Source organism: Mycobacterium sp. TY815, assembly GCF_030755135.1.
GTDB lineage: Bacteria > Actinomycetota > Actinomycetes > Mycobacteriales > Mycobacteriaceae > Mycobacterium.
Genome location: NZ_JAUFRX010000001.1, coordinates 115,343 through 171,625 on the forward strand (window position 1 = coordinate 115,343; position 56,283 = coordinate 171,625).

Consider the following 56,283-nt stretch of genomic DNA (forward strand, 5'->3'; position numbering starts at 1 on the left):
TGGCCGCGGTGTGTTCACGGACCCAGTAGGGTCCGATCGCCAACAGCGCACCGATCGAGATCACCACGGCGACCCGTACCGCCACGACGGTGCGGGCCAGTCCGTAGTCCCCGTCGCCGAGGTCCGTATTGAGCTGATCGAGCGGTCTCACCCGGCTGACCATAGGGTTGGGTCTAGCATCACGGCAATGACCCGCTCGCCGTACGTGGTGGTCATCGTCGACGACCACGAGCTGTTCGCGCAGGGCCTGGCCCTGTTGCTCACCCGCGAATGGGGCGAAATGTTCACGGTGGGGGGCCAGACCACATACGTGGAGGAGGCCGCCGATCTGGTCGCCCGGTGCAAGGCAGACGTGGCGATCATCGACCTCTCCATGCCACCGTTGGGCGGGGTGGCTGCGATCCGGCACATCAAGGCACGCCACCCTGCCACCCGGATTCTGGCCCTGTCCGGCACCGACGACCTCGCCCTGGCCGAGGAGGCGTTGCGCGCCGGCGCCGATGGGTTCCTGCCCAAGACGGCGCGCCCCGAGGCGCTGGCCGGCCCGTTGTGGACGATCGCCGAGGGACTGCGGGTGATCGACGGAGCCCTGCTCGACGCACTACTGAGCAATACGCGTAAGCCTCCGTCAGCGCTGCTGGAAACGTTGAGCGCCCAGGATGTTCGGCTCTGGACGCTGCTGGCGACCGGCATGGAAACCGGCGACATCGCCCACCGCATGCTGGTATCCGAACGCACCGCCAAACGTATGGTCGCCGCACTGCTGCACAAACTCGGGGTGGGCAACCGCATTGCCGCCGCGGCGCTCGCCGGGCGCTTCGGGATGCTTGACGAGGTTGCCGAAACCGACCGGCTCAGTTGAGGATTCGGATCGCCTGCGCAGGACACATCGCCGCTGCCTGAATCACCAACTGGCGCTGGGCTTCCGGGGGATCCGGGTCGAGCACCACCACCTGGTCGGCCCCGTCCGGAAGGTCGAACACCTCCGGTGCGGCCAGTAGGCACTGACCGTGGCCCTCGCACACTTCGTAATCCACCGTGACGTGCATCGACAACCTCCGGATCCCGCTGTTGTCGCCCAGTATCTGCGCCAGGTTCAGGAAGCGGGCGGTCCGAGCGCGCCAGAAGTGGCCTGTGCGGGCCAGCGTCACGACCGTGAATTCAGCAGCTCGTTGATCTTCTTGAGCCGCTTGGTCACCAGCGCCCCGATATCGATCGAGCGGTCCGGTGAACAGGTCACGATCTCGGCAACCACATTGGCCTTCGCCAGCATCGCGAATTCACAGATCCATCGCTGCCCAGCCAGATTCGTCGTCCACTGCGCGGCCTCGGGCGGGCTCTGTGCCAACGGCGCCGGGTTCACCGTCATCCTGCGCCCGTCGTCACCCCAGGCGGAGACGGAGCGCTGGCAGCCGGACACCGCCTTTCGAACTGAGTCGAGAAATGCCGCAGCGTCGAAGTTGGCGGGGTAGGTGGCCGAGACCTCCAACAGCTGGTGCTGGTCGGTCCGGTGGTCCTGCTGGGTCCGGGCTTCGCGGCCGGTGTAGTTGGTGGGGAACAGGGGATAGCGCCCGAAGGCTACGACGCCATGGCATTCGGCCGGATCGGCGCCGATGAACAGGGCGGACTGCATGTCGTCCTCGGTGAGCGGGCTGTTCGGTACCGCCGAGAACGAGCCGGACGGCGTCAGCAGATCTCCGAGCTGTGACGGTTGAATGGGTCCGCTGGAACCAGCACCGCGCGCCGCCGCCTTCGCGCTTCCGTCGACAACGCTGGTGCATCCGGAGAGCGCCAGGCAGCAGGCAACCAGAAGCGTCACCGCACCGTGGCGGCGTACCGGAGTGGAGTCAGAGCCGGCGTCACCCACCCTCTCAGCATCCACGAACCGTCCGCCGAGCGCGCGCGAAGTGCGAACCCGACGTCATGAGCCGCCGAGGGTCCGCAGGCTCGTGACCTGGTGCGCCAGGTCGATCAGCTTGGTGTTGCGTTCCTGCGAGAGACGTTTGAGCAGTTCGAACGCCTGCACGGCATCGATGTCGAACCGCGCCATGAGAATCCCTTTGGCCTGCCGGATGATGTCGCGGCTGGCCAGCGCGCTGAGTCAGCTCTCATCCCCCTGAGAGATGTCGACAACCCGAAGATATCGGCGCAGACCCCGCTGGTGGGGCCGCGAAGCGAACGCCGGCGTGACTTTTGCCTTCGCGTAGTGGACACTGGGATGGAAGATCGGCTCAACCACGATGCCGTGTGGTTTTTTGCCGACTGAATGGAACGTCCCATGTCGACCGTTCTCCTCGATACCACCGATTGCACGGAAGCTGTGAACGGCATTTGTGCCGCCTATGAGCGCGTGCAGCTTTCCTGTCGCCCCACGAGCGAGGTCGGGCGCACGCGGATCCGCCGAACCAGCCTGGGTTCGCTCTATGTCGACGAAATCGAGCTGGGCTGCGAAGTGGGCTTCCGCTCGAATCCACCCGACCGCATCTATCTGGCCCGGATGCATTCCGGAACGTTCGTCTACGAGTGGATGAAGCACGGGCAGTTGATCTTTGGCCCCGATGATGTCGCGGCTTACGACGGTATGGAAAACGGTGCGTTCACCGGCTGGGCCGCGCGTACGCACTGCGACGTGCTCTCCATCGACCGCAAAGCGCTGAGCGAGGTGGCGAGCGGCCCGAAAGATACGCCGGTGCGGCTGACCGGGATCGCGCCGGTCTCACCCGAGGCCAAGCGGCATCTGGTACGTGCCGTGGACTATGTCTGCCAGAGTGTGTCCGACGACCTGCGTGTTGTCCGAGATCCGTTGATCAGCAGCACGATTCAGCGTTACCTGGCGGCCAGCGTGCTGGCCGCCTTCCCCAGCACCGCGGTGCTGGACACGACGGCTGCGGATCGGCGGGACAGCACCCCGCAATTGCTGCGTCGCGCAATCGATTTCATCGAGGAAAACGCGCACGACGACGTTTCGCTCACCGACATCGCCAACGCGATATTCGTGACACCGCGGGCATTGCAATACATGTTCCGCAAGCATCGGGACTGCACGCCCACCGAGTACCTGCGACAGGTGCGTCTGCACCACGCTCACCTCGAGCTGGTCGCGGGCAACCGCGATAGCACGTCGGTCGGCGATATCGCCCGTAAGTGGGGGTTCGGCCACATGGGGCGCTTCGCGGCGTACTACCGGCAGCACTATGGCCGCAGTCCGCACGTGACCCTGCTCGGCTGACCTGAGGTCAACGTTGACAGTGTAACGGTAACAGTGTCACTATCGACGCATGCCCGCGGCGGCCTGGACACTGGACGAGTTGGTGGGGCGGGTTTCCGCCGCACTGGCCGGCGCGGCGTATCCGGGATCGCCCAACGGACGGGTCCGCGATCTGCCCGATCGGCGTGCCGTGCGGTGGTACACGACTACCGGACTGGTCGATCGGCCGGTGATGCAAGGGCGCAACGCGGTCTACGGCGCCCGGCATTTGTTGCAGATCGTCGCCGTCAAACGCCTTCAGGCCCAGGGGTTTCCGCTGGCCCAGGTGCAGGCCGAACTGGCCGGGGCGACTGACGAGACGCTGCGCCGGCTGGCCGGGGTGCCCGACGAACTGCTCACAGCCGAGCAGGCAGCGGCCTCACCGGCTGCGGCGACCCCTGACCGGCGGAGTCGCTTCTGGACCGCGCCCCCCGCCGACGCCAGGGCGAACGGCGCTGACAGTGTCACGGCGCTCGCCGCGGTGAGCCTGCCGGGTGGGGCGATGCTGCTGCTGCCGGCACGCCCGGATGACGCCGACATTGACTCCATCCGTTCGGCCGCCGCGCCGTTGCTCGAATTACTGGCCGACCGTGGCCTGCTATCCCTCGATGATCGGAGCCCGCAATGACCGTCCGCACCACGACGACGACTGACGCCGGGACGCAGCGCGCTGCCGATCAGGCCGCGGTGGGAGCCCTGCGCACCGAGCGCGGCAACCTGCCGCTCGATCGCATCGATATACGGGTCGACATCACCGGGCTCGTCGGCCAGGTCGACGTGACACAGGACTTCGTCAATGCCTTCGACCTACCGCTGGAAGCCAGCTATGTGTTCCCGTTGCCGGACCGGGCCGCGGTCATCGGCATGCGGATGACCGTCAACGGCCGCGTGGCCGAGGCGGCACTCGCCGAGCGCGAAGCTGCCCGGCGAGATTACGACCGCGCCATCACCCCGGGCCGGCGGGCGTCGATCACCGAGGAGGAGCGGCCCGACGTGTTCACCATGCGGGTCGGCAACATCCTGCCCGGCGAAAAAGTCACCGTCGCAATCACACTCGTCAACCCTTTGACCTACGCGGACGGCGAGGCGACGTTCCGCTTCCCGCTCGTCGTCGCGCCACGGCATATCCCCGGTAAGCCATTGGACGACCTCGCCGTCGGAGACGGCTGTGGCGACGACACCGACGCAGTCCCGGACGCCTCGCGAATCACCCCTCCGGTGCTGCTGCCCGGCTTCCCGCATCCGACTCCGCTGACCGTCGACATCGGCATCGACACCGCGGGTGCGACACTGTCCGAGTTCCGGTCCAGCCTGCCCACCGAAACCACCGACGACGGACGCATCCGGGTCGTGCCGGGTCAGCATGCCGACCGGGATCTCGTGCTGCGGCTGCGGTACGCGGAAGATGCCTTTTCCGACTCGCTCCTGTTGGTCCCCGACGCCGACGGTGACGAGGGGACCTACCAGCTCACCGTGCTTCCACCCGCGCCTACGGCGCCGCCGCGTCCGCGCGATCTCGTGCTGCTGCTGGACCACTCGGCGAGCATGGGGGGTTGGAAGATGTCGGCGGCGCGGCGGGCTGCGGCGCGCATCATCGACACCCTCACCGATGCCGACCGGTTCGCGGTGCTTACTTTCAGCGACCGGGTGCAGCGGCCCGCGCAGCTACCCGAAGACCTGGTCGAGGCATCCGACCGCAACCGCTTTCATGCAGTGGAGCACCTGGCCGGTGTCGAGTCTTTCGGCAGCAGTGAGCTTTTCGGCCCGTTGCGGCAGGCGTTGGCATTGGTGCGGGATAGTGGCGGACGTGACGCGATCGTCGTCCTGGTCACTGACGGTCAGGTGGGCAACGAGGATCAGGTGATGCGCGGGCTCGCCGCGGATCTGCGCCGCGTCCGGTTGATCGCGGTCGGCGTCGACCAAGCCGTGAACGCCGGTTTCCTGGGGCGGCTGGCCAGTGCCGGTGGCGGGCGTTGTGAATTGGTGGAAAGCGAGGATCGCCTCGACGAGGCGATGGAAGCCATCCACCGTCGCGTCGCCGCCCCGCGCGCCTACTCGCTGACGTTGCGTACCGAAGGACTGGCCACCCTCGACGACACCATGGCTCCGGCCCGACTGCCGGACGCGCTGCCCGGGGTCCCGGTGGTGGTAAGCGGGCGATACCGGGGGGCTCCGGAGGGTTCGATCGCGCTGCGCGGAACCGACTCTGCCGGCTCGCACTGGTCGGTCGCCGTTGCCGGACAGCGCCGCGACGCCTCGGGGGTGAGGGCCACGTGGGCGCGGGCCCATTTGCGCGACCTCGAGGATCGCTACGCCGAGGAAGCCGGGAGCAGTTCCGCTCCGGAGTTAGCGCAGCGGATCGTCGACACGTCGTTACGCTTCGGGGTGCTGTGCCGGTTCACCGCATTCGTCTGCGCCGACGGTCCCGTCGTTGCGACGGGCGGATTGACCCATCGCGTCCTGCAGCCCGTCGCGGCGCCGGCCGGCTGGGAGCCGGGCCCGGCCGCGCCCCCCGCAGCCCAGGCAAACCTCAAGGCAGCGCGAATGGTCAAGCTGCGCAACGTAATCGTGGTGGCGGTGGTTAGTGCCCTGGTGCTCGGTGGTGGCTGGGTGTGGTCGCTGGGACGGGGTGGCCAGCCGATGTCGACTCGCGACGGCGTGGTCGGCGGCGTGACGGAGTCGCCGGAGCAGAGCCGTTCCCGGCCGAACGGCCAGCTTCCGGCGACCAAGGATGGCGGTATCGCCGATCAGACCACCGTCAATCCTGCTCCGCTGGCACCGCCCGCCGACAACAACTTCAAACGTGACGTCGTCACCAACGGGTCGCTGCAGCTGGTCGTCCATGACCCCGGCGCCGTGGCTGACCAGCTCGTCAACGCCGTGAATGACGCAGGTGGACGGGCAGATTCGCGGTCGGAGCGGTCCGGGCGATCGTCGCCGGTGGTGAATCTGGTGGTACGTATTCCCGCGGACAAGCTGGACGGCGTGCTCGCCGAGGCGAAGAAACTGGGCAAGGTCGAGTCGATGTCCATCAGCCACAGCGACGTCACCACCCAACGAGTCGACCTCGATGCCCGCATCGATGCGCTGCAGACATCGGTTAAACGGCTGCAGGAGCTGATGAGCAAAGCCGGCGACCTAGCCGACCTGCTCGCCGCGGAATCATCGCTGACCCAGCGGCAGGCCGAGCTGGACTCGCTCAAGGCTCAGCGCACTACGCTGCATGACGAAATCGACTACGCCACAATCACTGTGAATATCTCCACGGAGTCGACGGCGACGCAACCGGGCTTCTTCGGGGAGCTGGGACGTGGGTGGCACTCGGTGTTGGCGGCGGCTCATGGCGGCCTGCTGATGGCCGGATTCCTGCTGCCCTGGCTGGTGCTGTTGACTCTGCCTGTGCTGGGTCTGGTGCTGGTGATCCGGCGGATGTCCGCGCCGCGGGCACCGTCGGCCACGCCGACTGGGCAGGCCTGACCGAACGCTGTTTCAATTGTTTCAATTGCCCTGGCTAGAATGTCGCTATGTCTCCCGTCCATTCGCTCGTCAGTCAGGTTGAGGAACGCGTCCGGCGCGATCCGGATTTCGCCAGGCTCCTCGACGCGCTGCTGGACGTGCCGACGGTGCCGATGGAGGAACTGGAGCGCATCGCCGCCCGCAAGCTCAACAGTGAGCGCCGCGACGGCGTGCTGACTGATTTCCGGGCCGGCGCTCTGCCGACGCGCGAGGTCCAGTCGCGGCTGGGCTACGAGACTCCGCAGGCGGTTCACGAACTGCGCCGGCGCGGCAAGGTGCTCGGTGTCACCGTCGGCAACAACACCTGGTTCCCGGCCTGGCAGTTCGACGGCGGCCGGTTGCGTCCGGACCTGCCACAGATACTGCTCCTGCTGGCGCGATTCACCTCCGACCCGGTCGTCGCCGATCGCATCATGCGGATCAAGCGCGACGAGCTGGCGGGGGCGTCCATCTCGGAGGCACTGCGCCGCAAGAAGACCGCGAACACCGCCTGGCAGCTGCTCAACGCCGTCGGTGCCTAGTCTTCCCGGCGGATACCTGCGTGCGCTGCCGCTCAAGCGGCCGGCGGGCCTGGCGAGCAGGACGGTGCCCGCCGGCATCGAGTTGTGGAGAGTGGAAGCCGCCGAGCCCGCCGACTGGACCTGGAGCGGATTCCCGCAGCCGCGCTTCCGGTTCGATCCGGTATCGGGTGCATTCCGTACCCGTTACGCCGCCACCGCGGCCGAGGGAGCCTTCCGGGAGCGCTACCGGGACACCGGCCGGACCATCCCCGCCGACCACGCCTCGCAGTATCTGATCCAACTCGTCTCGAATCGGCCGCTGCGGATCTTCGACCTGCGGACCCAGCGCAATCTGGATGCCCTCGACGTGGACGACCAGATCAGCACCGGCCAACGCGCGCGGGTGTGGCGGCAGTGCCATCACCTGGCCGATGCGGCCCGTCGCTGGTGGCCGGATCTCGACGCCATCGTCTACCGGTCGCGCACCACACCCGAAACGTCGGTCAACTACGCCTTCTTCGCCCACGACGCGTTCGCCGCGCAGTCGTGGGCGCTCGGAAGCCGCACCGACGTCCTCGTCGACCTGGTGCTGCGGCATGACTTCACGGTCAATTGGGAGATCTGAGCCGGCACCACCGCCGAAGCCGGGTACCGTGCACCCACAGTCGTTTTCGGTAGGGAGTACATGTCGGAGACAGAGACGCCCGAGGCGCCGATGCACCACCAGGTCCGCGCTGCTTTGCGCGCCCTGGCCCGCGCGTCGGCCCCTCGTCCGGCCGCGGCTCGACGGGCGGCCAAGGACTTCGAGAAGCCCTTACCGGCGGCGGTGGGCGCCGAGATCCGCTGGGCGTTTCATCCGCCACGCACTTGGTTGTCGGGCGTCATGGCGAATCTGGTGCTGGCGGCCGCATGGCTGGTGGTCCAGCCGTTGTCCGTGGTGCACAGCAATCACATGCCCCACCACTTCCACCACAATCAGCTCGACTGGGTGGTCCTGGTCAGCACCTACTTCTCCTCGTTCGTCCTTGCCGATGTGACCACCACCAATCTGCTCGGTGGCGACCACTATCGGGTCGCCCAGGGCTTGTCGGACGGCGTGCCGCTGTGGCGGGTGCTGGTGATTAAGAATCTGGCGTTGATCGTGATCGTGGGACTTCCCACCTTGTCGGTGGCAGCCGCGCTGACGATGTGGAAGGAGGGGGTGCCACAGATGGCGATGACGATCCCCAATGTCGCCGTGCCGATCGTGTCGTGGCTTGGCGTCGGCAATGTCATCTCGGTGATGCACCCGGTGGGGGTCGAGCCACTGCTCCGCCGGTGGCGGCAGCGACGCAACCAGCGCCGCACGGCCGGCTGGCTGCTGGCGATCACCCTGCCCTATGCGCTGTACTACGTGGCCGATCCGATGGGCGGGGTGGAGCACAGGGTGATGTGGACCCAGATCCCCGCGGCGATCGGACCGGTGTTCGGCCGCGACACCAAGAGTTTCGTGCATCTGGCGATGGCTATGGCTGTCTGGCTGACCGGAACGGTCGTGGCCGTGCTGTGGGCGCGCAAGCGGGGAGTGCGCTTCGGTTAGTCCGGCGAACCCCTACGCATGTGGTGGCAGCGGGTAGACAATCGTGGTGACGCCCGGCGGTCGCCGGACGATGACACAGGGGAGGCGTGCGATGGTCAGATTCCTCCGGCAGTGCGCAATCGGCGCGATGATTCTGGCTTTCAGCGTGTTACCGGCGTTCGTGATGCCGGCGACGAGCCGTGCAGACGAGTGCGGACCCGGCTGGGCCTGGAGCGTCGAGCTGAATGAGTGTGTGTTCGTGGCTCCGGCCGCAAACGGACCCGGGGGGCCGGGCGGGCCCGGCGGGCCCGGCGGACCGGGCGGGCTCGGCGGACCGGGCGGTCCCGGAGGCCCTGGCGGACCCGGGGGGCCCGGCCGCTAGGCCCTGCCAGGCGAGCTGCTTCACACCGGCCTTCCGACCGGGTCTTTAACCTGGCTAAGTGTTAAACTAGCTAAGTAATTTCCGGCTGGACATGGGAGACAGGCGTGCCACGCACAGAAAACGACACCTGGGACTTGGCTACCAGCGTGGGGGCGACGGCGACGATGGTTGCCGCGGCCCGCGCGATTGCCACCAAGACGGACAATCCGGTCATCAACGACCAGTTCGCCGAACCGCTGGTTCGGGCCGTCGGCGTCGACTTCTTGACCCGGTGGGTCAGCGGCGACCTCGCCGACGCTGATATCGACGACGAGGAGTCGAGCTGGAAGCTGGGAGACATGCCCGCCGCGATGGCCGCCCGGACCCGCTTCTTCGATTCGTTCTTCCAGGACGCGACACACGCCGGCATCCGGCAGGCCGTGATCCTCGCGTCCGGCCTGGACGCCCGCGCGTACCGGCTGAGCTGGCCGGACGATATGACCGTCTTCGAAATCGACCAGCCCGAGGTCATCGCGTTCAAAACGGCGACCCTCGCCGAACTGGGAGCGGCCCCGACCGTCGACCTGCGCACCGTCGCTATCGACCTGCGCCAAGATTGGCCCACGGCGCTGCGGAACGCCGGCCTGGACACCGAGCGGCCGACCGCGTGGATCGCCGAGGGTCTGCTCGGGTACCTCCCGCCCGAGGCGCAGGACCTGCTGATGGACAACATCACCGCCCTCAGCGCCGACGGCAGCCGCCTCGCGGTGGAGGCGCTTCCGCCCCAACCGGAGCGGGATATGGAACAAGCGCGCGAGATGATGCGCCGCTCCACCGCAAAGTGGCGCGACCACGGGTTCGAGCTGGACTTTGAAGACCTCGGCTTCGAAGGTGAACGCAAGGATGTCGCCACCTATCTCGACGGCCTGGGATGGCGCTCGACAGGGACCCCGATGAACCAGCTCCTGGCCGACAACGGGCTCGAGGCCGTGCCGCAGTCTCACGATTCGGTGACGATGGCCGACACCACCTACTACGCGTCGGTTCTGCACAAGTGAGCGCGCCGCGCCGCACCCTCAACAGCGCGGTGACGGGAATGTGGAGCTTCCTCTCCCCGGCCTACGACCTGCCGTTTCTTCAGCACTGGGTCTACCGGCCGCCGCATGACGAGGTGATCGCTCAATTGCGCGCCCACCAGTCCCGCAAAATTGCCGATATCGCTTGTGGAACAGGGGTTCTCAGCGCTCGGATCGAGCGGGAACTGCACCCGGGCGAGATCTACGGCGTCGACATGTCCGACGGCATGCTGGCCCAGGCTCGTGCGAAATCCGATCGAGTGCACTGGTTGCGCGGCCCGGCGGAGCAGCTTCCTTTCGACCACGGCGCACTCGATGCGGTCGTCACCACCTCGGCGTTCCACTTTTTCGATCAACCGGCCGCGCTGCGCGAGTTCCATCGCGTGCTGGCACCGGGTGGTCTGGTGGCCGTTGCGACGCTGAGCGCTCGACAGCATTTCGTCCAGGTTCCCAGTCGGTGGAAACCGCAGCACAATCCGCCCCCGCAAGAGATGCGAGCCCTGTTCGAGGACGCCGGTTTCACGATCACTGACCAGCACCGCGTCCGCCGGCCGTTCTGGACTCAGATCATTTCGGACCTCATCACGGTGGGCGCCAAGGCCTAGGGCGGCAGCGCCGCGGTCCGTAACGCGGCGGTCTCAATAGGACGACGAGACCCCAAAATCTATGGGGGACCGATCACATGAGGTGTATCCGCTGAGGCATTCGGGTAGCCGACTAGCCGTGAGCGGTTCCACGTCAAGCGATCCCGTCGGCTTCGGTGCGGCCGACGAGTTGTGCCACACGCACACCGGCATCGCTGACGCCGGCACTGTCGCGACCTTCCGCCGCTCCTTCAGCGAATGGCTGGACCGTCACCTGGAGCTGGGCGAGGAGCGCGTGGCCGACATCGTGCTGGCCACCGACGAGGCAATGTCGAACTGTGCCGACCATGCGTATCGGGTGGTCGGACGGGTGGGCGCCATGACGTTGCAGATCTCCTACTACCCGGCCACCACCGAACTGAAGGTATGCGTCGTCGACCACGGCCGCTGGCTGGAGCCCGACTTCGACGCATCGAGCATGCGCGGTCGCGGCATCGTGCTGATGCGCGCTCTGGCCGATGACTGCGCCATCGACGGCGGAAGTGACGGCACCAGCGTGTGTCTGCGGTTTTACGGGTGTCCGCCCAAGAGCTTCGTCCTCAGCCAGGCCAGTTGAAGCGGGGGTTTCAAGCACCCCGAATACGGCTAATCCTCGACAGGTTCCAGACAAGGGGCTGCCCAGCATCTGTCCACAGCCGTGGGTCCCGATACCGAGGAGCGCGTCATGAGTCTTGCCGCCACCGAAGTGTTTGCCGCTCCTTTACGATTGAGCGCCCGTCTGGTTTCTGAGCTGGGTGCGCAGAACAGCACGCTGCGGGCTGCGGTCCAGGGCTTCGATGCTGCGGTCATCGTCTACGTGGGCGGCGAGATCGACGCCCTCAACGACGACACATGGCGTTTGCTGCTGGCGGAGGCGTCGGCGTTCGCCAGCGCGCCACAACTGTTCATGGTGGATGTGAACAGCGTGGACTTCCTCTCGTGCTCGTCGCTTCTTGCGCTGGCCGAAGAGGCGAACCGGTGTCGGGAGCGAGGAATCGGGATGTGCCTGGTGAGCCTGCATCCCTCCGTTGCGCGGACCATCGCAGTCTGCGGACTGAGCGACATACTCCCGGTGCACGAGACCGCCCCCCAGTGCCTGCAACTGGTCGAACACGGCCGCGAGCAGGCCAGCTAACTCGCCCTCCCGCGTCACCGTCACGCTCGATGACGGTGACCCGCATCAGGGCCGGCGCAGGGCGACCACCGTGACGTCGTCGTCGATGTTGTCCGAGGCCATCTCTGTCCAGATCCACGACGCCGGCGCGGTGTTGGCCCGGCCGAGGGTCTCTGCCAACCGATCCAGCCCGTCGTCGATCGACTCACCGCGTCGCTCCACCAGGCCGTCGGAATACAGCACCAGCCCGTGGCCGGGCTCGACGGTGAACGTACTTGCCTCGTACGTCACGCCCTTGATGCCGATGGGCGGCGAAAGCTGGATCGGTGCCAGGGACGCGGTCGGCGAGGAGTTGGTCAGGTACGGCTTCAAGTGGCCCGCGCAGGCGGCCTCCACCTGCCCGGAGGAAAGGTCGACCCGGGCCGCGACGACCGTGGCGAACGCGCTCGGCATCAGATGCAGGCAGAAAGCGTTCAGCTGATCCAGCGCATCAGCGGGCGTGGCGCCGGCGAACAACTGGGCCCGCAGCGCGTTGCGCAGCTGTGCCATGGTGCCGGCGGCGGTGATGCCGTGTCCGGCCACGTCGCCGATCAACACGATCAGCCGGCCGTCGCGCAACTCGAAGGCGTCGTACCAGTCACCGCCGACGTTGTCGCCGGCTGCCGGCTCGTAGTGCGCCGACAGGTGCCACTCCGGCAGCGCCGGGATGGACTCCGGCAACAGGCTGCGCTGCACCCGTTCGGCCACCCGCAAAGCGCCCCGGGTGCGTCGGTACAGCGATTCCACGAGGTGGCGGCGCAGGGACTCAGCCGACTCCATCTCGCTCAGGCTCCACGGATCGCTGCGCTGGCGGACGACCTCGCGCCACCGGTCGAACGACTTGCGGGGGCTGAGCCGGACCTCGTCTCCCTCTCCCAGGACGATCGTCTTGTTGTGCGGGTCACCGCCCCAATCCACCGAGCGCAGCACCTCCCGGCGGAACCAGATGGCGCATTGCCCGTCGGGCAGATTCAGCGCGAGCGCCCCGGCGGCCAGTTCAGGATCGAGGTTGAGCTCGGGCAACTCGTGGGACAGGCAGTCGGTGCCGGCGATCTCATCGCCGGCACCCCGTGCCCAGTTCGCGACGGCAGACACGACGTGTGGCGGGGGAACCGAGCCCAGCGCCTGGTAGTCGCCCTGCATGTCGACGACGACGCCGTCGGCGGCCACCAGGTCCAGCAGATCGGGTGCGCCGAGCAGCGCGGCGGACAGCGGTTCCCGATCATCCAGCGTCGCGGCGGTGATTTTGGCCAACACCGCCTGAGCGGACAGCCGCTTGTGTAGTTGATCGCCTTCGAAACGGTCGACGAGCCGGAGCGACAGGGTCGATCCGAGGAACTCGGCCGCCGCCCGGGTGCCGAAGGGTGGCAGGTGCGGACCGGCGTAGTGGTGGCAGGCAATGAGTCCCCACAATCGCCCGTGCCGCAGCAGCGAGATCGACATCGACGCATGCACGCCCATGTTCTGCAGATACTCGATGTGGATCGGTGACACGCTGCGCAAAGTGGCATGGGTGAGGTCCAGCTCCGACCCGGAATCCGGGTCGATGGCCGGCACCAGCGGCGCGGGTGTGTAGTCGACATCGTCGATCAGCCGCAGCCAGTTCTTCTCGTACAGCGCCCGCGCCTGCGCCGGGATGTCGGTCGACGGGTAGTGCAGACCGAGGAACGAATTCAGGTCCTCGCGTTTGCACTCGGCGACCACCTCGCCGTTGTAATCCTCGTCGTAGCGATACACCATCACGCGATCGAAGCCGGTGAGGTCGCGCACCGCCCGCGCGGTGATGGCGTACAGCTCAGCCAGCGAGTCGGCCCGGTTGAGCTCCTCGACCGAGCTCCGCACCGCCTGATAGGTGTTCGGGAACGAGAACGGCCGCTCGCCGTAGGCGACTTCGATCTCGACCAACAGGACGCCGCCGGGTCCACGATGCAAGATGGCGTCGAATGCCCGGGACTGTCCGGCGACGTCGATGTCGCAGGCCAGCGGGTTGCGCTGGCTCAGATCGCCGAAGGTCGACGCCGCCTGCTCGACCATGCCGGCCTGCTCGGCGCCCATCAGCTCTGACAGCGGTCGGCCCAGGACGTCGTCGACCGAACGACCGAGCAATTCGGCGACGTTGGCGCTGACCTGCCGGATCTCGAAATCGGGCTCGCGGACCACCGCGAGCACGCCGCGCGGCTGAACGCTGCCGGGGATGTGAATGGGTTCCCGGGCGCAGTTGTCCAGGTCGATGGGCGTACCGGCCGGGAGCAGGTCGGGGACCGGCAGATCGTCCGTTGCCGACAACCACCGCTGGCTGCTCGTCATGGCGCTGCCGAATCGGCTCTGGGTACCGCCTGCTCGGCAGGGGGCCGACGCACAAGCACAAATTCTCCCGCGGCCCCTGAAGGGGCATCGCTAGCTGGCGGAAAATAATTCGGGCGGATGCCCGCATCCGAGAATTCAATCCGCACGATGGAAGGCTGGCGTCTCAACCTATAGACAATCTACGCATATGCACGGTTCGTTGCCACGTGGCCCGTCGGCGTTGCGCCCATTTCCTGTGGCGTTTCGGCATGTCGCCTGCAACGCGCCTCGCAAGAATGCTTCCGCAAAAATTGCCCGGACCAGCCGGGCCATTAGTTTTCGGCGGGTGCGAGCGAATTTCCCGCGGAACGGACGGAAATTTCGAATCTGTGATTACCGTCGGCAATCTCACACGCGGCGGCTCGTCACCGCGCCCGCGCACCCAACCCGGCGAACTGCCGCAACCAGTCGAACCATGCCGTCATGCCCTCACCGGTGCGTGCGCTTATCGGCAGAATCTTGGCCGTCGGATTCACCTGCCGAACATGGCCGATGTAGGTGTCGACGTCTGCGTCCAGGTGAGGAACCAGGTCGATCTTGTTGAGCAGCACGATGTCGACCGACCGGAACATCACCGGGTACTTCAGCGGCTTGTCCTCGCCCTCGGTGACCGAGTAGACCATCGCCTTGGCGTGCTCGCCGACATCGAATTCGGCCGGGCAGACCAGGTTGCCGACGTTCTCGATGATCACCAGATCAAGTTGGGGCAGGTCGAGTCCCTGCAGGGCGCGGTTAACCATGGGGGCGTCGAGGTGGCACTCACCGCCGAAGCCGTTGTTGGTGTTGAGCAGCGAGATCTGGGCGCCGCGGCCGCCGAGTTTCGCGGCGTCGAGGTCGGTGGCGATGTCGCCTTCGATCACACCGACCGCCAGATCGCCGGCCAGTTCGTCGAGCGTGGCGGCCAGCACCGTGGTCTTGCCGGAGCCTGGTGAGCTCATCAGGTTCAGAGCGCGGATGCCGTTGCCTTCGAACGCCGCGCGATTGATGTCGGCGCGGGTGTCGTTCTCGGCGAAGATCGACTCCAGCACCTCGATGCGCTGCGAACCGGTCGAATAACCGCTGTGGTCACCATGGTCATGGTCATGGTCATGGTCATGGTCATGGTCATGGTCATGGTGGTGATCATGGTCGTCGTGTTCGTGGCTGTGCACCGTGCCGTCGTCGTGCCGGTGAAATCTACCCATTTGCTTGACCTTTCATGACACCTGGACCGACGTCACCAGGAACTCGTTACCGCGGACCACCTCGACCTCGGCACTCTCACACTCCGGGCAGCACACCGACCATCGTGACTCGATCTGTGAGCGCGATCCGCAGCCCCGGCACTGCACCTCGGCGGCCACCAGTTCGAGCTCCAATGCGGTGTCGGCCATGGTGTCGTCGAGATGTTGACAGACCAGCGACCAGCAGAATTCCAACGACTCGGGAACCACTTGACGCAGCGCGCCGACCTGCACCCGGACCACATCGACATGACGGCCTGCCGCGTGCGGTTTGACCACCCCCGCGATCGCATGGCAGAGCGACAATTCGTGCACTACACCATGCTGCCCTCTCCGAGTTATCGGTGTCGCGAAGATTGAGTGCGGAAAAACGCAGACTTTGTGTGCGAAATTGTGATTGTCGGCACTTTCGGGCCGGTCTAGCCTGAGCGAGACCGCCCGCGCCGCCAGCCCTGTGGGCGCGGGGGTCCATTGCTGCTCAGGAGGTTCGGGTGGGCAGTCGGAGTGGCACGGTGACGAGCGTACGGTTGCGACTCGACATTGCGGGCGTGGTCCAAGGCGTCGGATTCCGTCCCGCGGTCGCGCGCATCGCCGCGCGCCACGGCCTGTCCGGCTGCGTCTACAACGACTCCGGTTCGGTGCACTGCGAGCTGGAGGGGCCACCGGACGCGGTTGATGCCGCGGCGCGCGCGATCAGCACCGACCAGCCGCCGATGGCCCGCATCGACTCGATCCGCACCACCCCGGTGGCGCCCACCGGAGAGTCCGGCTTCCGGATCGTCGGTAGCCGCAGCGGCGACCGCCGCACCCTGGTCCCACCCGACATCGCGGTCTGTGAGGACTGCCTGCGCGAACTGCGCGACCCGGGCGACCGTCGTCACGGGCACCCGTTCATCACGTGCACCAACTGCGGTCCCCGCTACACGGTGATCACCGATCTGCCCTACGACCGTCCCGCCACCACGATGACGGCCTTCCCGATGTGCGAGCGGTGCGCGGCGGAATACCGCGACCCGCTCGACCGCCGCTTCCATGCCCAGACCATCGCCTGCCCCGAGTGTGGGCCCACGTTGTCGTGGCACGGCCCGGGCGCCGGTGACGATCCGGTGGCTGCGGCCGCCGCGGCGATCGATGACGGCCTGATCGTCGCGGTGAAGGGCATCGGCGGGTTTCACCTCGCCTGTCGCGCCGACAGTCCCGCCGCAATTTCAGAGTTGCGGCGACGGAAATCCAGGCCGGCCAAGCCATTTGCGGTCATGGTGGCTGATATTGCGGTGGCTGAACGCCTCTGCGAGGTCGTCGGAGAGGCGGCGAATCTGCTGCGTTCGCCCGCCGCACCGATCGTGCTGTTGTCCGGACGTGACGGTTCGCTGCAAGACGCGGTGGCGCCGGGTCTGTCCGAAATCGGTGTGATGCTGGCGTATTCGCCGCTACACCATCTGCTGTTCGACAGGCTGGGTCCGGTGCCGCTGGTGATGACGTCCGCCAACAGCGGTGGATCGCCGATCGTCTTCCGCGACGCCGACCTCAGCTGGATCGACGGGCTCGCCGACGCGGTGCTCACCCACGACCGTCCCATTCACGTTCCGTGCGAGGACTCGGTGCTCGCAGTCGACGCAGACGTGAGTGTGGTGCCGATCCGGCGGTCCCGCGGCTATGCGCCGCTGCCGGTGTCGGTACCGGTCACGACGACGCGTGCGCCGATCCTGGCCACCGGGGGCGACCTCAAGACGACCTTCTGCCTGATGTCCACCGACGGCCACGCGCACCTGTCGTCGCATCTGGGCGACATGGCCGACCCGCGCACGCAGGACTGTTTCGAATCGGCCTTTGGCCATTTGGCGTTCATGACCGACTGCCGTCCGGGTGCCATTGTCTGTGATCTGCATCCGGCCTATGCGACCACCAACTGGGCACGCCGGCAGGGTCGGCCGCTGGTGCAGGTGCAACACCACCACGCCCACGCGGTGTCGTTGCTCGCCGAGCACGGCCGCCTTGGTACGCCGATGCTCGCGGTCGCGTTCGACGGCACCGGCTACGGGACGGACGGATCCATCTGGGGTGGCGAATTCCTGATCGTCACCGACCCTGCGTCGTTCACGCGGGTGGGACATGTCAAACCGTTCGCGCTGCCGGGCGGCGACGGAGCGGTACGCCGCCCCGGCCGGATCGCGCTTGATCTGTTGCACCGGACGGGAACTGACTGGGCGCCCGGCATTCCGGCGGTGGACGGTCTGACCGACCGGGAGCGCCATGTGCTGGCTCAACAGATACCCCGGGGCAGCGGGTGTGTCCCGACCAGCAGCATGGGCCGCCTCTTCGATGCGGTGGCCAGCCTGCTCGGAGTCTGCCAGGACGTCACCTACGAGGGGCAGGCGGCCGTCGAACTCGAGCACCTGGCCCGTCGCGGCCGGGCGGTACCGCTGGAATTCGGCGTGGACGCAGGCGTTCTGGACCCGTCACCGCTGATCGTCGCACTGGTGCGGGCGTTACGCCGGGGCACACCGGCAGCCGACCTGGCGGCGGGATTCCATGCCGCCGTGATCACGGCGACCGTGCAGGCGGTATGCCAGGCCGGGGTCAGCACCGTCGGCCTGACCGGTGGTGTGTTCGTCAACCGGATACTGCGCGAAGGACTGCGCAGTCAATTGGCCGACAAGGGATTTGAGGTACTGACGCACGCGGTGTTGCCTTGCAACGACGGCGGTCTCGCGTTGGGTCAGGCTGTCATCGCGGCGCAGCAACAAGAAAGGGGGACCAGCGTATGTGTCTCGGAATTCCCGGCAAGGTAGTCGAGACCTGGGAGGAGGCGGGCACGCGAATGTGCACCGTCGACTTCGGCGGCACCACCAAGACAGTGTGCCTGGCGTACCTGCCCGACATGCAGATCGGCGAATACACGATCGTGCACGCGGGATTCGCGATCACCCGGCTCGATGAGGCCTCGGCTCAGGAAACGCTGCGCATGTTCGAGGAACTCGGGGTACTCGATGAAGAGCTGTCCGGCTCAGAAGGGCAAGTGGCAGGGCAGAGCAGGAGGGAACCGGCATGAAGTACCTGGACGAATTCCGCGACCCGGTGGCCGCTCGCACGCTGGTAGACCACATCAAGAAGCGCGCCACCAAGACCTGGACCATCATGGAAGTCTGTGGCGGACAAACGCATTCGATCATCCGCAACGGGATCGACCAGTTACTGGACGGAGCGGTGGAATTCATTCACGGGCCCGGCTGCCCGGTCTGCGTGACGCCGCTGGAGATGATCGACCGGGCGCTCGAGATCGCCGCACGTGACGACGTCATCTTCTGCTCCTTCGGCGACATGCTGCGGGTGCCCGGCAGTCGTCAGGACCTGTTCGGGGTCCGGGCCAGAGGTGGCGACGTCCGCATCGTCTACTCGCCGCTGGACGCCACGCGGGTGGCTGCGGACAACCCCGACAAAGAGGTGGTGTTCTTCGGGGTTGGCTTCGAAACCACGGCTCCGGCGAATGCGATGGCGGTGGTGCACGCGCAGCGCCTGGGGCTGACCAACTTCTCGATGCTGGTGTCTCATGTGCTGGTGCCGCCGGCCATGACGGCGATCTTGAGTTCCCCGACCAACCGCGTCGAGGGTTTCCTGGCGGCGGGCCATGTCTGCACCGTGATGGGCACCGGTGAGTACGGGCCGCTCGTCGAGCAGTTCCGCGTTCCCATCGTGGTCACCGGTTTTGAACCGCTGGACCTGCTGGAGGGTGTCCGACAGGTGGTCGATCTGCTGGAGGCGGGAACACCGGAGCTACGCAATGCGTATCCGCGAGCCGTGACTGACGTGGGCAACACCGTTGCGCAGCAGACTCTTTCGGACGTCTTCGTGGTGACCGACCGGCAGTGGCGGGGCATCGGCATGATCCCCAAGTCGGGATGGACGCTGTCGCCGCGCTACGCGCAGTTCGACGCCGAGCTGAAGTTCGGGGTGGGACACCTGCGGGTGTCGGAGTCCGCCGAATGCCACAGCGGGGAAGTGCTGCAGGGGCTGCTGAAACCCAACGAATGCCCGGCGTTCGGCAAATCCTGCACACCGCGGACGCCGCTGGGCGCCACCATGGTGTCCAGCGAAGGCGCCTGCGCGGCCTACTACCAGTTCCGGCGGCTGGAAGCCTCCGCACATGCCTGAGCCACCCGTGGCGATCGATCCCGCGGACTGGGTGTGCCCGCTGCCGTTGCGCGAGACCAAACGCATCGTGCTCGGTCACGGAGGCGGCGGCGTGCTGTCCGAGGAATTGATCGAGAATCTGTTCCTCCCGGCGTTCGGCGGCACGGCCGGTGCGGCACGCGACTCGGCCCTGCTCGACGTCGCCGGCGGGCGTATTGCCGTCACCACGGATTCCTATGTGGTGCAACCGCTTTTCTTCCCCGGCGGCAACATCGGCGACTTGGCCGTCAACGGCACCATCAACGACTTGGCCTGCAGCGGAGCACAACCGCTGGGGCTGACGGCCGGGTTCATTCTCGAGGAGGGGCTGGAACTCGACGTGCTCGGCGCCGTCGCGGAGACCATGGGTAAGGCCGCTGCCGGTGCGGGAGTGGGCATCGTCACCGGAGACACCAAAGTGGTGGCCAAGGGAAGCGCCGACGGACTCTTCGTCAATACCGCCGGGGTCGGCGTCGTCCCGGCCGGCGTGCACATCGGACCCGAGCGGGCCCGTCCCGGCGACCACATCCTCGTCTCGGGAAACCTCGGCGAACACGGTGTGGCGATCATGAGCGTGCGGGAAGGGATCGACTTCGGCACCGTGGTGACCACGGACAGCGCACCGCTGCACCTGTTGGTCGCGGCCATGCTGGCGGCCGGGGGAGCGGCCGTGCACACCTTGCGCGACCCCACCCGGGGCGGGCTGGTGGCGTCGGTCATCGAGATCGCCCGTGCCGCATCGGTGGGAGTCGAGCTGGACCTGGCCGCCATTCCCGTACCGGAGACGGTGTCGTCGGCCTGTTCCTTCCTGGGACTGGACCCGCTGCAAGTGGCCAACGAGGGCAAGATGGTGGCGTTCGTCGACCCGTCACACAGCGAGGCGGTGCTGGAGGCGATGCGGGCGCGGCCGGAGGGCGCTGCAGCGGCGATCATCGGCCGTGTAGTGCCAGAGCATCCGGGCATGGTAGTGGGCAAGACACCGTTCGGCACCACCCAGGTGATCGAACGTCAACTGGGCGAACAGCTTCCGCGGATCTGCTGAGCGCGGGGTGGTCGCGGCGAGTGTGAATCCCACGCCGCGACGCGCCGCTGGGGCGTCGTGCGATTCACTGTCGGCGGCCCCCGACGCGCGCCGCCCACCACTGACCGTGCACCTCGCGGCAGCCCTGCGCCAGCAACTGTCCGGGTTGGTCGAACCCGGTCCGCACCGCCGCCGCGCCGGTGAAGTCCTGATCGACGGTGTAGCCGTTGGTCACCACCAGGGTGGCCAGTCCGGCGCCTCGGGCCGCCCGCAGGCCGATCGACGAGTCTTCAACCGCCAGAACATCTTCGGCGGGCAGACCCAACCGATCCAGCGCCGTCAGGTAGGCCTCGGGGTCGGGTTTGAGCCGGTCGACGTCGTCTCCGGTGACGATCACCTCCGCGACACCATCACCCACCACGTGCCGGACCAATGGTTCGACCCAGCGCTTGCGGCCGGTTGTGGCTATTCCCACGCGGACACCGGAGGTGTGTAGATCGGTGATCAGCTTCGACAGCCCGGGCCGCCCGCAGATCGCACCGTTGAGGACGCGCATGGTGAACAGCGCCGTCTTGGTGCGGTGGACGTCCTCGGCCAACCGCCCGGCGCGGGTACCGAATCCTCGCTGTCGCAGGTCATGCGTGATACGACGGCGCCCACCCGCGATCGCCAGCAGTCGGCCGTACACCTCTGGCGTCCAGACGATGTCCAGGCCGTGTTTGGCGAATGCGTCGTTGAACGCCAGCCGATGACCGTTGCGTTCGGTATCGGCCAGCGTCCCGTCGACGTCGAAGATGACAGCTTGCAGCGCCATGCGTCACCCGGACGCTCGGGCGATGCTGTGCAGCGCCGCCTCGGCGACCGCGGCCGCCGTCAGGCCCAGGTGTGCGGCGACCTCCGGCCCCGGTCCACTGGCGCCGAATCGCTCGATGCCGATCACCGTGTCAAACGGTCTCGCCAGGGCCCGCCACCCGGTGGTCACTCCGGCCTCGATCCACACCACCGGCAGGTCGGGCAACGCCGCGATTCGTTCCCGCCACATCACCGACACTACGATCGCGGCGATCCCGCGCTCGGCCAACAGTTCTGCGGCCTGCATCGCCAGCGCGACCTCAGAGCCGCTGGCCGCCAGCATCACATGCGGGGTGTCGGCGACGGGCCGCACCACCCGCATGCCGTACTGGCGAACATCGTCCAGGCCCGAGCCACCCAGCTCAGGCAGGTCCTGCCGGCTGAGCACCAACACCGTTGGGCCGTCGGTGTTGTCCGCCGCGATCTGCCACGCCAGTGCGGTCTCGGCGGAGTCGGCCGGCCGCAGCACGGTCAGTCCGGGGATGAGCCGCAGCGACTCCAGCTGCTCGACGGGCTGATGTGTGGGGCCGTCCTCACCGACATGCACCGAGTCATGGGTGAACACATACACCACCGGCAGATTCATCAGCGCCGAAAGCCGCAGGGCCGGGCGCAGATAGTCGGCGAACACCAGGAAGGTGCTGCCGAACGGGCGCAGCCCGCCGTGCAGGGCGATGCCGTTCATCACCGCCGCCATCGCGTGCTCGCGGATCCCGAAATGAATTGTGCGGCCGCTGAAGTCGTCCGGTGTGACATCGCCGCCCGGAATCGCGGTGTTGGTCGAGGCGGCCAGGTCCGCCGACCCCCCGATAAGGCCCGGATAGACCGCGGCCAGAGCATTGAGCGCCTTGCCGGAGGCCTTGCGGGTCGCCGACTTTCCGCCCGCGGCAGCACCATCGGCCAGCGGCGTCAGCACCGACAGATCGTCGGCCACCGGAATGCAGTCCAACGGGAAATCCGCGGACAGTTGCGGATGGTCGACCTGCCACGCGGCGTGCGTCTGGGCCCACTGCGCATGCGCCCGGGCACCGCGCGCGGCCGCCACGGCCGCCGCCGCGCCCACCGCGAGCGGCACATGGAACTGCTCGTCTGGCCAGTCCAGACGGGTGCGCATCGCCTGGATCACGCTCGAACCCAACGGGCTGCCATGGGCTTTCGAGGTTCCCTCGACCCCGGGAGCACCGTAGCCGATGGTGGTACGCACCCGGATGAAGGTGGGCCGGCCATCCCCGTCGGTCGCCTCGGTGAACGCCCGGTCCAGGGCCGGCACGTCGTTGCCGTCGGCAACATTGAGCACCCGCCACCCGTAGGCGGCGAACCGGCCCTCGACGTCGTCGGCGCAACTCTGCGAGGCCGGACCGTCGATGGTGATGTCGTTGTCGTCGAAGATCACGATCAGCTTGTTTAACCGCAGCCGTCCGGCCAGTGAGGCGGCCTCGTGGCTGATGCCCTCCATCAGGTCGCCGTCGCCGGCCAGCACCCAGGTGCGGTGGTCGACGACGGTGTGCTGGTCGGTGTTGCAGCGGGCGGCCAGCATCCGTTCGGCCAGCGCCATGCCGACCGCGTTCGCAATGCCCTGTCCCAGTGGGCCTGTCGTGGTTTCGACGCCGGGCGTGTGGCCGTATTCGGGATGGCCGGGCGTTGCCGAGCCGAGTTGACGGAACTTGCGCAGTTGGCTGACCGGCAGGTCGTATCCGAAGACGTGCAGCAGGGCGTACAGCAGCATCGAGCCGTGGCCGGCGGAGAGCACGAACCGGTCCCGGTCCGGCCAGCGCGGGTCGGCGGGGTCGTGGCGCAGATGCCGCGACCACAGCGTCCACGCGATGGCGCTGGTGCCCAACGGCAGCCCGGGGTGGCCGCTGTTGGCGGCTTGCACCCCGTCGACGGCCAGGAACCGCAGCGTGTTGATCGCGAGTTGATCCAATTCGTCGGTGCGGGTGGATGTTTCGTGGGTGAGCGGTGCGATGGTCATCGGGTCACCAGGCTTTCGTCGATGTGGCGGGCGGCGGCACGGAGCGCCTCGGCGCGCTCGGGCATGGAACCGGCGAACAGAGCGGAACCGGCGCAGAACACGTCGGCCCCGGCCGCCGCGGCCCGGCCGATCGTGGACGGGCCGATACCGCCGTCCACCTCGAGCTCGATTTCCATTCCGCGGCTGTCGATTTCGGCTCTGGCAGCGGCGATCTTGGGCTCCATGCCGGTCAGATAGCGTTGCCCGCCGAATCCCGGGTTGACGGTCATGATCAACAGCAGGTCGGTGATGTCGAGGACGTCGACGACCGAGGCCAGGGGAGTGGCGGGGTTGAGCGCCACGCCCGCGCGGGCGCCGAGGTCGCGGATGCTGGACAGGGTGCGATGCAGGTGCCGGCACGCTTCGGCATGCACGATGACGATTCCGCAACCCGCCTCCACCCAGCGCGGCAACATCGGGTCGGGATCCTCGACCATCAGGTGCGCCTCGAATCCCATCGTCACGATGTCGCGGCAGGCGGCGATCACGTCGGGCCCGAACGTCAGGTTCGGCACGAACCGGCCGTCCATCACGTCCCACTGGATGCGGTCGACGCCGGCGTTCTCGATCTCTGCCACGTCGCGACCGAGTTCGGCGAAGTCCGCCGGCAGCACCGACGCGACCAAGACTGGGTCCACCACTTTCACCACCACCTCCGTTACCTCCATGGCCAAACTATGGTGGCTCGGCGCTCGCCGAATCCCCCATCGCGGGGGTAATTCGGGGGTGTTGCGGCCGGCGAGTGTGGAAGGCACGACGTTTCACCGGCGTGTCGTGTCGGGCAATTCACATTCGACGGAATAAAAGGTTGCTATTGCCTTTATCGTTACTGCATGACGGTGGTAACTGCGACACCTGTTCGCGTCGTATTGGTGGACGACCATGAAATGGTCATCGAGGGTCTCAAGGCCATGCTCGCGTCGTTCAAGAACCGGGTGCGGGTAGTCGGGGAGGCGGTCGGCGCCGAGAACGCGATCGGCGTCATCGAGAGCCTGCAGCCCGATATCGTGCTGTGCGACGTGCGCATGCAGGGTGCCAGCGGGCTGGATCTGTGTCGCACGATTCGCGAACGTAACCCGGCCTCCAAGGTGATCCTGCTGTCGGTCTACGAGGACGAGCAGTACCTGTTCCAGGCGTTGCGGGTGGGGGCGTCCGGGTATCTGCTCAAGGGGATCAGCAGCGACGAACTGGTGCGCCAACTCGAGTACGTCCAGGGTGGTTCGACCGCCATCGACGCCGGCCTGGCGGCGCGCGCCGCCGACACGGCCGCCCGTCTGCAGCGCGACGAATTCTGGCCGGGAGCACGCCAGGGACTGAGCCAGCGGGAGAGCGAGATTCTGTCGTTCGTGGTCGCCGGCCTGTCCAATCGCGGCATTGCCAGCAAACTCGTCATCGGCGACGAGACGGTGAAGAGCCACCTGCGCTCGATCTACCGCAAGCTGGGCGTCAGCGACCGCACCGCCGCCGTCGCCGTCGCGCTGCGCGAGGGGATCTACCAGTGAACGTGCGCGGCCTGGTGGACGCCGACCGCGAGGTGGCGCTGCTGCTCGACATCGTCGCCGCGACCGGCAGCGGGCCGGCGGTCGAGCCCGTGGCGGCGGCCGTCGCGCGGCTCATCACCACGGCCACCGCGTCCGACGTGTGCTTCGTGCACGTGCTGGACGACTCCGGCGGCTCGCTCACGCTGGCCGGTGCCACGCCGCCGTTCGACGAACACATCGGACAGGTCCAGCTGCGACTGGGTGAGGGCGTCTCGGGCTGGGTGGCGCAGCACCGCGAACCGGTCGTCATTACCAGCGGCAAGGACGAGGACCCGCGCTACGTTCCGATCCCGGCGTTGCGCGGCTCGGACTTCACCTCGATGGCGTCGGTCCCGATGGAGACCGGGCTGGGCCGGCTCGTCGGCGTCCTGAACGTGCACACGGTGGCCCGCCGGGACTTCACCGAACGCGACATCCAGCTGCTGTCGGCTATCGGCCGCCTGACCGCCGGCGCGCTCGACCAGGCCCGGGTGCACCGGCAGCTGGCGGCCAAAGAGCGAGTGCACGGCAACTTCGCCGAGCAGGTGATCGCGGCGCAGGAATCCGAACGGCGGCGACTGGCCGGCGACATCCACGACGGGATCAGTCAGCGGCTGGTCAGCCTGAGCTACCGGCTCGACGCCGCCGCTCGCGCCGTCGAGATCGACGACTCCGCCGAGGCCACCGAGCAGCTGGAGAAGGCCCGCGACCTGGTCGATCTCACGCTGGCCGAGGCGCGTTCGGCGATCGGCGGCCTGCGGCCACCCGTCCTGGACGACCTCGGCCTGGCCGGCGGCCTGGCCAGCCTGGCCTCGACGATCCCGGAGGTCGACCTGGATCTCGAACTGGCCGACGAGCGGCTGTCCGAACACGTCGAGGTGGCGCTGTACCGCATCGCCCAGGAGTGCCTGCAGAACGTCGTCAAGCACTCGAAGGCGATGACGGCGATCGTGCGCTTCTCGGTCTCCGGCGGCGAGGCCCGCCTGCAGGTCGCCGACGACGGTGTGGGTTTCACGCCGTCTCCCGGCCGGGCGCCCACCAGCTACGGGATGCTGTCGATGACAGAGCGCGCGGAGCTGGTGGGCGGCCGGTTGGCGGTGCGGTCCACGCCGGGATCGGGCACCACGGTGACGGTGACCGTGCCGCTGGCGGGTCAGGCGGGCTGAAGCTCGCCGCGCAGCCGCAGGGCCGCCGCGTTCGCGCTGACATGGCTGGACAGCGCGTCCTGCGCTGCGGCGATCTTCAGTTCGTCCCCGCGCCACGCCGTGAGCGCCGGCGACACCAGTGCCCGGCCGAAGGAGAACGTCAGCGGCCACGGTGTGCGATGGGCCTGCAGCGCGGTGAGGTTTGCCGTGGCGCGCTGCGGCGACTGCCCGCCGGACAGGAACGCAACGCCGGCCAGCTCGCCTGGCCAGGCACGCAGCACCGAGACCGTCGCCTCGGCCACCTGCTCGGCGGTGGCCTGCACCGGGTGGTCCTCACCTTCGATCACCATGTTGGGTTTCAGCACGATGCCGCCCAGGTCCACCCGCAGCAGGCCGAGCTGCTGACGCACGGCGGCATGCACACTGGCGGTCACCTCGGCGCACCGCTCGATGCCGTGGTCACCGGTCATCAGCACCTCCGGCTCGACGATCGGCACGATGCCGGCTTCCTGGCAGGCCGCGGCGTAGCGGGCCAGCGCATTGGCATTGCAGGCGATCGCGCCCCAGCTCGGGGTGTCGTCGCTGATGGTGAACACCGCGCGCCATTTGGCGAACGCGGCGCCCATCTTCGCGTACCGCGCGAGCCGGCCCGGTAGGCCGTCCAAACCCTCGGTGACTGTCTCGCCGGGCAGACCGGGGCACGGCTTGGCGCCGGTGTCGACCTTGATCCCGGGCAGCATGCCCAGGTCGCGGACCGCCTGAGCGAACGGTCGCCCGTCGCTGAACACCTGGGCGAGGGTCTCCTCGCAGAAGATGATTCCGGAAACCCCGGCGGCCAGGCCCGGTGTGCTGGCCAGGATCTCGCGGTAGGTGCGCCGGCTGTCGGCGGTGGCGGTGACACCCGCCTGCTCCAGCCGGCTGGACATGGTCGCGACGCTCTCGTCGGCGGCCAGAATTCCTTTGCCAGGTGCGGTCATGGCCCGGGCGATCGTTCTGCATGCGTTCATGCGGCACACCGTAGGAACCACGCGGGCAACCGGTCCTCACCCGAACGGTGGAACCGGCGGGGGTAGCAACAACACTTAACTATTTACTTGATGATTGATGGCCTATTCTCGATAGACAGCTTCAGTATCGCGCTGACACGATTTCGAGCCATGACACAGAGATGGAACGCGGGAGTCATCCCGTACGCAGAAATGGGCTACTGGCAGCCGGACTACGTGCCGAAGGACACCGACGTGTTGTGTGCCTTCCGGATCACTCCGCAGGAGGGTGTTCCCCCCGAGGAGGCCGGAGCGGCCGTCGCCGGCGAATCGAGCACCGCGACCTGGACGGTGGTGTGGACCGACCGGCTCACCACCTTCGAGCACTACCAGGCCAAGTGCTACCGCGTCGACGCGGTGCCGAACACGCCCGGGCAGTGGATCGCCTGGATCGCCTACGACCTTGACCTGTTCGAGGAGGGCTCGATCGCCAACCTGACCAGCTCGATCATCGGCAACGTGTTCGGGTTCAAGCCGCTCAAGGCGCTGCGCCTGGAGGACATGCGAATTCCGACCCACTACGTCAAGACCTTCCAGGGACCCGCGCACGGCATCGTGATGGAGCGTGAACACCTGGGCAAGTTCGGCCGGCCGCTGCTGGGCGCCACCACCAAACCCAAGTTGGGCCTCTCCGCCCGCAACTACGGCCGGGTGGTCTACGAAGCCTTGCGCGGTGGGCTGGACTTCACCAAGGACGACGAGAACATCAACTCCCAGCCGTTCATGCGCTGGCGCGACCGCTTCCTGTTCTGCATGGAAGCCGTCAACCGGGCACAGGCCGCCACCGGCGAGATCAAGGGGCACTACCTCAACATCACCGCCGGAACCATGGAGGAGATGTACGAGCGGGCGAACTTCGCCGCCGAACTGGGCTCGGTGATCGTGATGATCGACCTGACGATCGGCTACACCGCGATTCAGTCGATGGCCAAGTGGGCCCGCGACAACGGCGTCATCCTGCACCTGCACCGCGCCGGGCACGGCACTTACACCCGGCAGAAGACGCACGGCGTCAGCTTCCGGGTCATCTCGAAGTGGATGCGGCTGGCCGGCGTCGACCACATCCACGCCGGCACCGTCGTCGGCAAGCTCGAAGGCGACCCCAACACCACCGCCGGCTTCTACGACACGCTGCGCCTGGACAGCGTCAAAGCCGACCCGGTCAAGGGCCTGTACTTCGACCAGGAGTGGGCGTCGATGCCCGGCGTCATGCCGGTCGCCTCGGGCGGCATCCACGCCGGCCAGATGCACCAACTCATCCACTACCTGGGCGAGGACGTGGTGCTGCAGTTCGGCGGCGGCACGATTGGGCACCCGATGGGCATCGCCGCCGGCGCCGAAGCCAACCGGGTCGCGCTGGAAGCCATGATCAAAGCCCGCAACGAGGGCCGCGACTACTACCACGAGGGTCCCGACATCCTGAAGAAGGCCGCCTCCCGCAACCGCGCGCTGGACACCGCGCTGGCCACTTGGGGCGACATCACCTTCAACTACGAATCCACCGACACCCCCGACGTCGTCGCGACGCCGACCCGGGTCTGACCCGTTCAAGCAAGGAGCTCGCTATGCGAATCACCCAGGGCACCTTCTCGTACTTGCCCGACTTCACCGACGAAGAGATCACCGCGCAGATCAACTACGCGCTCGACCACGACTGGCCGCTGTCGGTGGAGTTCACCGACGATCCCCACCCGCGCAACATCTACTGGGAGATGTGGGGCCTGCCGATGTTCGACCTCAAGGACGCCGCAGGCGTGCTGCTCGAGGTCAACGCGTGCCGGGCGGCCAACCCGAACAGCTACATCCGTCTCAACGCATATGACGCGAGCTTGGGCAGGCAGACGACGGCGCTGTCGTTCATCGTCAACCGCCCGGCCGAGGAGCCCGGCTTCCGGCTGGACCGTGCCGAGCGGGCCAACCGGCAGATCGGCTACAGCACCTTCGCCTACGCCACCGAGCGCCCGAGCGGGCAGCGGTACGAGTCGTCATGACCGCGTTCGGTTACCGGCCCGGGGCCACGGTCGCGGAGCCGGAACCCGAAATCCTGGACCCGGATGCCGTCGTCGATCTGGCGGCGGCCCGGGCCACCTCGGGTGTGGACGAGGTGCTGTCCGGGCTGGACCGCGAGCTGGTCGGCCTGGAGCCGGTGAAGACCCGCATCGCCGAGATCGCGGCGCTGCTGCTGGTCGACCGCATGCGGGAACGCTTCGGCGTGCAGACCGCACAGCCGACGCTGCACATGTGCTTCACCGGCAATCCGGGCACCGGCAAGACCACCGTGGCGATGCGGATGGCCGACCTGCTGCACCGGCTCGGTTACCTGCGCCGTGGGCATCTCGTCAGCGTCACCCGCGACGACCTGGTCGGCGAATACGTGGGGCACACCGCCCCGAAGACCAAGGACGTCATCAAGCGGGCGATGGGCGGAGTGTTATTCATCGACGAGGCCTACTACCTCTACAAGGTCGAGAACGAGCGCGATTACGGCGGCGAGGCCATCGAGATCCTGCTGCAGGTGATGGAGAACAACCGCGACGACCTGGTGGTGATCCTGGCCGGCTACGCCGACAAGATGGACCAGTTCTTCTCCGCCAACCCGGGAATGCAGAGCCGCATCGCCCACCACATCACCTTCCCGGATTACACGGTCGGCGAGCTCGAGGACATCGCCGGGCTGATGATCGACGGGCTGGGCTACCGGTTCTCCGACGAGGCCCGCGCGGTGCTGCACCAGTATCTGCACCGGCGCCGCGACCAGCCGTGGTTCGCCAATGCCCGCAGCGTGCGCAACGCCCTCGAGCGAGCCCGGCTGCGCCACGCGCGCCGATTACTGGCCGACGCGGACACGCCGGTCGGCCTGGCCGAGCTGACCACGATCGAGGCGGTAGACCTGTTGGCCAGTCGGGTGTTCGAGACACGGGAGAGCGCATGACCACCAACGCGCGTTTGCGGGCCCTCGTCGAGGTGGCCGACACCGGCTCGGTGCGGGGGGCCGCGGAGCGCCTGGTGGTCACCGAGTCGTCCATCTCCTCGGCGCTGCGAGCGCTGAGCCAGGACATCGGGATCACGCTGGTCGACCGGCATGGCCGGGGTGTGCGACTCACACCGGCGGGTCTCCGCTACGTCGAGTACGCGCGGCGCATCCTCGGCCTGCACGACGAGGCGATCCTGGCCGCACGCGGCGAGGCGGACCCGGAGAACGGGTCGATCCGGCTGGCCGCGGTGACATCGGCCGGGGAGTTGTTGATCCCGGCGGCTCTGGCCTCTTTCCGGGCCGAGCATCCCGGCGTGGTGTTACACGTCGAGGTGGCCGCGCGCAGCGCGCTGTGGCCGATGTTGTCCCGGCACGAGGTCGACCTGGTTTTCGCCGGACGCCCGCCGGAGGAGTTGCGCAGCAAGGTCCGGGTCAGGGCGGTCAGCCCGAACACGCTGATCGTGGTGGGCTGCCCGTCGGTTGCCGACGGGTTCGTCCCGGCGGCGGCCACCTGGCTGCTGCGTGAGCAGGGTTCGGGCACCCGCTCGACGCTGATGACATTGCTCGAGGACCTCGACGTCGCACCGCCGCAGCTGGTGCTCGGATCGCACGGCGCGGTGGTGTCGGCGGCCGTCGCCGGCCTCGGGGTGACCCTGGTGTCGCGGCAGGCGGTCCAGCGGGAACTGGACTCCGGCGCGCTGGTCGAGTTGCCGGTGCCGGGCACGCCGATCAAGCGGCCCTGGCATGTGGTCAGCCAGCCGACCCCGCCGATGGCCACCGAGCTGCTGATCAGACACCTGGTGTCGCATCAGGAGTTGGGCTGGCGGCAGGTCAGCGCGGTGCGGCGCGCGTCCTAGCCCGGCCCGCGCCGAGTCGCGCGACACTCGCGCCTCCGGTTCTCCCCGCGACACTGACACCACGCACACGACACGCCGGGGCGGGTGTGCGTGGTGTCAGTCTCGGCGGCGTTCGAGGGCCGAACTTTTAACGCCGCAGCGTCTCCGACGGCGCCTCACCCCACCGTTTGCGGTATTCCACGGCGAAACTGCCCAGGTGGTTGAACCCCCAGCGTTCCGCCACCGCGGTGACGGTCACGCCGTCGGAGGGCATGGCGTCCATCAGCTCCTCATGCACCCGCTCCAGCCGGCGCTCCCGGACGTAGGTCATCGGCGTCATATTGAGCTCCTCGCGGAAGCCTTGCTGGATCGACCGGACGCTCATGTGCACCGCCTTGGCCAGGTCGTCCATCGTGATGCGCTCGGCCAGGTGGTCGTCGATGTAGTTCATCGCGTCGTGGACCACCACGCGGCGCGGATCCGGCTGTACGGGCTGCAGGAACTCCTCGTAGTAGTTGGACGGCTGCAATTGCAGCAGCGTGCTCATCACCAGCTCCTCGATCGCGCCGATGCCCTGTCCGCGCTGGATCAGCGAACCGGGGTGGAAGACCTCGCTGTGGATCAGCTGCACCGCGGTGTGCCAGCGCATCGCGGCTTCGGTCGCGAGGTCGAATTCGGGATCGAACTCCAGCGGCTTGGTCAGACTGCGGCCGAGCAGCCGGGTGAGATGTGCGGCCATCGCGCGCTGTTCGATCCTGATCAGCAGCTGCGGAGAGTCGACGTCGAACTGGACGCGCAGCGCTTCGCCGGGACTGGTGACCAGCGCCCGGATCGTGTTCGCCTCGAAGCTGTGACCGCGGTGGTCCACCAGGGCGCGGCCGTTCATCGGCATGTGCACCCCGAAGTACTGACCCAGTGCCGGGATGTCGACGGTCGCCGCCACATGGACGTCGAGATAGAGCATGCTCACGTTGCGCAGGCGCACCCCGTGCATGGTCGCAGCAAACCCGTCGGTGTCCTCTGGGCCGACGTGGAGAGACAGCGGAGCCAATGCCTTGGCCATCAGTCGCATGGCCTCCGTCGGATTCTCCGTATAGAAGATCTCGTTGTCCGCCAGCGCCGGCGGGACACCACGCGAGCGCACCTTGCGGCGCACCGGATTGGAGGTCCGGCGGACGTCGATATACCCGAGTCGGGTCAGCCGCGACATCGGCGATCACCCCGGTAAAGGGCAGGTAAACCCCCTGGCAGCGGCCACCGCGACCGTGAACCGTTCACTAAAGAATCGGTGGCGATCATGCAAGCCTCTCGGTGGCCGAGCGCGCGCCAACGCGCTTAACTGTTCGCAATCCTGACAGCTGCTGCGCGAAAGCGATAGGCAGAGTTCGAACCGGCGGCTAGTTTGTGATCGAGGCCACAGGTAATCGGGACCAAGCCCGCCCGATTCGCTTAGGAGGTTCCCATGTCGGCAAACGGTCAGGTTGTCGCGCTCTCGCCGGGCGACCAGCTTCGTGACCGGCTTGACGACCCCGCGATCGCCGCGTCGCTCAACAGCCTGCTCGACCACGCCGACCTGTTGGCGATCCTGGTGACCGGCCTCGACGGCCTGGTGCGACGCGGTGACCAGATCAGCGAGTCGGTGGCCTCGGCCGTCGGCGAGATCCGGGGTGCCTCGTTGACGGTTCCCGGCTTCGACGAGGTGAAGGCCGAGTTGGGGTCGGTGGACGTGCAGGCGCTGGCGGCGACGCTGGCATCGCTGGCGTCGGCGTTGGTGGCCGCGGCACCCACGTTGAACAAGATCCTCAACTCGCCCCTGGTAGACCCGCAGGCCGCCGACGTTCTCGCCGACCTGGGCGAGGCACTCGTCGAAGGCAAGGCGGCGGCGGCAGCCGACCCGGGTGGGCCGAAGGGCCTGTTCGGGCTGTGGAAGGTCAGCAAGGACAAAGACATCAACCGTGGCCTGGGATTCCTGATTCAGGTAGCCCGGGCATTCGGTCGGCAACTACCGAAATAACAAAAAACTTTTCATCTAATAAAAACGTGGTCGCGCCCTCGGCCGCTATTCGAGAGGAGTTCCTATGGCTTCCGTTTTATGGTTTCAGGGCGGGGCATGTAGCGGTAATACCATGTCATTTCTCAATGCCGAAGAGCCCAATGTCGTCGATTTGATCGTCGATTTCGGGCTCGATCTGTTGTGGCACCCGTCCCTGGGCCTCGAACTCGGCAAGAACGCGCAGAAGGTGTTCTGGGACTGCGCCAAAGGGGAGCGCCCGCTGGACATCTTCGTATTCGAGGGCACCGTCATCGAGGCACCCAACGGCACCGGCCGGATGGACATGTTCGCCGACCGGGCGATGAAGGACTGGGTCACCGACCTGGCCGCCGCGGCCCAGATCGTGGTCGCCATCGGCGACTGCGCGTGCTTCGGTGGCATCCCGGCCATGGAGCCCAACCCGTCGGCGTCGACGGGCCTGCAGTTCCACAAGCGGGAGAAGGGCGGCTTCCTGGGGCCGGACTTCCGGTCCAAGATGGGCCTGCCGGTGATCAACATCCCGGGCTGCCCCGCACACCCGGACTGGATCACCCAGATCATCGTCGCGCTGGCCACCGGGCGGGCCGGTGACATCACCCTCGACGAGTTGCACCGGCCTGAGACGTTCTTCAAGACGTTCACCCAAACCGGTTGCACCCGAGTGCAATTCTTCGAGTACAAGCAGTCGACGATGTCGTTCGGCGAGGGCACCCGCACCGGTTGCCTGTTCTACGAATTCGGCTGCCGCGGCCCGATGACCCACTCGCCGTGCAACCGCATCCTGTGGAACCGCCAATCCTCGAAGACCCGTGCCGGCATGCCGTGCCTGGGCTGCACCGAGCCGGAATTCCCGCACTTCGACCTGGCGCCGGGAACCGTGTTCAAGACCCAGAAGGTCAGCGGCATGATCCCCAAGGAAGTGCCCGAGGGCTCGGACCACCTCACCTACATGGCACATGCCGCGGCCGCGCGGATCGCGGCACCGCAATGGTCCAAAGAAGACATGTTCGTGGTCTGACGACCAGCACGCCAACAGCCCTGGTAGTGCACGAAATCATTTGGGAGGATTCATGACCGCGCTCGACCTGTATGTCAGCCCGCTGGGCCGCGTCGAGGGAGACCTCGACGTGCGCGTCACCGTCGAGGACGGTGTCGTCACTTCGGCCTGGACCGAGGCGGCGATGTTCCGCGGCTTCGAGATCATCCTGCGGGGCAAGGACCCGCAGGCCGGCCTCATCGTGTGTCCGCGCATCTGCGGCATCTGCGGTGGCAGCCACCTCTACAAGTCCGCGTACGCGCTGGACACCGCCTGGCGGACGCACATGCCGCCCAACGCGACCCTGGTCCGCAACATCTGTCAGGCTTGCGAGACGCTGCAGTCGATTCCGCGCTACTTCTATGCGCTGTTCGCGATCGACCTGACCAACAAGAACTACGCCAAATCCAAGCTGTACGACGAGGCGGTGCGCCGGTTCGCGCCCTACGTGGGAACGAGTTACCAACCGGGCGTAGTGCTTTCGAACAAGCCCGTCGAGGTGTACGCGATCTTCGGTGGTCAGTGGCCGCACTCCAGCTTCATGGTGCCCGGCGGAGTCATGTGTGCGCCAACGCTTTCCGATGTCACTCGGTCCATCTCGATTCTGGAGCACTGGAAGGACAACTGGCTGGAGGGCCGCTGGCTGGGCTGCAGCATCGACCGCTGGCTGGAGAACAAGACCTGGGAGGACGTGCTGGCCTGGGTGGACGAGAACGAGTCGCAGTACAACAGCGACTGCGGCTTCTTCATCCGCTACTGCCTGGACGTCGGCCTGGACAAGTACGGCGCCGGGGTGGGCAACTACATCTCCACGGGCACCTACTTCGACCCGTCGCTGTATGAGAACCCCACCATCGCCGGGCGCAACGCCGCGCTGATCGGCCGCTCCGGGGTGTACGCCAAAGGTCAGTGGCACGAATTCGACCAGGCCAATGTCCGCGAGGACGTCACGCACTCGTTCTACGAGGGCAGCCGGCCGCTGCACCCGTTCGAGGGCGAGACCATCCCGATCGACCCCGAACAGGGCCGCAAGCAGGGCAAGTACAGCTGGGCCAAGTCGCCGCGCTACGCGGTCGGCGATCTGGGCAACATCCCGTTAGAGGCGGGGCCGCTGGCCCGCCGGATGGCCGCCGGTGGTCCCAACGCGGCCGCGCACCAGGACAACGACCCGCTGTTCGTCGACATGTACAACAAGATCGGGCCCAGCGTCATGGTCCGTCAGCTCGCCCGCATGCACGAGGGTCCCAAGTACTACAAGTGGACCCGCGAGTGGCTGGACCAGCTGAACCTCAAGGAGAGCTTCTACTCCAAGCCCGTCGAGCACGCCGAAGGCATGGGCTTCGGTTCCACCGAGGCCGCCCGGGGGGCGCTTTCGGACTGGATTGTGCTGGAAGACAACAAGATCAAGAACTACCAGGTGGTGACCCCGACCGCGTGGAACATCGGCCCGCGGGACAGTTCCGAGGTGCTCGGCCCGATCGAGAGCGCGCTGGTGGGATCGCCGATCGTCGACCCGGAGGACCCGGTGGAACTCGGACACGTGGCGCGGAGCTTCGACTCCTGCCTGGTGTGCACCGTGCACGCCTACGACGGCAAGACGGGACGCGAACTGTCCAAGTTCGTCATCAACGGGATGGTGTGATCCTGACTGCATACGACTGCGGACTGGGCGCCCCCGACGACACCCAGGACCTAACCCCGCCCGGATGCAGGGTCCTGGTGATCGGGTGCGGAAACCTGTTGCGCGGCGACGACGGCGTCGGACCCGTTCTGGTCCGGCATCTGTGGGAGCGGGGCGTTCCCGACGGGGCGAAGCTGGTCGACGGCGGCACCGCGGGCATGGATGTGGCATTTCAGATGCGCGGCGCGCAGCGGGTGGTGATCATCGACGCCGCGGCCACCGGCTCGGCGCCCGGCACCATCTTCAAGGTGCCCGGCGAAGAGCTGGACAACCTGCCGCCCCTGCAGGGCCTGCACACCCATTCCTTCCGGTGGGACCATGCGATCGCCTTCGCCCGCTGGGCACTCGGCGACGAATGCCCCACCGACATCGCCGTCTACCTGATCGAGGTGGCCGGCGTGGAGCTCGGCGCCGAGCTGTCCGAAACCGTCGAGGCAGCAATGGAACTCGTCATCGACCGGATCGAAGCCGAGTACTTGGCCGAGCTGCGGCCGGCGCCGGATACCGACGTCACCGTCGAGTTCACTCCTGACGGCTACCTGCGTCTGGACGCGTCGCTGGCCGCCAGCCGATTCCCGTCCGACGCCGTGGTCGCCGTGGTACGCGACGGCGATCTCTGGTTGATTCCGCTGCGCGGGCCGCGCAGCGGCGGTCTGCTGTTAAAGCAACGCAACCCCGCCGGAGATCGCTCACTGCTCATTCGTGAGGTGATCGAAGGCAGGGTCGGCGTGACTGGTGCATTCTGGGACGATGCACAGAAGTCGCTGCGGATCCCCTTGCATGACGGACTGCGCGACGCACCGGAGCCGCCGGGGTGATTCTGATGGCTGAGCGTCCGACCGTCGGGGGGCAACAGGAGGAGCCGGAGCGCCCGCCGACGGTTGTCCGCGCCGACAGTTCGGCCGACGAAGCGCTGGACGTTCAGACCGTAGTCGTGGAGGAAGACGGCCGCTGGGCCGTAGAGATCGTCGTGGTGTTTGCCGACGGAGTGGTCCGGCGGCGCATCGACACGCACCACACCAAGCGGCGCGCCGAGATCTCGGCAAGCCTGATCAAGCGCGCCGCCGAGCGCAATATCCGAGGACCGATCAATGGGTGAATGCCATGACCACAGCGCCTGAATTGGCCCGGGGAGCGCTGGCTACCCGGCCGCAACCGCTCGGTGCCTTCCCGCTGCCGCTGGGCTATCTGCTGATCCCGGCCGGCGCCGACGATGTCCGCGCGGCGCTGCTGGACGGCAACGAGCCGGACGGCTGGCCGGAAGAGCTTCGCGGACTTGAACTTGCGCACGGCGGCGACGTCGACGCGGCGCTGCTACACCTGACCGCCGAGGATCCCGTCACCCGCTACAACCGGTTCGTCCTGCAACCCGAGGGCGTCGACACCGACGCGCTGCGGACCGATCTGGGCGAGTTCGGGGTGCTGGTCGACCTGGTGCTGTTCACCATCGGCCACCGTGATACCCCACCCGACGCCGATGAGGCCACCGGTGAACTGGCCGCCGTTGCCTTGTCCGCCCAGGCGAGTCATGCTCTGGCCGAGGGGAATTCGCTCAAGGCCCGGGCTTTGCTCGAGCGCGCGGCCGAGGCCGCCGCGACGGTGTCGCGGTGCCTGGAGGGCACCATGGTCGCGGCAGCCGGATCGATCTGCCGTGACCTCAACGACCCGTCGGCCCAACAGCTCCTCGAACGCGCGCTACGGCTCCTCGACGGCGCCGAAGGTCTGCGTATCGCGCGCGCCGAGCTGCACCTCACCGTCGCCGGGATGATTCACGAACGTGCGCAGGACAATCCGGGGCTGCTGGCGCAGGCGATCCCGCACTATCACTCCACGTTGCAGCTGGTGTTGCGGGACGAGGCACCGCTGCTGTGGGCCTCCGCGCATGCCAACCTCGCGACCGCCTACCTGACGATGCCGATGGTGGAGGCTTCCGGACAGCTGCGCCTCGGTGTGGCGGCGCAATCGCTGCGGTCGGCGTTGAAGGTGTACACCCGCGAGGAGTATCCCGAGGAGTGGGCCAGCGTCCAACTGAATCTGGCCAACTCCCTGGTCTACACGCCGTCGAAGCATCAGGCCGACAACCTGATGGAGGCAGTGGAGCTCTACGAAGGCGTGCTTGCCGCGCGCGACCGCGAGACCGACCCGCTGGGCCGGGCCAGAGTGCTGGCTAACCAGGGCAACGCGCTGGCCCACCTCGGAATCTTCGACCAGGCCAAGGCCAAGTTGTACGAGGCCCGGTTCCTGTTCGAGGAACAGCAGGACCACGATTCGGTGCGGGCTGTGCGCGGCGTGCTGGACGAGATCGCGCGACAGTCAGCGCTGCTGCGCTCCGGGGACGAGCAATGACCGCCGTCGCGGAGCCCGGTCTGGAGGAACTGGCCAAACGCGTCGACGACGCGGTCGCCGCGCTGGCCGACCTCGAGCCGAAAGCCCGCGCCGTCGCCGAGGAACTCAAGGCCGCACTGGAAGCGGTCCATCGTGCCGGACTGGTGACCATCGTGCGCCGCATGCGCGACGACGAGGCTGCTCGTGCGGTGTTGTTCGAGTTGGTCGACGACCCGGTGGTGCACCTGCTGCTGTCGCTGCACGAGATCATCCGGCCGGACCCGGTGACCCACGCCAACCGGGTGCTGGTCGCAGTGCGACCTCAATTGCAGAGCCACGGAGGCGATGTCACCCTGGTGCGGGTCGAAGACGGCACCGCGTATGTGCGGCTGGAGGGAGCCTGCAACGGCTGCTCGATGTCGTCGGTGACGTTGCGCAACCTGGTGCAGGAGGCCTTGGTCGACGGGGTTCCGTCGATCACCGCCGTCGAGGTGCTGCCGAACGAGCCGTCACCGACCTTGATCCCGCTGGAGGCGTTGCGGATCGGTCCTGCACGGGACGGCTGGGCCAGGCTCGGTCCGGCCGCCGACGTTCCCGACGGCGACATCACCGTCCGTAACCTCACCACGGACTCCGGCGAGACCGCCGACGTGCTGGTGGTCAGTGTGCAGCATCGGCTTTCGGCATACCGCAACGAATGTGCCCACGAGGCAATGCCATTGGACAATGCGATACTCGACCTGGACAACGGCACCCTCACCTGCCCCTGGCACGGCTTCTGCTATGACGCGACCTCCGGGGAATGCCTCAGTGCGCCCGGGGCGCAGCTCGAACAACTACCGCTGCGGGTCGACGACGGAGACGTCTGGGTCCGAGTGCGCGGATGAGCCGCTATACCGTCCGGCACAACATCTCAGCCCTGCCGCCGCGCACCGACCCCGTCGCCACCATCGACCTCACCGACGGCTGGTCGCCCGAGGTCTGGCTGGGCGCGCCGGCCCCCGGCGGCTTGAGCCTGCCGGCGGCCAAACCCACCATGGCGTGGATGTATTCACCGCGCGGTGTTTTCCTGGGCGAGGAGCATCTGGTGGTCGCCGACTCCGGAAACCACCGCGTGCTGGTATGGCACGGCATTCCATGCGACGACGAGCAACCGGCCGACGTGGTGCTGGGACAGCCGGACGGCGAGACCGAAGGCCGCGCGGCCGGCGGCCGCGGACCCGAACGCGGCATGAACCTGCCGACCGGCGTGCTGGTGCACGACGGGCGGCTCATCGTCGCCGACGCCTGGCACCATCGAATCCTGGTGTGGAACAACGTTCCCGACACCAGCGACGTCGCGCCGGACGTCGTCCTCGGGCAATCCGACGCCTCGGCCGTCGAACCCAATGCCGGCGGAGAGTGTGGCGCATCCTCGTTCTACTGGCCGTTCGGCATCGCCATCATCGAGGGCACCTTCTGGGTGGCCGACACCGGTAACCGGCGGGTGCTGGGTTGGCGCCACGGGATTCCGGATCCGGGACAACCGGCCGACGTGGTGCTGGGACAGCCGACTCCTTCCCACCGCGAGGAGAACAGGGGAGAAGTGCCCGGCCCCGCCAGCTTCCGTTGGCCACACGACATCGCCGGACGCGAGGACCTGCTGTTGATCGCGGATGCCGGAAACCACCGCATCCTGGGCTGGACGCCGGCTCCCGACACCGACCGCCCCGCCGACATCCTGCTGGGCCAGCCGGATTTCACCAGCGCGGACGAGTGGCCGTACGGCCCGCATACCGGCGACCGGTTCCGCTTTCCCTATGCCATCGGCCTGGACCACGAACGCCTGGCCGTCGCCGACACCGCGAACAACCGAATCCTGTTGTGGGACGGGATACCCACCGACGGGCGCGCCGCCGATCACGTTCTCGCCCAGCCGGGGTTCGGATCCAACGGGGAAAACCGCTGGACGTCGGTGCAGCGCGACACGTTGTGTTGGCCCTATGGCCTGTCCCTGCGCGGTGACCGGCTTGCGGTCTCGGACTCAGGCAATAACCGCGTGGTGCTCTGGCGGCGGCGGTGAGACCGCGAATCGTCCAGTCCGACGGTCAGATCGGGTTCTTCTGGGCCACTCCGGCCGGTAGGCGCACGTCCCTGCAGGCATTGGTGGCCCTGGAAGACGAAGCCGACGAGGCCGACCGGTTGGTGGCCACCCACCTGGAAGCACTCGACGACGCGTTGATCATCGCCGCGGAGCGCTTCGGCGACATCCTGGGCGGGGGAAGGGGTCCCGCGGACGCGACCGAGCGCGACGATCTGGTTGACCTGCACCGCACCCTGGACCGGCTGTGTTTCGAGTACGCCGCGGCCACCGAATTGGCCGGACTGCAGCCCGATCTGCGAGCCGGAAAGATCATCGGGACCGCCGCGCTGTTCTCCATCCGGGCCCGCCGGCCACTCGGCCTGCTGGGCCCGGCGCCGCTCGACGAGGAACTCGACGAGCCGACCCTGGGCGTGGTAGGCGGATTCGGGGAGATGCTGCAGGTGGACCCGGACCGACCGTGGCTGGGTGGTCGGTGGGTGGTACGAACCGAAGCGGGCCAACGCTTTCCGCTGACGCTGTCCATGCTCATGTTCGACAGCTCAGGTGTGAACAAGGACGCCGCTCGCAAAGAGCACCTGGAAGCGTTACGGTCCGTCATCGCGGCGGCGCAGCGCGCCGAGGCCGACCCGCTGGCTGTGACCTGTGCCGTCGATTGGCTGCTGTACGACTGGCTGATGGCGCACCGCGACGGACCCGACAGCGCCGAGATCGTTTTCCCGAAAGGCCACGAAGCCGACGCCGGGGTGGTGGTCGCGGCGGCTGCCACCTCGGTGACGGCCAGGGCGACGTTCGACCCGGGCTTAGTGGGCCTGGGCTGACTCGGGCTGACACCGGGCCCTCAATCACCTTGCGCATCCCCCGATTCGGGGTTAAGCCGATAGGCGCCAGACGCGCACGCTGTCAGGCGTGAACTTCTCTATTCTGATCATGGTTGTGGCGGCGATCGCGGGGGCGGTCGGTTTCGAGGTGGTCGTGGGCCTGGCGATGAACGTTATGGTCAAACGCGACCACGCCGATCTGGACGACTCCGGCTTGCTGGGGCATTGAGCGCCGTGGCGGTGTGGGTGCTCATCGCGCTGCCGTTGACCGGCGCGGTGGTGTTGCTGCTGGGCGGTCGGCGCGCTGACGCGTGCGGGCCGCTGCTGGGATGCGTGGCCGTCGCGGTCTCTTTCTGCTGGGGCGCAGTGCTTTTCGTCGAGCTGTTGCGGCGCGACCCGGCGGACCGTGTGATCCAGGAAACGCTGTTCACGTGGGTGCCGTCGCTCGGCGTCGACTTCGGTCTGCGCGTGGATGCGCTCAGCGTCTGCTTCGTGCTGCTCATCACTGGTGTGGGCGCCTTGATCCACGTCTACTCGATCGGCTACATGCGCGAGGACCCCGGGCGTCGCCGCTTCTTCGGCTACCTCAACCTCTTCGTGGCCGCCATGCTGCTGCTGGTGCTGGCCGACAACTATCTCGGACTGTACTTCGGCTGGGAGGGCGTGGGTTTGGCGTCATATCTGCTGATCGGCTTCTGGTCTCACAAGCCGACGGCCGCCACCGCCGCCAAGAAGGCTTTCATCGTCAACCGGGTCGGCGACGTCGGACTCGCTCTGGCGCTGATGATCATGTACGCGCAGTGCGGAACACTCTCCTACGCAGGAGTTTTCGCTCAGGCGCGGACGGCCTCCGAGTTCACTGTCACCGCGATCGGGTTGGCGTTGTTGCTGGCCGCGTGCGGCAAGAGTGCTCAAGTGCCCCTTCAGTCCTGGCTCGGCGATGCGATGGAGGGTCCCACCCCGGTCAGCGCGCTGATCCACGCGGCCACCATGGTCACTGCCGGGGTGTACCTGATCGTGCGTTCGGGCCCGGTGTTCGACCAGGCCCCGACCGCCCGGACCGCGGTGGTCACCGTGGGTGCGGTGACGCTGCTGGCCGGCGCGATCATCGGGTGCGCCAAGGATGACATCAAGAAGGCGTTGGCCGCCTCGACGATGTCCCAGATCGGCTACATGGTGCTGGCGGCCGGCCTGGGGACGGCGGGTTACGCGGTGGCGATCATGCATCTGCTCACGCACGGGTTCTTCAAGGCGGGCCTGTTCCTGGGCGCAGGATCGGTGATGCACGGCATGAACGACGAAACAGACATGCGCCGCTTCGGTGGTCTGCGCGGGTCCATGCCGATCACGTTCGCCACCTTCGGACTCGGCTATCTGGCGATCATCGGTGTGCCGCCGCTGGCCGGGTTCTTCTCCAAGGACGCCATCATCGAAGCCGCGTTCGCGACACACTGGGTGCTCGGCACCGTGACGCTGCTGGGTGCCGGGATCACGGCCTTCTACATGACCCGGGTCATGGTCATGACCTTCTTCGGCGAAAAGCGTTGGGAGCCGGATGCTCATCCGCACGAATCCCCGTCCGTGATGACCGTGCCGATGCTGGTCCTGGCAGTCGGTTCGGTGGGCGGTGGGGCGGTGCTTGCGGTGAATGGGACCCTGCGGCACTGGCTGCAACCCGTGACCAATCCCGCCGATGCGGCAGAGGCGCACCAATTCATGCCCGGGTGGGCGCTCACAGCGCTCACCCTGGCCGCGGTCGGCGTCGGCATCGCCGTCGCGGTCCGCACGTACGTCGCCCGCCCGGTGCGGACGAGCGCTTCGGAGTGGGCGTCTGGTGCGGTGATCGCGGCACGTCATGACCTGTTCGGGGACAACATGAATGAGGCGGCCTTCATGCGGCCGGGTCTGCGTCTGTCGCGGGCAATGGTGGACGTGGACCGGGTGGGCATCGACGGTGTTGTCGAGGGCATCGCCCGGCTGATCGGCAACACCTCGACGGGTGTTCGGCGGATGCAGACCGGTTTCGCGCGCTCGTACGCGTTGACCGTCTTCTTCGGCGCCACCGCACTGTTGCTGGGTGTCGCGCTGGGGAGCGCGTCATGATCCTGACCGCACTGTGGTTGGCGCCGCTGGCCGGGGCCGGGCTGGTGGCGGCGGTACCCACCGGCAGGCCGAACGCCGCCAAGTACGCCGCTCTTGGTACCTCGGCGGCGGTACTGGTCATCGTGGGCATGCTGGCGGCGCGCTTCGATGCGGCGGATCCGGGATATCAGTTCGTCGAAAGTCATTCCTGGATCAAGTCGTTCGGTGCGAGCTATATCGTCGGGATCGACGGTGTCGCGATGGTGCTGGTGGCATTGACCACCGGGCTGATGCCGCTGCTGCTGCTCGCCGGCTGGAATGACACCGGCCGGCCCGGAACGTATCTGGCGCTGATGCTGGTTGTCGAGTCGATGATGCTGGTGGCCCTGGTGGCGTTGGATGTGTTGCTGTTCTTCGTGTTCTTCGAGGCCATGCTGATCCCGATGTACTTCCTGATCGGCCGGTACGGGGGAGATGGGGCACCGCGAACCGCACTGAAGTTCCTGCTGTACAACCTGTCTGGCGGGCTTTTCATGCTGGCCGGGCTCATCGGCCTGAATCTAGTTTGTGGGACGTTTGATTCGCGCATCATCGTGGCCGGGATGTCGTCCGGCGCAATCGTGGCCAACCCCGACGTCATGCATCTGCTGTTTCTCGGCTTCCTGCTGGCTTTCGCGGTGAAGGCGCCGCTGTGGCCGCTGCACACCTGGCTTCCCGGGGTCGCCACCGAGGCGACACCGGTGACCGCGGTACTGATGATGGCCGTCGTCGACAAGATCGGCACGTTCGGAATGCTGCGCTATTGCCTGCGGCTCTTCCCCGATAGCGCGGTCCTGTTCCGGCCCTTCGTGATCGCGCTGGCCGTGATCGGGATCGTCTACGGTGCCCTGGTGGCGATCGGGCAGAGCGATATCATGCGCGTGATCGCCTACTCCTCGATCAGCCACTTCGGGTTCATTGTGCTGGGTATTTTCGCGATGACCAGCCGGGGACAGTCCGGCGCAACGCTGTACATGGTCAACCACGGGCTGGCCACCGCGGCCCTGTTCCTGATTGCCGGATTTCTGGTCTCGCGCAGCGGAACTCGGCTCATCGCCGACTACGGCGGGGTACAGCAGGTGGCGCCGGTGCTGGCCGGGACCTTCCTCGTCGCCGGCATGGCCTCACTCGCGCTGCCCGGCCTGGCGCCCTTCGTCAGCGAATTATTAGTGCTGATCGGCACTTTCGCCCGGTATCCGGTGTTCGCCGTGCTGGCGGCGACCGGGCTGGTCCTCTCCGCGATCTACATCCTGTGGCTCTACCAGCGGATCATGACCGGTCCGCGCAGAGAGGCGGTGGGTGACCTGGTGCCCCGGGAGCTGGCTGTCGTGGTGCCCCTGTTGGCCATGCTGATCGTGCTGGGGGTGTATCCCAAGCCGGCTCTGGACGTCATCGACCCGGCGATCGGACACACTGTCGCCGGCCCTTAGCCACGGCGCGATCTGGGCGCGAGCAGACGCAAAATCGCACGTGGAACGCATGCTCCACGGCGATTTTGCGTCTGCTCGCGGGCCTCAGGACACTGCTCGCGGGCCTCAGGACACTGCTCGCGGGCCTCAGGTACCGCTAGCGCGCCGCCGCCAACTGCGCCCTGCGGCGTTCGAGTAGCCGCAGCACCATCGGGGTGAAGATCAGCTGCATCGCCAGATCCATCTTGCCGCCCGGACACACGATGGTGTTCGGCCGCGACATGAACGAATCATGCAGCATGGCAAGCAGATAAGGAAAGTCGATGCCGTGCGGGTCGCGGAATCGGATGATCAGCATCGACTCGTCGGCGGTCGGTATGGATCGGGCGATGAACGGGTTCGAGGTGTCCACCACGGGCACCCGCTGGAAGTTGACATCGGTGTGGGAGAACTGGGTGCACATGTAGTTCACGTAGTCGGGCATCCGCCGCAGGATGGTATCGGTGACAGCCTCGGAGGTGTAGCCACGGGACACCTTGTCGCGGTGCAGCTTCTGGATCCACTCCAGGTTGATCACCGGAACCACGCCGATCCGCAGGTCGGCGTGCGCGGCGACGTTGACCTCATCGGTGACGATCGCGCCGTGCAGCCCCTCGTAGAACAGCATGTCGGTGTCCGCCGGGATCTCCTCCCACGGCGTGAACGTGCCCGGTTGCTGCCCGAACGGCTCGGCCTCTTTTTCGTCGTGGAGATAGCGGCGCACCTTTCCGGTTCCGGTTTCGCCGTAGGTCTTGAAGAGGTCTTGCAGCTCCTCGAACAGATTGGACTCCGGACCGAAGTGGCTGAAGGTGTGATCGCCGCGCGCGTGTGCATCGGCTATCGCGGCCTTCATCGCGACCCGGTCATACCGGTGGAAGCTGTCGCCCTCGACGAACGCCACGTTGATGTCTTCGCGGCGGAAGATCTGATCGAAAGTCCGCATCACTGAGGTTGTTCCGGCCCCCGAGGAGCCGGTGACGGAAATGATCGGGTGCAGACGTGACATGGTGATTACCCCTTACGATTCAGCCGGCCACGACGCGGTACAGGCCCCGCACGCCATACAGCGGTGAGCTGGAAGGCCGGACGTAGTCCTTGCGGTGGTACTCCTCGATCAGCTCGACCTCGTCGGCCGCTCCGAAGATCAGCGGCACCCGTTGGTGCAGTTCGGTCGGGACCACGTCCATCAGCCGCTTGCGGCCGGTGCTGGCCAGTCCGCCGGCCTGCTCAACCAGAAACGCGATGGGGCTGGCCTCGTAGAGCAACCGCAGGCGTCCCGGTTTGGCCGGGTCCTTGGCGTCGCGCGGATAGAGGAACACACCGCCGCGGGTCAAAATCCGATGCGTCTCCGCGACCAGCGATGCCACCCAGCGCATGTTGAAGTCCTTGCCACGCGGACCCGTCCGGCCGGCCAGGCATTCGTCGATATAACGCTGCACGGCGGGCTCCCAGAACCGCCGGTTGGATGCGTTGATCGCGAATTCCACAGCCGAGCGCGGAATCCGGATGTTGGCGCGGGTCAACACGAATTCACCGAGCGCCGGGTCGAGAGTGAACGCATGCACGCCGGTGCCCACCGTCAGCACGAGCATGGTCGACGGGCCGTAGATCGCATAGCCCGCGCACACCTGCTGCGAGCCGGGTTGCAGGAAGTCCTCGACGGCCGGGTCGGTGCCCGGCTCGGGAGCGCGCAGGATCGAAAAGATGCTGCCGACCGAGACATTCACGTCGATGTTGGAAGACCCGTCGAGCGGGTCGAAGATCAGCAAGTATTTCCCGCGCGGGTAGTGCGTCGGCAGCTGATAGGGTTCGGCCAGCTCTTCGGAGGCCATCCCGGCCACCTGCCCGCCCCATTCGGTGGCCCGCAGGAAGTAGTCGTTGGCCAGCACATCGAGTTTCTGCTGCACTTCGCCCTGCACGTTCACCACGTCGGCGGCACCCAGCACGCCACCGAGCTCGCCCTGCGCCACCCGGGTCGAAATGGCCTTGCAGGCCAGAGCGACATCGAGAATCAACGAGTTGAGGTCGCCGCTGGCATCGGGGTGACGACGCCGTTCCTCGATGAGGAACTTCACCAGCGTCGTGTGGCGGGTGAGCATGCGCGGATACCTCCAATGGGCAGCAGGAAACCTAGAGACATGCTCTGACCTGGGCGCCCACGGTCCATCCCCCTGTTGGGTGGTCCGGTGGGGGTATCCGCGCGTTTGGCCTGCCCCGGACGTCAGCCTCCCCTTACTGTCACGCCATGACCGTGCGCGCCCTGGTATACAGCAACGACAGCAGCCTGCGCCGCCATCTCATCGAATCGCTTTCTGATACAGACTTTCTCGCGTTCGTGTCGTGCCAGTCGGCGTTGCTGGCGCAGGTGCTCACCGGCGGCGTCGATCTGGTGATCCTCGACGGTGACGCCACACCGGCCGGCGGTGTGGATGTCGCCCGGCAGCTCAAGGACCGGGTCGCAGACTGCCCACCGATCCTGCTGGTGGTCGCCCGTGCGGCTGACGCCTGGTTGGCGCTGATGTCCAAGGCCGACGCGACCGTGGGACCCGGCCGTCGGCCGCTGGCGCTGGCCGCAGCCGTCAACCGGCTGACGTCAGGAGATCGAGGCGCAACGAGTCGCTGTCGGCGTGGATTCCGCTGAGGTCCGGGGCGACGAACGTCGGCCGCAGCTGGGGCGGCGCGGCCAGCGCCTCAGCTGCGGTCGTCACTCCGCTCAGCACCAACAGGCTGGGCAGCCCGGCGGAGTTGGCGCCGGCGATATCGGTGTCCAGCCGGTCACCGACCACCAACGGTCGGTGAAAGTCACCGCGCGACAGGGCGTCCCGAAAGATCGGGGGGTAGGGCTTACCGACGATACGCGGTGTGCAGTCGGTGGCGGCCCGCAGCGCTGCGATCATCGAGCCGTTCCCCGGGACCAGCCCGCGCTCGGACGGCAGCGTGACATCCGGGTTGGTTGCCACCCACGGTGTGCCCGCGCGGATCGCCAGCGCCGCTTCGGCGAGGTCCCCCCAACCGATGTCGGGGGAGAAGCCCTGCACCACCGCGACCGGATCGTCAGCCCACTGTCGCACCGGACGCAGGCCTACATCCCGCACCTCGGCGGCCAGTGCCTCCGAGCCGATGACCAGAACTGCTGAATCGCATGCCAATTCGGTGCTCAACAGCTGCGCCGCACATTGGCCACTGGTGATGACGTCACCCGGGTCGGCATCAAATCCCAACTCTCGCAGATGCTCTGCGACCGCCGTGGCACTGCGAGAGGCGTTGTTGGTCAAATACAAGGTACGAGAGGCAATCAGGGACAGCGCCTCGGCGGCACCGGCAATCGGTCGCGAGCCTCGGAACAGCGTGCCGTCGAGGTCGAGGAGCAGACAGTCATGCAGCGTTGCCAGCTCAGCCATTGATGTTCTCGTGTTGCTTCCAGTCGTGGTGCGCCGAGATGGCAGGCGCGCCCGGATGATTCGAGACCATACGGCGGGTCCGCGTCGGGGCAGACCCCCGAATGGGGGAACGGCCGGGGGCTCGATGACCTGAGCAGGTGCGTGAACTCGCATCGGCCATCGGGGGTTGCCGTGTGACGAGCTGCCACTCCCGAAGGACGTCTGCGCCATAACCGGGGTTTACCGGGGAGTGCGCAATCTACTCCGACAAGAGTTCCGGCCTCAGCAGCATGCGGGCCAGGGCGTCGGCCAGCCACTTCTCGTATTCGTCCGGTGACCGTCCCAAATCGACGGTAAACAGGGAAAACAGGTAGGGCGCCTGGATGGTGACCAGAATGTCGGCAGCGTCGTCTTTGGTGAGGCTCGGGCGTAGTGCCGGCCCAAGTTGCTCCACCCATGACGCACAGTCAGCGCGAATCTTGTGGGTCACCAGCGTGCGCAGTTCGTCCAGGCCCGCTTGCAACATCACCTGTATCAGCGGTGCCACCCGTTCGTGCAACTCCCGGACGAAGTGCGCGGCGGTCGCGAAGAACATGCGCTGCGGCTCGCTCGACATATCGGCGAGCAGCGGCGCTCGGTCAACCAACGATTCGGGCCCGTAATCACCCAGGACTGCGACGTCGATTGCCTTCGAGAGCACACCGGCCTTCGATCCGAATGCCGCGTAAACCGTTTGCGGTGAGACGCCTGCAGCTTGCGCGATCTGGTCGATCGACGTCGCGGCGAAACCCTTCTCGACGAAGAGAGCCGTCGCTGCCGTGACGATCCGGCGTTGACGAGCCTCGGCCTCGGCCTGCCGACGGCTGTTGTCATACGTTCGCCGCGATTCGCGTTCAGACGTTGACACCCGCATCTCACCTTCCATATAGTCAACTCTATTCAATGTAGTTGACTCTCTCTAAATCATACGACAAGAGGGTGAGCGCCATGCAATCCACGCGCGTACCACCGGTTCGGTTGGTGAAACTGGTCGACCGCCTGCGGCATAGCGTCTATTGCTTGCATCAGCGACTTGCTCCACCGCCTGTCGTGATGATGGAGCTGATTCTTGCGGGCTGGACCTCGCAGGCGATAGAAGCCGCCGCCGAATTGGGTATCGCAGACGCGCTCGCGGCGGGGCCGCTGCGGCCCGACGATCTTGCCGCAAAGGTCGGTGCGGACCCTGATGCGGTAAGCCGGCTTCTGCGGGCGCTGGAAGGGCGTGGCATATTTCGTCGGCTCCCAAGTGGCGCCTATGGCCTCACGCCTCTCGCGGACACGCTGCGGACAGACGCTTCGGGTTCGATGGCTGCGGCAGCGAAGTTCTACGGATCGCCGCAGCATCGCGAGCACTGGAGCATGCTTGCGGAGTCCATCAGAACCGGCAGGGCAAGCATTCCACGCCTTCGCGGCAAGGATTTCTTCGACTACCTCGGCGACGATCCCTACCTGGCAGAGCTTTTCAACGGTGCCATGACCAGTGTTTCGGGGTTGGCGGAGGGCCCCATGGTTGCCGCCTATGACTTCACCCCCTACCAAACGATCATGGATGTCGGCGGCGGACACGGCCGCTTGCTGGCCGCAATCCTGGCGGCAGCGCCGGCCGCTCGCGGTGTGCTGCTGGAAATCCCGGACGTTGCCGCCGGGGCGCTACCACTGTTGCGAACACTGGGCGTGGCAGAGCGGGTTCGCATCGAGTCGGGTTCGTTCTTCGACGCCATCCCCGCAGGGGCCGACCTCTACGTCCTGAAGAACATCATTCATGACTGGCCCGATGAGAAGGCCGAGGCTATCTTGCGCAACCTGCGTACCGCGTGCGGTGCGGACTGCACCGTGGTCCTGGTCGAACTCGTCATACCCGAGCACAACCGCGACTTCGTCGGCAAGTGGGCCGATCTCGAGATGCTCTTGGGTTTGGATGGCAGCCGCGAACGCAATGCGGAGGAGTACGGGACGTTGCTCGCGCGCGCTGGGTTCAGGATGACGCGGGTGATTCCGACCGCTTCGCCGTTCAGTCTCGTGGAAGCAAAGGCGTGCTGACAAACCGGGAGGCTGGAGTGGCCGCCGCCCAAGCTGACCGCAAGGTTGTTGCTTGGTCAGTCGTGGCCGCGCAGTTGACACGCTGCCTACCATCCCTCCCCGCAACGCAGTAGCAACTCGTAAGAAGGCGCGAGAAATGTTGCTGCGCAGTCATTTCCGGTGGAGGCGAGTCCAGGTTAGTCGAAGCGCCCTGGTGCGCGGTCACCGCGTCGAGCCTGCAAGTTTGCAGCGAAAAGGCGAGTAGGGGCCGCCCAATTTACAGGCTGGGCATCGGGCTCAGGCCAAAGTGACCTTGACCGACACCCGACCGCGGTCGTCGCGGTGTGCGATCGCATGACCTGTGCGGTTGGCGCCGTCGAAGTTGAGCAGGGTGAGCGGCGCGCCGTCGCCGAGAAAGTTGCGCCACCAGGATTTCGAGTCGGGGCCGGCCACTCCGATCAGCACGGTGCCGTCGGCGCGGCGGCGGTAACCCACCGGAAGCTCGATGGTCTTGCCGGAGCGGCGCCCGACATAGCGGATCACGACCAGACCACGGCGGACCAGGCCGCCCACCACGGGCGCGTCGATGAGCCTGACGGCCACCGCGTTCACCGTGCGGACGAAGGTCGAGTCGGACAGTCCGGGGGACATGGGGCCAGGCTAACCGGCGTTCCGCGGGTCGTCGACGACCCACGACCATGTCACCACCACCCCCCGCCCACGCGGCGATGGCATCTCGCTACATTCGGACGCAAAATCGATCGCAGTACGTCGCAGGAGGAATCTCATGAACGCGCAGGTCGAGCAGTTGGAATTCCAGGCAGAGGCCCGGCAACTGCTGGATTTGATGGTCCACTCGGTCTACTCCAACAAGGACTCGTTTCTGCGGGAGTTGATCTCCAACGCTTCTGACGCGCTGGACAAGCTGCGTATCGAAGCGCTTCGCAACAAAGAACTCGATGTGGACACCTCCGACCTGCACATCGAGCTCGAGACCGACAAAGGGGCCCGCACCCTCACCATCCGCGACAACGGCATCGGTATGACTCGTGCCGAGGTGGTGGATCTGATTGGGACGCTGGCCAAGTCGGGCACCGCAGAGCTGCGCAAGCAACTCCGCGAAGCCAAGACCGCCCAGGACGCTCAGGCGTCCGAGGAGCTGATCGGCCAGTTCGGCATCGGCTTCTACTCGTCGTTCATGGTGGCCGACAAGGTCGAACTGCTGACCCGCAAGGCCGGCGAGAGCGAAGCCACCAAGTGGGAATCCAGCGGCGAGGGCACCTACACCATCGAAGCCGTCGAGGGCGCCCCGCAGGGCACGTCGGTCACGCTGCATCTCAAGCCGGAGGACGCCGAGGACGAACTGCACGACTACACCTCGGAGTGGAAGCTCAAGAGCCTGGTCAAGCAGTATTCCGACTTCATCGCCTGGCCCATCCGCATGCAGGTGGAGCGGCGGACACCGGCTACCGAGGAAGGCGGCGAGGAGTCGGTCACCCTCGAGACCGAGACCCTCAACTCGATGAAGGCGCTGTGGGCCAGGCCCAAGGACGAGGTCTCTGACGAGGAGTACAAGGAGTTCTACAAGCACATCGCGCACGCCTGGGACGACCCGCTCGAAGTCATCTCGATGAAGGCGGAGGGCACCTTCGAATACCAGGCGTTGCTGTTCCTCCCGTCGCAGGCGCCGTTCGACCTGTTCAATCAGGACGCCAAGGTCGGGGTGCAGCTGTACGTCAAGCGCGTGTTCATCATGGCCGACTGCGAAGAGCTGATGCCGGTATACCTGCGCTTCGTCAAGGGTGTGGTGGACGCACAAGACCTGTCGCTCAACGTGTCTCGCGAGATCCTGCAGAAGGATCGGCAGATCAACGCGATTCGCCGCCGGCTGACCAAGAAGGTGCTGTCCACGATCAAGGAGATCCAGTCCGAACGGCCCGATGACTACCGCACCTTCTGGACCCAGTTCGGCAAGGTCCTCAAGGAGGGCCTCATGTCGGACTTCGACAACCAGGAGGCCCTGCTCTCCATTTCCTCGTTCGCTTCGACGCACAGCGAGGAGGAACCCACCACGCTCGCCCAGTACGTGGAGCGGATGAAGGAGGGGCAGACCCAGATCTTCTACGCCACCGGCGCATCACGTCAGCTGCTGGAGAAGTCGCCGCATCTGGAGGCGTTCAAGGCCAAGGGGTACGAGGTGCTCCTGCTCACCGACCCGGTCGACGAAGTCTGGGTGGGCGTGGTCAACGAGTTCGACGGCAAGCAATTGCAATCGGTGGCCAAGGGTGAAGTGGACCTGGACGCCGGCGAAGAGACCTCCGAAGCCGAGCGCGAAGAGCAGCAGAAGGAGTTCGCCGACCTGCTGACCTGGCTCAAGGAGACCCTGAGCGATCACGTCAAGGAAGTCCGGCTGTCCAGCCGTCTGACCGACTCGCCGGCCTGCCTGATCACCGACGCCTTCGGGATGACGCCGGCCCTGGCCCGCCTCTACCAGGCGTCCGGGCAGGATGTTCCCATCGGCAAGCGGACCCTGGAGCTCAATCCGCACCATCCGCTGGTCACCGGGCTGCGCCAGGCGCACGCGGAACGTCCCGACGACACCTCGGTCGCCGAAACCGCGGAACTGCTCTACGGCACCGCGCTGCTGGCCGAGGGCGGGGCGCTGCAGGACCCAGCGCGCTTTGCCGAGCTGCTGGCCGACCGGCTGACGCGCACCGTGTAGGTCCCCGGCGCTACCGCCCAGCTCGCCCAGCCGCCCGGCGCGACCGCCGCGAAACTGACGCCAAGCACACCCGCCGCGGCGCGTCGCGTGCGCAGGTTCAGTGTCGCTGTTCGGGTCAGGTAAGGGATCGGCGATTGAAAGCCGGCCGGAACGGATATTCGCATTTCATGACTGTGTTTCGGGCCATCGATCCGCAGGGCGTGATCGTCGCCACCAGGGATTTCGACAGTGCGGAGGATGCGCACCGGTGGTTTGCCGACACCATCGCCGGCCGCTACCAGCTGGGTTGGCGCATGGAGGTGTGCGACGACGGTCAGTGGGCTGGCTTCGACGACACCGGCGGCTTCACGGCTCCGTTGAGCCGCCGGCGCGTCACCAGCTGACTCAGAACGGCAGTTTCTCGCGCACCAGGTTGGTGAGGAAGCGCCCCGCCGACACGGGTTTGAACGCACGCGCCGCCTCGGTGAGTGCGTCGCGCGATTCGGTGGGAAGTTCGACCTCGGCGGCCGCCACATTGAACTCCAACTGCTCCACACTGGACGCGCCCGGTATGGCAACCACTCCCGGCAAACTGATCAGCCAGGCCAGAGCCACCTGCGCCGGCTTGGCGCCCACCTCGGCCGCCACATCGCGGAGCGTCTGCAGCAGTGGCTCGATGCGGCGCAGGTTTTCGGTCCCGAACAGGGGATTGACCGCGCGTACGCCACCGGGGCGGTTGTCGACGCCGTACTTGCCTCCCAGCAGACCCTGGGCCAGGGGACTGTACGCGATGACGATCCGGTTCTCTCGTTCAGCAAAGGGCACCATGTGGTCAAGGGCGCGCGGGTGTGCCAGCGAGAAGTGCACCTGATTGCTGATCACGGGGCGGCCCAGCGCCGCGTCAGCCTGCTGCCAGCGGGCGAGTGAATAGTTCGAGACACCGGCCGCGCCGATCTTGCCCTCGTCGAGCAGGTCACGCATGCCCGGCATGATCACCGTGTCCGGGACGACGGGATTGGGCTGATGGATCTGGTACAGCGGGATGCGGTCCAGCTGCAGTCGCCGCGCGCTGGCACGTTCGCGCTGCTTGATCACTGCCGGGAACGGCGCGACCGGAAAGATCTTGCTGGCCACGGCCACCTCGGCGCGTTCGTCGCCCAGCGCCTCGCCCAGGATCCGTTCGCTCTTGCCCAGGCCGTACACCTCGGCGGTGTCGAACAGGGTGACGCCGAGGGCGCGGGCGCGTTGCACGATGTCGCGTGCCCCACCGGAGGCGTAGGTGTCCCCGTATCCCCACTCGCGCGAGCCGAACTGCCACGTGCCGAGCCCGATCCGGCTGACCTGGCCGACTCCCTCGACCTGAATGTATTTCATGAGCCCACCGTATATCGGCGGTCGGCGGTGGCCGGCGCTCAGCCGTGATAAAACATCGGGCGGGGCCGCCTGACGAAGGGGAACGGCTGTGAGCCGAATATTCGGCAGTATCAACCAGCTTGGTTATGTGGTGCGCGATATCCAGGCCGCCATGGACCGGTGGATTCGGCACGGCGTCGGGCCGTGGTTCTACATCGAAACCGTAATGCCGGAGTACTTCCGTTACCGCGGGGCGGATTCCGACCTGAGAATGAGTGTGGCCCTGGCCAACTCGGGCGATATGCAGCTGGAACTGATCCAGCAACGGAACGACGCGCCGTCGATGTACAAAGACTTCCTCGACTCCGGCCGGGAGGGAGCCCAACACGTCGCGTACTGGACGACCGACTATCAGGCCCTCTACGACCGGGTTCTGACGGCCGGTTACACGGTGGGCCAGGAGGGCGACATCGGCGGGCGTTTCGCCTACCTGGACACCGAGCGCGAGCAGGGCACGGTCATCGAGATCAGTGACATCAGTGGGCCCAAAGGGCACCTGTTCGCCTACATCCGCGAGGTCGCCGCCGAATGGGATGGCGCAGAGCCGATCCGGGTGCTCGGATGAGTCCAGCCGGCGCGATGGGGAGGACGCAATGAAAGTTCACCATCTCAACTGCGGAACCATGAAAACGCCCGGTGCGCCGATGGTGTGCCACGTCCTGCTGATCGAAGCCGGCAATGCGCTGGTCCTGGTGGACACCGGCTTCGGCTCGCACGACTGCCGGGATCCCGGCCGCGTCGGGCCACTGCGCCATGTCATCAGACCGGTGTTACAGGAGAGCGAAACGGCACTGCACCAGATCGCACAACTCGGGTTCCAACAGTCCGATGTGCGGCATATCGTGTTAACCCACTTCGACTTTGGACCACATCGGTGGGCTTGCCGACTTTCCCGACGCGCACGTTCACGTGACCACGGCCGAGGCCCGCGGCGCCGTCCACGCTCCATCGCTGCGCGAACGCCTGCGGTACCGAAGCGTGCAGTGGGCACACGGGCCCAACCTGGTCGAGCATGATCCCGATGGCGAGTCCTGGCGTGGATTCGCCCGCGCCAAAGCGCTTTCCGAAATCAGCGACGGCGTCGTCCTGGTGCCGATGCCGGGTCATACCCGGGGCCACGCGGCGGTGGCCGTGTCAGCGGGGGAGAGATGGGTGTTGCATTGCGGGGACGCGTTCTACCATCACGGAGCGCTGGACCGGTCCGGTGTGCCGTTGATGCTGCGCACATACGAAGGCGCCTCCGCCTTCAACCGCGGGCAACTCCGGGAGAACCAGGCGCGGCTCGCGGAACTGTACGAGCGCGGCGAACGCGATCTAAAGATCGTGTGCGCACACGACCGGGGCCTGTTCGAGCAAGCCCGCGGTTGATTCAGCTGGTCGGCGGGGCCCGTGGGGCCCTGGCGGCAACGCCATGCTCCTAAAACGATAACCCCGTTCTCGTCGGAGGGTGGGGGTGTGTCATGCTCGGCGGCGGAGGTCGCTATGGCAAGAACAGTGGTAGTTGGAGCTTCGAGCGGGCTGGGGCGCTGCATCGGCATCGGCCTGGCGCGGCGCGGTGACCGGGTTGCGCTGCTCGCGCGGCGCCGCGAGCGCATTGACGCGGCCGCCCAGGACGCAGGACCGGACGCGTTCGCCGTCGAGTGCGACGTCACCGATCAGGAATCGGCCCGCTCCGCCATCGATGCCGCCGCCGAAGCGCTCGGGGGCATCGACAACCTTGTGTACTCGCCCGCGATCAGCCCGCTGGTACCGCTGGCCGAGACCGATGCCCAAACCTGGCGGCGCGTCTTCGACACCAATGTGATCGGGGCGTCGCTGACGACGGCGGCGGCCATTCCGCACTTGACGACGTCCGCGGGCAAGGTGATCTATCTATCGTCCGACGCCGGTACGTTCGGGCCGCCCTGGCCGGGCCTGGGAGCCTACGGCGTCAGTAAGGCGGCGCTGGAACGGCTGGTCGAGGCGTGGCGGGCCGAGCACCCGAACATCGGTTTCACCAATCTCATCGT

Annotated in this window: 55 protein-coding genes and 3 pseudogenes (2 of these 58 only partly in view); 40 read left to right on the forward strand and 18 right to left on the reverse strand. The window is 66.9% G+C overall.

Going from position 1 to position 56,283, the window contains the following annotated elements:
- Positions 1–151 carry the 5' end (the start) of a sensor histidine kinase KdpD gene (locus QXK92_RS00415; RefSeq protein WP_306239704.1) on the reverse strand. It extends 1,136 nt beyond the left edge of the window, so the window shows 151 of its 1,287 coding nt (coding positions 1–151); it begins with the start codon at positions 149–151; the stop codon falls past the left edge of the window.
- Between the two features lie 36 nt (positions 152–187).
- On the opposite strand from QXK92_RS00415, the gene QXK92_RS00420 reads away from it, so the two are divergent.
- Positions 188–862, forward strand: coding sequence for a response regulator transcription factor (locus QXK92_RS00420; RefSeq protein ID WP_306239705.1), 675 nt, complete (start codon positions 188–190; stop codon positions 860–862).
- On the opposite strand, the gene QXK92_RS00425 is transcribed toward QXK92_RS00420, so the two are convergent.
- From QXK92_RS00425 to QXK92_RS00435, 3 genes and pseudogenes are all read right to left on the reverse strand, one after another.
- Positions 855–1,151: a ferredoxin gene (locus QXK92_RS00425; RefSeq protein WP_306239706.1), complete on the reverse strand. Its 297-nt coding sequence runs from the start codon at positions 1,149–1,151 to the stop codon at positions 855–857. The genes QXK92_RS00420 and QXK92_RS00425 overlap by 8 nt on opposite strands.
- Positions 1,148–1,882 (reverse strand): sensor domain-containing protein, encoded by a 735-nt coding sequence (locus QXK92_RS00430; RefSeq protein WP_306239707.1) that lies wholly within the window; start codon positions 1,880–1,882, stop codon positions 1,148–1,150. The genes QXK92_RS00425 and QXK92_RS00430 overlap by 4 nt, the downstream gene beginning before the upstream one ends.
- A gap of 39 nt (positions 1,883–1,921) precedes the next feature.
- Positions 1,922–2,098 (reverse strand): annotated as a pseudogene (locus QXK92_RS00435) (ANTAR domain-containing protein); the annotation flags it as partial.
- A 180-nt stretch (positions 2,099–2,278) separates the two neighbouring features.
- Here QXK92_RS00435 and QXK92_RS00440 point away from each other — a divergent pair.
- The 10 genes from QXK92_RS00440 (at position 2,279) to QXK92_RS00485 (ending at position 12,016) form a co-directional block, all read left to right on the forward strand.
- Positions 2,279–3,229: a helix-turn-helix transcriptional regulator gene (locus tag QXK92_RS00440; RefSeq protein ID WP_306239708.1), complete on the forward strand. Its 951-nt coding sequence runs from the start codon at positions 2,279–2,281 to the stop codon at positions 3,227–3,229.
- A 49-nt stretch (positions 3,230–3,278) separates the two neighbouring features.
- On the forward strand, positions 3,279–3,875 hold the full coding sequence (locus QXK92_RS00445; protein ID WP_306239709.1) for a MerR family transcriptional regulator: 597 nt from the start codon (positions 3,279–3,281) through the stop codon (positions 3,873–3,875).
- Positions 3,872–6,724 (forward strand): DUF4349 domain-containing protein, encoded by a 2,853-nt coding sequence (locus tag QXK92_RS00450; protein WP_306239710.1) that lies wholly within the window; start codon positions 3,872–3,874, stop codon positions 6,722–6,724. The genes QXK92_RS00445 and QXK92_RS00450 overlap by 4 nt, the downstream gene beginning before the upstream one ends.
- Before the next feature lie 47 nt (positions 6,725–6,771).
- Positions 6,772–7,284 (forward strand): hypothetical protein, encoded by a 513-nt coding sequence (locus QXK92_RS00455; protein ID WP_306239711.1) that lies wholly within the window; start codon positions 6,772–6,774, stop codon positions 7,282–7,284.
- Positions 7,277–7,888 (forward strand): RES family NAD+ phosphorylase, encoded by a 612-nt coding sequence (locus QXK92_RS00460; RefSeq protein ID WP_306239712.1) that lies wholly within the window; start codon positions 7,277–7,279, stop codon positions 7,886–7,888. The genes QXK92_RS00455 and QXK92_RS00460 overlap by 8 nt, the downstream gene beginning before the upstream one ends.
- Positions 7,889–7,978: 90 nt before the next feature.
- Positions 7,979–8,842 (forward strand): hypothetical protein, encoded by an 864-nt coding sequence (locus QXK92_RS00465; protein ID WP_306244063.1) that lies wholly within the window; start codon positions 7,979–7,981, stop codon positions 8,840–8,842.
- 465 nt (positions 8,843–9,307) lie between these two features.
- Positions 9,308–10,240: a class I SAM-dependent methyltransferase gene (locus QXK92_RS00470; protein WP_306239713.1), complete on the forward strand. Its 933-nt coding sequence runs from the start codon at positions 9,308–9,310 to the stop codon at positions 10,238–10,240.
- Positions 10,237–10,863, forward strand: coding sequence for a class I SAM-dependent methyltransferase (locus QXK92_RS00475; protein WP_306239714.1), 627 nt, complete (start codon positions 10,237–10,239; stop codon positions 10,861–10,863). Before QXK92_RS00470 ends, QXK92_RS00475 begins: the two co-directional genes overlap by 4 nt.
- A 118-nt stretch (positions 10,864–10,981) precedes the next feature.
- Positions 10,982–11,458, forward strand: coding sequence for an ATP-binding protein (locus QXK92_RS00480; RefSeq protein WP_306239716.1), 477 nt, complete (start codon positions 10,982–10,984; stop codon positions 11,456–11,458).
- A 108-nt stretch (positions 11,459–11,566) separates the two neighbouring features.
- A complete protein-coding gene (locus QXK92_RS00485) occupies positions 11,567–12,016 on the forward strand; it encodes an anti-sigma factor antagonist (protein ID WP_306239717.1) in 450 nt (149 codons plus the stop codon).
- 45 nt (positions 12,017–12,061) lie between these two features.
- Here the strand turns inward: QXK92_RS00485 and QXK92_RS00490 are convergent, their stop codons facing one another.
- The 3 genes from QXK92_RS00490 to QXK92_RS00500 form a co-directional block, all read right to left on the reverse strand.
- Positions 12,062–14,341: a SpoIIE family protein phosphatase gene (locus tag QXK92_RS00490; protein WP_306239719.1), complete on the reverse strand. Its 2,280-nt coding sequence runs from the start codon at positions 14,339–14,341 to the stop codon at positions 12,062–12,064.
- A gap of 404 nt (positions 14,342–14,745) precedes the next feature.
- Positions 14,746–15,564 carry a hydrogenase nickel incorporation protein HypB gene (gene hypB / locus QXK92_RS00495; protein ID WP_306239721.1) on the reverse strand — a complete coding sequence of 273 codons (819 nt, stop codon included), beginning with the start codon at positions 15,562–15,564 and terminating at the stop codon, positions 14,746–14,748.
- A 12-nt stretch (positions 15,565–15,576) separates the two neighbouring features.
- On the reverse strand, positions 15,577–15,918 hold the full coding sequence (locus tag QXK92_RS00500; RefSeq protein ID WP_306239722.1) for a hydrogenase maturation nickel metallochaperone HypA: 342 nt from the start codon (positions 15,916–15,918) through the stop codon (positions 15,577–15,579).
- A gap of 197 nt (positions 15,919–16,115) precedes the next feature.
- On the opposite strand from QXK92_RS00500, the gene hypF reads away from it, so the two are divergent.
- Genes hypF through hypE form a run of 4 tightly spaced genes read left to right on the forward strand, consistent with a single transcriptional unit; the run spans position 16,116 to position 20,815 of the window.
- Complete coding sequence (hypF, locus tag QXK92_RS00505) at positions 16,116–18,395, forward strand: carbamoyltransferase HypF (protein WP_306239724.1); 2,280 nt, start codon at positions 16,116–16,118, stop codon at positions 18,393–18,395.
- Positions 18,368–18,655, forward strand: coding sequence for a HypC/HybG/HupF family hydrogenase formation chaperone (locus tag QXK92_RS00510; RefSeq protein ID WP_306239725.1), 288 nt, complete (start codon positions 18,368–18,370; stop codon positions 18,653–18,655). The genes hypF and QXK92_RS00510 overlap by 28 nt, the downstream gene beginning before the upstream one ends.
- On the forward strand, positions 18,652–19,755 hold the full coding sequence (hypD, locus tag QXK92_RS00515; protein WP_306239726.1) for a hydrogenase formation protein HypD: 1,104 nt from the start codon (positions 18,652–18,654) through the stop codon (positions 19,753–19,755). The genes QXK92_RS00510 and hypD overlap by 4 nt, the downstream gene beginning before the upstream one ends.
- Positions 19,748–20,815, forward strand: a complete 1,068-nt coding sequence (gene hypE, locus QXK92_RS00520; protein ID WP_306239727.1) for a hydrogenase expression/formation protein HypE — start codon at positions 19,748–19,750, stop codon at positions 20,813–20,815. Before hypD ends, hypE begins: the two co-directional genes overlap by 8 nt.
- 64 nt (positions 20,816–20,879) lie before the next feature.
- Here hypE and QXK92_RS00525 read toward each other — a convergent pair whose 3' ends face one another.
- The 3 genes from QXK92_RS00525 to rpe are packed head-to-tail and all read right to left on the reverse strand — an operon-like array spanning position 20,880 to position 24,325.
- Positions 20,880–21,608, reverse strand: a complete 729-nt coding sequence (locus QXK92_RS00525) for an HAD-IA family hydrolase (RefSeq protein WP_306239728.1) — start codon at positions 21,606–21,608, stop codon at positions 20,880–20,882.
- Positions 21,609–21,611: 3 nt separating this feature from the next.
- Positions 21,612–23,618: a transketolase gene (gene tkt / locus QXK92_RS00530; RefSeq protein WP_306239729.1), complete on the reverse strand. Its 2,007-nt coding sequence runs from the start codon at positions 23,616–23,618 to the stop codon at positions 21,612–21,614.
- Positions 23,615–24,325 (reverse strand): ribulose-phosphate 3-epimerase, encoded by a 711-nt coding sequence (gene rpe / locus QXK92_RS00535; RefSeq protein WP_306239730.1) that lies wholly within the window; start codon positions 24,323–24,325, stop codon positions 23,615–23,617. The genes tkt and rpe overlap by 4 nt, the downstream gene beginning before the upstream one ends.
- 165 nt (positions 24,326–24,490) lie before the next feature.
- Here rpe and QXK92_RS00540 point away from each other — a divergent pair, with 165 nt between their 5' ends.
- Positions 24,491–25,159, forward strand: a complete 669-nt coding sequence (locus QXK92_RS00540; RefSeq protein WP_306239731.1) for a response regulator transcription factor — start codon at positions 24,491–24,493, stop codon at positions 25,157–25,159.
- A 2-nt stretch (positions 25,160–25,161) separates the two neighbouring features.
- Positions 25,162–26,343 carry a GAF domain-containing protein gene (locus QXK92_RS00545; protein ID WP_371934526.1) on the forward strand — a complete coding sequence of 394 codons (1,182 nt, stop codon included), beginning with the start codon at positions 25,162–25,164 and terminating at the stop codon, positions 26,341–26,343.
- Here QXK92_RS00545 and QXK92_RS00550 read toward each other — a convergent pair.
- Positions 26,331–27,329, reverse strand: a complete 999-nt coding sequence (locus QXK92_RS00550; RefSeq protein ID WP_306239734.1) for a class I fructose-bisphosphate aldolase — start codon at positions 27,327–27,329, stop codon at positions 26,331–26,333. The genes QXK92_RS00545 and QXK92_RS00550 overlap by 13 nt on opposite strands.
- Before the next feature lie 150 nt (positions 27,330–27,479).
- Here QXK92_RS00550 and QXK92_RS00555 point away from each other — a divergent pair, with 150 nt between their 5' ends.
- From QXK92_RS00555 to QXK92_RS00570, 4 genes are read left to right on the forward strand one after another with little or no spacing between them, the layout of a single operon-like run.
- The gene (locus tag QXK92_RS00555; protein ID WP_306239735.1) at positions 27,480–28,910 is read left to right on the forward strand and encodes a form I ribulose bisphosphate carboxylase large subunit; all 1,431 of its coding nucleotides are present in this window, start codon (positions 27,480–27,482) and stop codon (positions 28,908–28,910) included.
- Positions 28,911–28,933: 23 nt separating this feature from the next.
- Entirely contained in the window at positions 28,934–29,359 is a 426-nt protein-coding gene (locus QXK92_RS00560; RefSeq protein WP_065134978.1) for a ribulose bisphosphate carboxylase small subunit, read from the forward strand.
- A complete protein-coding gene (cbbX, locus tag QXK92_RS00565; protein WP_306239736.1) occupies positions 29,356–30,300 on the forward strand; it encodes a CbbX protein in 945 nt (314 codons plus the stop codon). The genes QXK92_RS00560 and cbbX overlap by 4 nt, the downstream gene beginning before the upstream one ends.
- On the forward strand, positions 30,297–31,199 hold the full coding sequence (locus QXK92_RS00570; protein ID WP_306239737.1) for a LysR family transcriptional regulator: 903 nt from the start codon (positions 30,297–30,299) through the stop codon (positions 31,197–31,199). Before cbbX ends, QXK92_RS00570 begins: the two co-directional genes overlap by 4 nt.
- Positions 31,200–31,326: 127 nt before the next feature.
- On the opposite strand, the gene QXK92_RS00575 is transcribed toward QXK92_RS00570, so the two are convergent.
- Entirely contained in the window at positions 31,327–32,388 is a 1,062-nt protein-coding gene (locus tag QXK92_RS00575) for an AraC family transcriptional regulator (RefSeq protein ID WP_306239738.1), read from the reverse strand.
- Positions 32,389–32,640: 252 nt separating this feature from the next.
- On the opposite strand from QXK92_RS00575, the gene QXK92_RS00580 reads away from it, so the two are divergent.
- The 12 genes from QXK92_RS00580 to QXK92_RS00635 all read left to right on the forward strand — a co-directional run bounded on the left by QXK92_RS00580 (position 32,641) and on the right by QXK92_RS00635 (position 44,704).
- Positions 32,641–33,192 (forward strand): DUF1641 domain-containing protein, encoded by a 552-nt coding sequence (locus tag QXK92_RS00580; protein WP_306239739.1) that lies wholly within the window; start codon positions 32,641–32,643, stop codon positions 33,190–33,192.
- 64 nt (positions 33,193–33,256) lie between these two features.
- Complete coding sequence (locus QXK92_RS00585) at positions 33,257–34,228, forward strand: hydrogenase (RefSeq protein WP_055580998.1); 972 nt, start codon at positions 33,257–33,259, stop codon at positions 34,226–34,228.
- Between the two features lie 52 nt (positions 34,229–34,280).
- On the forward strand, positions 34,281–35,888 hold the full coding sequence (locus QXK92_RS00590; protein ID WP_306239740.1) for a nickel-dependent hydrogenase large subunit: 1,608 nt from the start codon (positions 34,281–34,283) through the stop codon (positions 35,886–35,888).
- A gap of 77 nt (positions 35,889–35,965) precedes the next feature.
- Entirely contained in the window at positions 35,966–36,745 is a 780-nt protein-coding gene (locus QXK92_RS00595; RefSeq protein ID WP_371934527.1) for a hydrogenase maturation protease, read from the forward strand.
- Between the two features lie 5 nt (positions 36,746–36,750).
- Positions 36,751–37,026 (forward strand): hypothetical protein, encoded by a 276-nt coding sequence (locus QXK92_RS00600; protein WP_306239742.1) that lies wholly within the window; start codon positions 36,751–36,753, stop codon positions 37,024–37,026.
- A 5-nt stretch (positions 37,027–37,031) separates the two neighbouring features.
- Positions 37,032–38,273: a hypothetical protein gene (locus QXK92_RS00605; protein ID WP_306239743.1), complete on the forward strand. Its 1,242-nt coding sequence runs from the start codon at positions 37,032–37,034 to the stop codon at positions 38,271–38,273.
- Positions 38,270–39,139: a NifU family protein gene (locus QXK92_RS00610; RefSeq protein WP_306239744.1), complete on the forward strand. Its 870-nt coding sequence runs from the start codon at positions 38,270–38,272 to the stop codon at positions 39,137–39,139. Before QXK92_RS00605 ends, QXK92_RS00610 begins: the two co-directional genes overlap by 4 nt.
- Positions 39,136–40,314: an NHL repeat-containing protein gene (locus QXK92_RS00615; RefSeq protein WP_306239745.1), complete on the forward strand. Its 1,179-nt coding sequence runs from the start codon at positions 39,136–39,138 to the stop codon at positions 40,312–40,314. The genes QXK92_RS00610 and QXK92_RS00615 overlap by 4 nt, the downstream gene beginning before the upstream one ends.
- Positions 40,311–41,153 carry a hypothetical protein gene (locus QXK92_RS00620; protein ID WP_306239746.1) on the forward strand — a complete coding sequence of 281 codons (843 nt, stop codon included), beginning with the start codon at positions 40,311–40,313 and terminating at the stop codon, positions 41,151–41,153. Before QXK92_RS00615 ends, QXK92_RS00620 begins: the two co-directional genes overlap by 4 nt.
- 88 nt (positions 41,154–41,241) lie before the next feature.
- Entirely contained in the window at positions 41,242–41,382 is a 141-nt protein-coding gene (locus QXK92_RS00625) for a hypothetical protein (RefSeq protein WP_306239747.1), read from the forward strand.
- Positions 41,379–43,256: an NADH-quinone oxidoreductase subunit L gene (gene nuoL / locus QXK92_RS00630; protein ID WP_306239748.1), complete on the forward strand. Its 1,878-nt coding sequence runs from the start codon at positions 41,379–41,381 to the stop codon at positions 43,254–43,256. Before QXK92_RS00625 ends, nuoL begins: the two co-directional genes overlap by 4 nt.
- The gene (locus QXK92_RS00635) at positions 43,253–44,704 is read left to right on the forward strand and encodes an NADH-quinone oxidoreductase subunit M (protein ID WP_306239749.1); all 1,452 of its coding nucleotides are present in this window, start codon (positions 43,253–43,255) and stop codon (positions 44,702–44,704) included. Before nuoL ends, QXK92_RS00635 begins: the two co-directional genes overlap by 4 nt.
- A 136-nt stretch (positions 44,705–44,840) precedes the next feature.
- Here QXK92_RS00635 and QXK92_RS00640 read toward each other — a convergent pair whose 3' ends face one another.
- Both QXK92_RS00640 and QXK92_RS00645 read right to left on the reverse strand, forming a co-directional pair.
- A complete protein-coding gene (locus QXK92_RS00640; protein ID WP_306239750.1) occupies positions 44,841–45,728 on the reverse strand; it encodes a phosphoribulokinase in 888 nt (295 codons plus the stop codon).
- A gap of 19 nt (positions 45,729–45,747) precedes the next feature.
- Entirely contained in the window at positions 45,748–46,821 is a 1,074-nt protein-coding gene (locus tag QXK92_RS00645) for a class 1 fructose-bisphosphatase (RefSeq protein WP_306239751.1), read from the reverse strand.
- A gap of 146 nt (positions 46,822–46,967) precedes the next feature.
- On the opposite strand from QXK92_RS00645, the gene QXK92_RS00650 reads away from it, so the two are divergent.
- Positions 46,968–47,363 carry a response regulator gene (locus tag QXK92_RS00650; protein ID WP_306239752.1) on the forward strand — a complete coding sequence of 132 codons (396 nt, stop codon included), beginning with the start codon at positions 46,968–46,970 and terminating at the stop codon, positions 47,361–47,363.
- Here QXK92_RS00650 and QXK92_RS00655 read toward each other — a convergent pair.
- A pseudogene (locus QXK92_RS00655) lies at positions 47,326–48,123 on the reverse strand (HAD-IIA family hydrolase); the annotation flags it as partial. The gene QXK92_RS00650 and the pseudogene QXK92_RS00655 overlap by 38 nt on opposite strands.
- A 238-nt stretch (positions 48,124–48,361) precedes the next feature.
- Positions 48,362–49,015, reverse strand: a complete 654-nt coding sequence (locus QXK92_RS00660; protein ID WP_306244064.1) for a TetR/AcrR family transcriptional regulator — start codon at positions 49,013–49,015, stop codon at positions 48,362–48,364.
- Between the two features lie 74 nt (positions 49,016–49,089).
- Here QXK92_RS00660 and QXK92_RS00665 point away from each other — a divergent pair, with 74 nt between their 5' ends.
- Positions 49,090–50,181: a methyltransferase gene (locus tag QXK92_RS00665; RefSeq protein ID WP_306239753.1), complete on the forward strand. Its 1,092-nt coding sequence runs from the start codon at positions 49,090–49,092 to the stop codon at positions 50,179–50,181.
- A gap of 276 nt (positions 50,182–50,457) precedes the next feature.
- Here the strand turns inward: QXK92_RS00665 and QXK92_RS00670 are convergent, their stop codons facing one another.
- Positions 50,458–50,811: a hypothetical protein gene (locus QXK92_RS00670; protein ID WP_306239754.1), complete on the reverse strand. Its 354-nt coding sequence runs from the start codon at positions 50,809–50,811 to the stop codon at positions 50,458–50,460.
- A 136-nt stretch (positions 50,812–50,947) separates the two neighbouring features.
- Between QXK92_RS00670 and htpG the strand changes: the two genes are divergently transcribed.
- Positions 50,948–52,882: a molecular chaperone HtpG gene (gene htpG, locus QXK92_RS00675; protein WP_306239755.1), complete on the forward strand. Its 1,935-nt coding sequence runs from the start codon at positions 50,948–50,950 to the stop codon at positions 52,880–52,882.
- 167 nt (positions 52,883–53,049) lie between these two features.
- The gene (locus tag QXK92_RS00680) at positions 53,050–53,265 is read left to right on the forward strand and encodes a hypothetical protein (RefSeq protein ID WP_306239756.1); all 216 of its coding nucleotides are present in this window, start codon (positions 53,050–53,052) and stop codon (positions 53,263–53,265) included.
- Between the two features lies 1 nt (position 53,266).
- Here QXK92_RS00680 and QXK92_RS00685 read toward each other — a convergent pair whose 3' ends face one another.
- Positions 53,267–54,235, reverse strand: coding sequence for an aldo/keto reductase (locus tag QXK92_RS00685; protein WP_306239757.1), 969 nt, complete (start codon positions 54,233–54,235; stop codon positions 53,267–53,269).
- 88 nt (positions 54,236–54,323) lie between these two features.
- Here QXK92_RS00685 and QXK92_RS00690 point away from each other — a divergent pair, with 88 nt between their 5' ends.
- The 3 genes and pseudogenes from QXK92_RS00690 to QXK92_RS00700 all read left to right on the forward strand — a co-directional run.
- Entirely contained in the window at positions 54,324–54,839 is a 516-nt protein-coding gene (locus tag QXK92_RS00690) for a VOC family protein (RefSeq protein ID WP_306239758.1), read from the forward strand.
- A 28-nt stretch (positions 54,840–54,867) separates the two neighbouring features.
- A pseudogene (locus QXK92_RS00695) lies at positions 54,868–55,642 on the forward strand (MBL fold metallo-hydrolase).
- A gap of 126 nt (positions 55,643–55,768) precedes the next feature.
- A protein-coding gene (locus tag QXK92_RS00700; RefSeq protein WP_306244065.1) for an SDR family oxidoreductase crosses the window boundary here: on the forward strand, positions 55,769–56,283 show its 5' portion. 256 nt of this gene lie beyond the right edge of the window; the window shows 515 of its 771 coding nt (coding positions 1–515); it begins with the start codon at positions 55,769–55,771; its stop codon lies beyond the right edge, outside the window.

Excerpts from the sequence above, each read along its gene's own strand:
- QXK92_RS00420 (WP_306239705.1), top strand. The coding sequence starts at position 188 with ATGACCCGCTCGCCGTACGTGGTGGTCATCGTCGACGACCACGAGCTG.
- QXK92_RS00440 (WP_306239708.1), top strand. The coding sequence starts at position 2,279 with ATGTCGACCGTTCTCCTCGATACCACCGATTGCACGGAAGCTGTGAAC.
- QXK92_RS00445 (WP_306239709.1), top strand. The coding sequence starts at position 3,279 with ATGCCCGCGGCGGCCTGGACACTGGACGAGTTGGTGGGGCGGGTTTCC.
- QXK92_RS00450 (WP_306239710.1), top strand. The coding sequence starts at position 3,872 with ATGACCGTCCGCACCACGACGACGACTGACGCCGGGACGCAGCGCGCT.
- QXK92_RS00455 (WP_306239711.1), top strand. The coding sequence starts at position 6,772 with ATGTCTCCCGTCCATTCGCTCGTCAGTCAGGTTGAGGAACGCGTCCGG.
- QXK92_RS00465 (WP_306244063.1), top strand. The coding sequence starts at position 7,979 with ATGCACCACCAGGTCCGCGCTGCTTTGCGCGCCCTGGCCCGCGCGTCG.
- QXK92_RS00485 (WP_306239717.1), top strand. The coding sequence starts at position 11,567 with ATGAGTCTTGCCGCCACCGAAGTGTTTGCCGCTCCTTTACGATTGAGC.
- QXK92_RS00490 (WP_306239719.1), bottom strand. The coding sequence starts at position 14,341 with ATGACGAGCAGCCAGCGGTGGTTGTCGGCAACGGACGATCTGCCGGTC.
- hypB (WP_306239721.1), bottom strand. The coding sequence starts at position 15,564 with ATGGGTAGATTTCACCGGCACGACGACGGCACGGTGCACAGCCACGAA.
- QXK92_RS00510 (WP_306239725.1), top strand. The coding sequence starts at position 18,368 with ATGTGTCTCGGAATTCCCGGCAAGGTAGTCGAGACCTGGGAGGAGGCG.
- hypD (WP_306239726.1), top strand. The coding sequence starts at position 18,652 with ATGAAGTACCTGGACGAATTCCGCGACCCGGTGGCCGCTCGCACGCTG.
- hypE (WP_306239727.1), top strand. The coding sequence starts at position 19,748 with ATGCCTGAGCCACCCGTGGCGATCGATCCCGCGGACTGGGTGTGCCCG.
- QXK92_RS00525 (WP_306239728.1), bottom strand. The coding sequence starts at position 21,608 with ATGGCGCTGCAAGCTGTCATCTTCGACGTCGACGGGACGCTGGCCGAT.
- tkt (WP_306239729.1), bottom strand. The coding sequence starts at position 23,618 with ATGACCATCGCACCGCTCACCCACGAAACATCCACCCGCACCGACGAA.
- rpe (WP_306239730.1), bottom strand. The coding sequence starts at position 24,325 with ATGGAGGTAACGGAGGTGGTGGTGAAAGTGGTGGACCCAGTCTTGGTC.
- QXK92_RS00540 (WP_306239731.1), top strand. The coding sequence starts at position 24,491 with ATGACGGTGGTAACTGCGACACCTGTTCGCGTCGTATTGGTGGACGAC.
- QXK92_RS00550 (WP_306239734.1), bottom strand. The coding sequence starts at position 27,329 with ATGAACGCATGCAGAACGATCGCCCGGGCCATGACCGCACCTGGCAAA.
- QXK92_RS00555 (WP_306239735.1), top strand. The coding sequence starts at position 27,480 with ATGACACAGAGATGGAACGCGGGAGTCATCCCGTACGCAGAAATGGGC.
- QXK92_RS00560 (WP_065134978.1), top strand. The coding sequence starts at position 28,934 with ATGCGAATCACCCAGGGCACCTTCTCGTACTTGCCCGACTTCACCGAC.
- cbbX (WP_306239736.1), top strand. The coding sequence starts at position 29,356 with ATGACCGCGTTCGGTTACCGGCCCGGGGCCACGGTCGCGGAGCCGGAA.
- QXK92_RS00570 (WP_306239737.1), top strand. The coding sequence starts at position 30,297 with ATGACCACCAACGCGCGTTTGCGGGCCCTCGTCGAGGTGGCCGACACC.
- QXK92_RS00575 (WP_306239738.1), bottom strand. The coding sequence starts at position 32,388 with ATGTCGCGGCTGACCCGACTCGGGTATATCGACGTCCGCCGGACCTCC.
- QXK92_RS00580 (WP_306239739.1), top strand. The coding sequence starts at position 32,641 with ATGTCGGCAAACGGTCAGGTTGTCGCGCTCTCGCCGGGCGACCAGCTT.
- QXK92_RS00585 (WP_055580998.1), top strand. The coding sequence starts at position 33,257 with ATGGCTTCCGTTTTATGGTTTCAGGGCGGGGCATGTAGCGGTAATACC.
- QXK92_RS00590 (WP_306239740.1), top strand. The coding sequence starts at position 34,281 with ATGACCGCGCTCGACCTGTATGTCAGCCCGCTGGGCCGCGTCGAGGGA.
- QXK92_RS00600 (WP_306239742.1), top strand. The coding sequence starts at position 36,751 with ATGGCTGAGCGTCCGACCGTCGGGGGGCAACAGGAGGAGCCGGAGCGC.
- QXK92_RS00605 (WP_306239743.1), top strand. The coding sequence starts at position 37,032 with ATGACCACAGCGCCTGAATTGGCCCGGGGAGCGCTGGCTACCCGGCCG.
- QXK92_RS00610 (WP_306239744.1), top strand. The coding sequence starts at position 38,270 with ATGACCGCCGTCGCGGAGCCCGGTCTGGAGGAACTGGCCAAACGCGTC.
- QXK92_RS00615 (WP_306239745.1), top strand. The coding sequence starts at position 39,136 with ATGAGCCGCTATACCGTCCGGCACAACATCTCAGCCCTGCCGCCGCGC.
- QXK92_RS00635 (WP_306239749.1), top strand. The coding sequence starts at position 43,253 with ATGATCCTGACCGCACTGTGGTTGGCGCCGCTGGCCGGGGCCGGGCTG.
- QXK92_RS00640 (WP_306239750.1), bottom strand. The coding sequence starts at position 45,728 with ATGTCACGTCTGCACCCGATCATTTCCGTCACCGGCTCCTCGGGGGCC.
- QXK92_RS00645 (WP_306239751.1), bottom strand. The coding sequence starts at position 46,821 with ATGCTCACCCGCCACACGACGCTGGTGAAGTTCCTCATCGAGGAACGG.
- QXK92_RS00650 (WP_306239752.1), top strand. The coding sequence starts at position 46,968 with ATGACCGTGCGCGCCCTGGTATACAGCAACGACAGCAGCCTGCGCCGC.
- QXK92_RS00660 (WP_306244064.1), bottom strand. The coding sequence starts at position 49,015 with ATGCGGGTGTCAACGTCTGAACGCGAATCGCGGCGAACGTATGACAAC.
- QXK92_RS00665 (WP_306239753.1), top strand. The coding sequence starts at position 49,090 with ATGCAATCCACGCGCGTACCACCGGTTCGGTTGGTGAAACTGGTCGAC.
- QXK92_RS00670 (WP_306239754.1), bottom strand. The coding sequence starts at position 50,811 with ATGTCCCCCGGACTGTCCGACTCGACCTTCGTCCGCACGGTGAACGCG.
- htpG (WP_306239755.1), top strand. The coding sequence starts at position 50,948 with ATGAACGCGCAGGTCGAGCAGTTGGAATTCCAGGCAGAGGCCCGGCAA.
- QXK92_RS00680 (WP_306239756.1), top strand. The coding sequence starts at position 53,050 with ATGACTGTGTTTCGGGCCATCGATCCGCAGGGCGTGATCGTCGCCACC.
- QXK92_RS00685 (WP_306239757.1), bottom strand. The coding sequence starts at position 54,235 with ATGAAATACATTCAGGTCGAGGGAGTCGGCCAGGTCAGCCGGATCGGG.